This window comes from Vibrio nitrifigilis (assembly GCF_015686695.1).
Lineage (GTDB): Bacteria > Pseudomonadota > Gammaproteobacteria > Enterobacterales > Vibrionaceae > Vibrio > Vibrio nitrifigilis.
This window is the reverse complement of sequence record NZ_JADPMR010000003.1, coordinates 461,371-519,041: the sequence shown is the minus strand read 5'-3', so window position 1 is coordinate 519,041 and position 57,671 is coordinate 461,371. Positions and strand designations below refer to the sequence as shown.

The window sequence follows — 57,671 nt, the reverse complement described above, 5'->3', positions numbered from 1 at the left end:
GGATAACCATTGGAAACGAGTGCTATACCGCATAATAGCTCGGCTCAAAGAGGGGGGACCTTCGGGCCTCTCGCGTCAGGATATGCCCAGGTGAGATTAATCTAGTTGGTGAGGTAAGAAGCTCACCAAGGCGACAGATCTCTAGCTGGTCTGAGAGGATGATCAGCCACACTGGAAACTGAGACACGGTCCAGACTCCTACGGGAGGCAGCAGTGGGGAATATTGCACAATGGGCCGCAAGCCTGATGCAGCAATGCCGCGTGTATGAGAAGGCCTTCGGGTTGTAAAGTACTTTCAGCAGTGAGGAAGGTGTTGAGATTAATAGTCTCATCATTTGACGTTAGCTGCAGAAGAAGCACCGGCTAACTCCGTGCCAGCAGCCGCGGTAATACGGAGGGTGCGAGCGTTAATCGAATTACTGGGCGTAAAGCGCATGCAGGTGGTCTGTTAAGTCAGATGTGAAAGCCCGGGGCTTAACCTCGGAATAGCATTTGAAACTGGCAGCTAGAGTACTGTAGAGGTGGGGTAGAATTTCAGGTGTAGCGGTGAAATGCGTAGAGATCTGAAGGAATACCAGTGGCGAAGGCGGCCCCCTGGACAGATACTGACACTCAGATGCGAAAGCGTGGGGAGCAAACAGGATTAGATACCCTGGTAGTCCACGCCGTAAACGATGTCTACTTGGAGGTTGTGGCCTTGAGCCGTGGCTTTCGGAGCTAACGCGTTAAGTAGACCGCCTGGGGAGTACGGTCGCAAGATTAAAACTCAAATGAATTGACGGGGGCCCGCACAAGCGGTGGAGCATGTGGTTTAATTCCGATGCAACGCGAAGAACCTTACCTACTCTTGACATCCAGAGAACTTTCCAGAGATGGATTGGTGCCTTCGGGAACTCTGAGACAGGTGCTGCATGGCTGTCGTCAGCTCGTGTTGTGAAATGTTGTGTTAAGTCCCGCAACGAGCGCAACCCTTATCCTTGTTTGCCAGCGAGTCATGTCGGGAACTCCAGGGAGAATGCCGGTGATAAACCGGAGAAGGTGGGGACGACGTCAAGTCATCATGGCCCTTACGAGTAGGGTCCTACACACGTGCTACAATTGGCGCATACAGAGGGCGGCCAACTTGCGAAAGTGAGCGAATCCCAAAAAGTGCGTCGTAGTCCGGATTGGAGTCTGCAACTCGACTCCATGAAGTCGGAATCGCTAGTAATCGTAGATCAGAATGCTACGGTGAATACGTTCCCGGGCCTTGTACACACCGCCCGTCACACCATGGGAGTGGGCTGCAAAAGAAGCAGGTAGTTTAACCTTCGGGGGGACGCTTGCCACTTTGTGGTTCATGACTGGGGTGAAGTCGTAACAAGGTAGCGCTAGGGGAACCTGGCGCTGGATCACCTCCTTAACGATAAGATTATTGCGATGAGTGTTCACACAGATTGATACGGTTTAGAAAGCAAAGAGTATCTTAGTGTCCCGTTCGTCTAGAGGCCTAGGACACCGCCCTTTCACGGCGGTAACAGGGTTCGACTCCCCTACGGGATACCATGGGTCGTTAGCTCAGTTGGTAGAGCAGTTGACTTTTAATCAATTGTCACAGGTTCGAATCCTGTACGGACCCACCATTTCCTTCCACAGGAAATCAAAATAATGTGGGCGATTAGCTCAGTTGGGAGAGCACCTGCCTTACAAGCAGGGGGTCACTGGTTCGAACCCGGTATCGCCCACCACTTTTCTTGTTGGATACGATGGGGCTATAGCTCAGCTGGGAGAGCGCCTGCCTTGCACGCAGGAGGTCTGCGGTTCGATCCCGCATAGCTCCACCATCTTTAAGCGCATTTACTTAAGTGTTCTTAAAAATGGTTTCTTTCTTTATAGAAAGTGAATCTTTGCTCTTTAATAATTTGGAAAGCTGACAAAACATTCTTTTAGAATGTTTGTGAAAGTTCTCAATTATCTATCATTGATGAGATAACCAACACACATTCAAGTGTTCTTGGAAGCTTACTTAAGTAGTAAGTATTCAAAATTGAGTCCGGCAATATCGAGTCTGCAACATGTATAAAATGCAGACAACCTTGGTGACTTGTTCATCAACCCAAAACTTTTTTGGGTGTATGGTTAAGTGACTAAGCGTACACGGTGGATGCCTTGGCAGTCAGAGGCGATGAAGGACGTACTAACTTGCGATAAGCGTAGATGAGGCAGTAAGAGCCACTTGAGTCTACGATGTCCGAATGGGAAACCCAACTGCATAAGCAGTTATCTTTAACTGAATACATAGGTTAAAGAGGCGAACCGGGAGAACTGAAACATCTAAGTACCCCGAGGAAAAGAAATCAACCGAGATTCTGGTAGTAGCGGCGAGCGAAACCGGATTAGCCCTTAAGCCATTTATGCGTCAGGTGAAGTGTCTGGAAAGGCACGCGATACCGGGTGATAGCCCCGTAACCGTTAACGTATTTGTGGTGAAATCGAGTAAGGCGGGACACGTGATATCCTGTCTGAATATGGGGGGACCATCCTCCAAGGCTAAATACTCCTGACTGACCGATAGTGAACCAGTACCGTGAGGGAAAGGCGAAAAGAACCCCTGTGAGGGGAGTGAAATAGAACCTGAAACCGTGTACGTACAAGCAGTAGGAGCCTCTTTATGGGGTGACTGCGTACCTTTTGTATAATGGGTCAGCGACTTATATTCAGTGGCAAGGTTAACCGTTTAGGGGAGCCGTAGCGAAAGCGAGTCTTAACTGGGCGCCCAGTCTCTGGATATAGACCCGAAACCGAGTGATCTAGCCATGGGCAGGTTGAAGGTTGAGTAACATCAACTGGAGGACCGAACCGACTAATGTTGAAAAATTAGCGGATGACCTGTGGCTAGGGGTGAAAGGCCAATCAAACTCGGAGATAGCTGGTTCTCCCCGAAAGCTATTTAGGTAGCGCCTCGGACGAATACTACTGGGGGTAGAGCACTGTTAAGGCTAGGGGGTCATCCCGACTTACCAACCCTTTGCAAACTCCGAATACCAGTAAGTACTATCCGGGAGACACACGGCGGGTGCTAACGTCCGTCGTGGAGAGGGAAACAACCCAGACCGCCAGCTAAGGTCCCAAATTACAGCTAAGTGGGAAACGATGTGGGAAGGCTTAGACAGCTAGGATGTTGGCTTAGAAGCAGCCATCATTTAAAGAAAGCGTAATAGCTCACTAGTCGAGTCGGCCTGCGCGGAAGATGTAACGGGGCTAAGTTGTAAACCGAAGCTGCGGCAATGCCTTTTAAGGTATTGGGTAGGGGAGCGTTCTGTAAGCCGTTGAAGGTGGATTGTAAAGTCTGCTGGAGGTATCAGAAGTGCGAATGCTGACATGAGTAACGATAATGGGGGTGAAAAACCTCCACGCCGGAAGACCAAGGGTTCCTGTCCAACGTTAATCGGGGCAGGGTAAGTCGACCCCTAAGGCGAGGCTGAAAAGCGTAGTCGATGGGAAACGGGTTAATATTCCCGTACTTCTTACAATTGCGATGGGGGGACGGAGAAGGCTAGGTGGGCCTGGCGACGGTCGTCCAGGTTCAAGTGCGTAGGCTTGGAAATTAGGTAAATCCGGTTTCCTCTAAGGCCGAGACACGATGTCGAGTCACTAAGGTGATGAAGTCATTGATGCCATGCTTCCAGGAAAAGCCTCTAAGCTTCAGATTGTAAGGAATCGTACCCCAAACCGACACAGGTGGTCGGGTAGAGAATACCAAGGCGCTTGAGAGAACTCGGGTGAAGGAACTAGGCAAAATGGTACCGTAACTTCGGGAGAAGGTACGCTCTTGACGGTGAAGAGATTTACTCTTGGAGCTATTGAGAGTCGCAGATACCAGGTGGCTGCAACTGTTTATTAAAAACACAGCACTGTGCAAAATCGTAAGATGACGTATACGGTGTGACGCCTGCCCGGTGCCGGAAGGTTAATTGATGCTGTTAGAGGTAACTCGAAGCGGTTGATCGAAGCCCCGGTAAACGGCGGCCGTAACTATAACGGTCCTAAGGTAGCGAAATTCCTTGTCGGGTAAGTTCCGACCTGCACGAATGGCGTAATGATGGCCACGCTGTCTCCACCCGAGACTCAGTGAAATTGAAATCGCTGTGAAGATGCAGTGTACCCGCGGCTAGACGGAAAGACCCCGTGAACCTTTACTACAGCTTGGCACTGAACATTGAGCCTACATGTGTAGGATAGGTGGGAGGCTATGAAGCAGTCACGCTAGTGATTGTGGAGCCGACCTTGAAATACCACCCTTGTATGTTTGATGTTCTAACTTGGTCCCCTTATCGGGGATGAGGACAGTGCCTGGTGGGTAGTTTGACTGGGGCGGTCTCCTCCCAAAGAGTAACGGAGGAGCACGAAGGTGGGCTAATCACGGTTGGACATCGTGAGGTTAGTGCAATGGCATAAGCCCGCTTGACTGCGAGAATGACAATTCGAGCAGGTGCGAAAGCAGGTCATAGTGATCCGGTGGTTCTGAATGGAAGGGCCATCGCTCAACGGATAAAAGGTACTCCGGGGATAACAGGCTGATACCGCCCAAGAGTTCATATCGACGGCGGTGTTTGGCACCTCGATGTCGGCTCATCACATCCTGGGGCTGAAGTCGGTCCCAAGGGTATGGCTGTTCGCCATTTAAAGTGGTACGCGAGCTGGGTTTAGAACGTCGTGAGACAGTTCGGTCCCTATCTGCCGTGGGCGTTGGAAGATTGAAGGGGGCTGCTCCTAGTACGAGAGGACCGGAGTGGACGAACCTCTGGTGTTCGGGTTGTGTCGCCAGACGCATTGCCCGGTAGCTAAGTTCGGAATCGATAACCGCTGAAAGCATCTAAGCGGGAAGCGAGCCCTGAGATGAGTCTTCCCTGGCGCTATAAGCGTCCTAAAGGGTTGTTCGAGACTAGAACGTTGATAGGCAGGGTGTGTAAGCGTTGTGAGGCGTTGAGCTAACCTGTACTAATGGCCCGTGAGACTTAACCATACAACACCAAAAAGGTTTTGTATCGGACTCGATATAGAGACACACTTGATTGTGTGAGAACGACAGCTTTCTGAATTAATTGTTGCTGCGTAGCGGTAACAACAAAGAATTTGCTTGGCGACCATAGCATTTTGGACCCACCTGATCCCATGCCGAACTCAGAAGTGAAACGAAATCGCGCCGATGGTAGTGTGGGGCTTCCCCATGTGAGAGTAGGTCATCGCCAGGCTTTAAATTAAACGGTAGAGTGTTAGACACTTTACGGTAAAAACCAGTTTCGCGGAGCGGTAGTTCAGCTGGTTAGAATACCGGCCTGTCACGCCGGGGGTCGCGGGTTCGAATCCCGTCCGTTCCGCCACTTATTTAAAAGCCTTAGTCTTAGACTGGGGTTTTTTCATATAAAAAATTTAATGTTTTAGGGGTGTAGCTCCAATTGGCAGAGCAGCGGATTCCAAATCCGCGTGTTGGGAGTTCGAATCTCTCCACCCCTGCCATAATTGAAGCCTTAGCAGCAATGCTAAGGCTTTTTTTACATCTGAATCATGGTGAATTGCTCCTAATACCAATCACACTAATTAACTGGTCAATATGGTCCAATCTCTAAAGCAGAGCGAAATGACTCTGCTTTTGTCTGCACAAAAACAATTCCAAGCACTACACAGCTTGTCGACAATATCGTCGTAACATTCAAAACACCTATTGGCTATTTCTTTCTGACGCAACCAACTCCATACCTGCTCTATTGAGTTGAGTTCGGGTGAATAAGGAGGTAGATGAATGACAGTCAAGTTCTTGAATGAATCCGCTAGATAGCTTTGATGCCAACTGGCTTGATCCATGATGACGACAGCATGTTTGCCTGTGGGGGTTGATTGAGAAATGAGTCTGAGTTGTTCCTTCATTGCTTCCATGTTGCTCATAGGAACAACAATAGCTTCAGTTTCTCCGGTATTAACGCACACCGCTCCAAATAAGTACGCATACTCAAATTGCTGTTGTTGTACCGCCCTAGGACGAGTCCCTTTTTTTGCCCAGATTCGGGTTGTTGTGTTGCGCTGGCCAAATCTGGCTTCATCTTGAAACCAGATTTGAACATCTTTTAAAGCAACATGCCCAGGGATCTTAAGGATCGTTTCTATTGGGAATTTTTTTAAAAGCTTCTTGCGCTTCTACAGATTGCTTTGGGTGCTTTGAACGAGTGGTTATCCAAACTAAATTAAGCTTTCTCAATATCTTATAGATGCCTGATAAGCTGTAAGATAGGCCAAATTCCTCATGGATGAATTCAATAATATCAGTCCCTTGTAGTCTTCCACCTTCAGGTTTAATCGCATTGGAAGTGATGTACAGCTTTAACAGAGATAGCTGATCTTCAGTCAGTCGTGGAGGACGGCCTGTATGCTGCTTTTCTACTAAACCTTCAACACCATTCTTTAAATAAGTCGCAACCCAGTTATTGACACTGGTACGGCTGACTTTTAAATATTTGGCGATCTCAGTGCGGCTTTTTCCATCCACGAAATGAGATATAGCAAGAAGTCTCGTACGCATCCTCGCATCGGATGTTTCACGAATAAGTTTTGGGAAGTCAGGGGGGTTCATATCAGCTCCTATCGAAGCTGATATTAGATCATAAAATTAGTGCGATTGGTATAAGTGATAGAGCTACTCGTTATCTGACTAATGGAGTTGCGTATCTTGGCTGCTGGACTGCCGTCCAGTCGAATCTCCGGAATGCCGGCCGAGTAATTTTAAGCCTTAGGAGTAAAGCTAGGGCTTTTTATTTTGAGCTTAAAAAGCCTGTGTCGGGAGCTGGAGTGCCAAGATAGGTGAGTTTCTGTATCTCCTCCCTGTAATAGTTTTAAGCCTCAGCAGTAAAAGCTGAGGCTTTTTTGTTTCTGGCTTTTTGCCCCAGTCAAATATAGAGAGTAGGATTTTCAACTAAGTGGATCCTTAGGCCATTAAATTACGGTTCTATAAGAATACTGGGCTTCTTTTATCGTTTGGCTCGATAGATATTATTACCCCTTAGTATGTAACTTGAGCCACTGTGAGACAGAGATTATTTTGTTATAGTTTTCGTTCTTTTTGATTTGGTTTTGAAAGACAAATCTGATCATGCTGAACTTTACTGTCTTATCTACCCGTTATAGCAATTCTACTTTTATTCGGATATAAGTGACTACTGTAACTTTTTTAATTATCTATTCTTTCGGTAGGATTAGTGGTAAATGAAAGTGATGATTTTTGTACTTATTTCTTAGCATTGGCGATTTTTTGTTTACAATAGTAAGCAAATATTACTATGTGGATTTCGATATGACTCAAATATCTATTTTGCTGTTTATTGCTATAGGCGGAGCATTTGGTGCTTGTTCTCGTTATTTAATTTCTGAGTGGACCGTTACCATGTTTGGACGAGCATTTCCTTACGGCACTCTATCGGTCAACATTATTGGTTCTTTTATTATGGGAATCTTAATGGCATGTTTTCAGAACGAATGGTTAGCTCCATACCCATGGCGTCAGGTAGTTGGTCTGGGTTTCTTAGGAGCGTTAACTACATTTTCAACGTTCTCTATGGATAACGTCTTGATGATTGAGCAGGGTGCATTCATTAAACTAGGTTTCAATGTGTTGTTGAATGTTCTATTCAGTATCTCAGCGGCTTATGTTGGCTATCAGTGGTTACTGCGTTCTTAAGTTTATTTTAAATAAAATGTTAAATTGAAGGCCTTCTCTCATTTTTGTTGTTCAATGAGAGAAGGCCTTTGTGTATTTAATTCGCTTGCATATAATAAAATTCACTTGTCGGAGTGCCATATGGCTGAGACCGTTAGTTCGGGATCCGTTGAACCTGATCAGGCTAGAACCTGCGAAGGGAACAAGAGAAGACACATCTCAGAAATGCTCTATTACTATTTCTGTCTTATCTTTGATCAATTTAACTGATCACTCTTGTTGCATATATCCGTCAAGCATTATCCATCTAACTCATTGAGGAAAATGCTATGTCGAGTCGAAAGCAAAGCCGTTTACACGCTAAACAATTTATTCAATCACTATCTAATGAGCCGTTACCTAACTCAGAAAAGTCCTATTTGTTCGGTGGTAACCCCACTATAAAAGTCCCTTTTCGTAAAATATCCTTAAGTAAGACATTACTCGGTGGGAGCAAAGATAACCCTGAGTATCGTGATAATGCCCCTATCTATGTTTATGATACCTCTGGCCCTTATACTGACCCTAATGTAACCATTGATATTTTGTCAGGATTAGAGAGAGTGCGAAGTCAGTGGATAGAACAACGAGATGATACCGAAATATTAGCCAATTCTAAGTCCACCTATACATTAGAACGTTTGGAAGATCGTACACTTAATGACAGCCGCTTCCCTAACCAAACTATAATTCGACGCGCTAAACATTCACACTGTGTTACTCAACTTCATTATGCTCGAAAAGGCATTATTACTCCTGAAATGGAATTTATTGCCATCCGTGAAAATCAACGCTTAGATAATTTGGTTGACCCTCAATTGAGGAAACAACATTCAGGTCAACGCTTTTCTGCTAATACTCCTTCTTATATTACTCCGGAATTTGTTCGCCAAGAGGTCGCTGAAGGACGAGCTATTATTCCCAATAACATCAATCATCCTGAATCCGAACCAATGATAATCGGGCATAACTTTTTAGTTAAGGTTAACGCTAATATTGGTAATTCCTCAGTGTCATCTTCTATTGAGGAAGAAGTAGAAAAATTAGTGTGGGCGACTCGTTGGGGAGCTGACACTATTATGGATTTATCTACTGGTCGACATATCCATGAAACACGCGAGTGGATTTTACGTAATAGTCCGGTTCCTATTGGCACTGTTCCTATGTATCAGGCTCTAGAAAAGGTGAATGGTATTGCTGAGGCTCTGACTTGGGAAGTGATGCGAGACACTTTGATTGAACAAGCAGAGCAGGGGGTTGATTACTTTACCATTCATTGTGGCGTGTTACTGAGATACGTACCTATCACAGCAAATCGAGTGACTGGAATTGTTTCTCGAGGTGGTTCTATTATCGCTAAATGGTGTTTAGCGCATCACCAAGAAAATTTTCTATACACCCATTTTGAAGAGATTTGCCAAATTTGCGCTGAGTATGACGTTGCTCTTTCTTTAGGCGATGGATTACGCCCTGGCTCGATTGCTGATGCTAATGATGAAGCTCAATTTTCAGAGTTACATACACTAGGTCAGCTAACAAAAATTGCTTGGGAACATGATGTCCAAGTCATGATTGAAGGCCCTGGTCATGTGCCTATGCATATGATTAAAGAGAACATGGATGAGCAGATGGAGCATTGCCATGAAGCTCCATTTTATACTTTAGGCCCTTTAACTACTGATATTGCACCTGGGTATGACCATATTACTTCTGGGATCGGCGCGGCTATGATCGGATGGTTTGGTTGTGCGATGCTTTGTTATGTCACTCCTAAAGAACACTTAGGGTTACCTAATAAAGAGGACGTAAAAACAGGTCTTATTACTTATAAATTGGCTGCCCATGCTGCGGACTTAGCGAAAGGGCATCCAGGAGCGCAGGTTAGAGATAACGCATTATCTCAGGCTCGTTTTGAATTTCGCTGGGAAGACCAGTTTAATTTATCTCTAGATCCTGATACCGCTAGAAAACTTCACGATGAAACCCTACCACAAGAGTCTGGGAAAATTGCTCATTTCTGTTCGATGTGTGGTCCTAAATTTTGTTCGATGAAAATTTCCCAAGAAGTTCGCCAGTATGCAGCTAGCCAATCTCATTCGGTATCAAGTAATCGGATAGATGTGGCTGATGTTACTGGAGGCATGGAAATGATGTCGCAACGATTTATTGATTCAGGTTCTCAGCTCTATCTTGAATCTGATTTAAAGGAGGGAAGGTCATAATGAACGTTGATCTTCCTGAGCTGTTGGCTGTTGATGGCCTCGATACTCATATGGTAATGCAACAATTAGAAAAAAATCTGGAGTTTCTGCAGACACTTGGACTTTGTGAACCATCCATAGATATTGAGTATAGAGTTATATCTGGAGACATTATTTCAATCTCTTTCGATGATAAAAACCAAATCCATATTTTGCCAAGTAGGATTAGTAAGAGGGAGAAACAAGATGACGTGTCGGGGGCTCTCTTATATCTGCACTATTCTACAGACATTCGTCGTTTAGTATCGGGTGACGCTGCTTATTCGCTGAGCCCACCGTTTTTGCTCAGATCTATCTTTGTTTCTCCGGAAGCTTCTGGATTAGACGCATGGTTTTTAGAAAATAGCACCGAAGGTATAGGAGCCCAATTTTCTAATTTGCCTATCAATATCCGTTATCATTTCTGTTGGCTGCTTACGTTACTCTGTCTGGAATTCACGCTCGAAGATAGTTTGTCATTAGCGCGGGTATTAGGACATGTTTCACGTGAAACATCTTGGCCAGTGAAGAAAGATGATTTTCCTGTACCTGTTGATCTCTGCTTTGCTAAAGAAGGGCAATTCAAAATAAGTTTTATCAGCTCTGATACGTTCTTTCCGGAGATATCCAAAGAGATTGGTTTGTACCCTGTTGTTGATAATACCAAATGGCTGAAAAAGCTTTTGGACTATGGTGTCAAAACGATTCAACTTAGGATTAAGGATAATAGGTCTGAAAGTTTGGAATCAGAAATTATCTCCGCAATATCCCTAGGGAAAGAGTACCAAGCGAATGTCTATATAAACGATCACTGGGAGTTGGCGATAAAGCATCAGGCATTTGGTGTCCATTTAGGTCAGGATGATATTAGTCAGCAAAATATTGATTGCTTAACTAAAGCCAATATTAGGCTTGGAATATCTACTCATGGATATTTTGAAATACTGCGAGCCATCAGATGTAGGCCAAGTTATATCGCGTTAGGGCATGTATTCGCGACAACAACGAAAAGTATGCCATCAAAACCACAGGGGCTGCATAAGCTTGCCGCTTATCTAAGTTTTATTGATTCATCGGCAATTCGTTCGTTTGGAAGATTACCGACTGTCGCGATAGGTGGTATTCATTTAGATAATGCTCAGGATGTTTATCAAACAGGTGTGGATGGTGTCGCAGTTGTAAGGGCTGTCCATTTCGATCACCAGCAGCTTGAATCGATCGTGACTAAATTCCATGTTTTGGAGAAGAGAGGTAAAGCCAATGTCTTCTCTTACTGATGAACAATTTATTCGCTATAGCAAACATATTTGCTTGCATGAGTGGGGAGAAAAGTCCCAAATTCGTTTACTTGATAGTTCCGTTCTAATTATCGGGTGTGGTGGCCTAGGTAATCATGTCGCGATCAGTTTAGCGGCATCTGGCGTTGGTCGTTTAGTGTTAGTGGATGATGATCAAGTAGAGCTCAATAATTTACCTCGGCAAATTTCTTTTAACATGGCTCAAGTAGGTGTTGCGAAGGTCGATGCACTTAAAGCAACCATAGAGAGCCAAAACGCAGATTGCCGTGTTCGATGTATCAAACGTAGGATGACCGATGAGCAACTAATGTTAGAAGTCACGTTGGCTGATATTGTCATTGATTGTAGTGACAATATGCCAACACGTCAGCAAATTAATCAGTGTTGCTATCGTTGCAAAGTTCCCCTCATTTCGGGAGCAGTAACAGGATGGAAAGGGCAATTCTCTATTTGGGACTACGCACCAAAACAAGCTTGTTACTCCTGCCTATTCCCTGAGTCACCTCAAGTTCACACCGCAACTAAAAACTGTGCTGATTTAGGAGTTGTTGCGCCTGTTGTTGGCATCATTGGCTATTACCAAAGCCTAGCTTGTCTTCAGTTACTTACCCATCAGGAAATCAGTTTTTCGACAAATAGGCTATATCGTTTAGATGGCAAGCGAGGAGATTGGAGTGAGTATTCGATTATTGCTGACCCTCAATGTGCTGTCTGCAGAGAGCAAAGAGTCACTGAAGAGGATACTCATATCCGTTTTAAACTAGATAGGCTATCGGGAGGGAAGGAAGATGATTGAAATAGTAATGAATGGAAATCGTTATACCATCGATATTAATTCGACCGTTTTGGATTTGGTGCAGAAACTTGAAATTGAATCACTCTCTATTGCGTTGGCAATCAATTATCAGGTAGTACCGAGTTCATTATGGTCGAGCGTGACTTTGGAACAAGGTGATTCGGTAACAACATTTAGTGCAGTAGTTGGAGGGTAAACGATGCTTAAAATCGCTGATAAAGTATTTTCTTCGCGTCTTTTTACCGGAACAGGAAAATTTGCTACAACCGAATTGATGTCTGAATCGATTAAGGCGAGTCAATCAGAATTAGTCACCGTCGCACTAAAGAGAGTCGACCCTCAACTAGGTGATAGTGGTAGTCGAAATTTATATCAAACCCTCAAAACATTAGGTGTTAATTTGCTACCAAACACTTCTGGTGCTCGTAGTGCAGAAGAAGCCATTTTTGCGGCGCAGTTAGCGCGTGATTTATTCGCGACAAATTGGATTAAGTTAGAAATTCATCCTGATAGTCGTTACCTGATGCCTGATCCCATCGAAACCCTACAAGCTGCGGAAAGTTTAGTTAAGCAGGGCTTCATTGTTTTACCTTATTGTCACTGTGACCCCGTTATATGTAAACGATTAGAAGAGGTAGGGTGTGCGGCTGTAATGCCACTATCTGCTCCTATTGGTAGTAACCAAGGGGTAATCGCTCAGGAGTTTTTACGTATTATCGTTGAACAAGCTAATGTACCCGTCGTTATTGATGCTGGAATTGGGCATCCATCAGATGCAAGCAAAGCGCTTGAATTAGGTGCTGATGCAGTATTGGTGAATACTGCAATCGCAACTGCGAGTAACCCCGTTGAAATGGCTGATGCTTTTCGCTTAGCGGTTTTAGCAGGGAGGAAAGCTTGGAATATTGGTACTAATCAAGCGACGAATTTTGCGCAAGCTAGTAGTCCTATGACCGACTTTTTTAAATCTATAGCACAAGCATCGGTAGGTGAACCTCATAAGTTCGAGGGGGATAACTTATGAGCGGATATTTAAAACAATTCGAGCAATTAGATTGGGATGGTTTATCTCTGGATGTGTACAGCCGAAGCGGTAGGCAAGTCGAATTAAGCTTAATCAAGAGCGGTAACGGTATACGATTGACATTTGATGATTTCAAAACATTAGTGTCACCAGCAGCTTTTGCTTACTTACCAATTATGATTTCTCAATCACAGCAGTTAACTAAGCAACGTTTTGGTCATACGATATCAATGTATATACCTCTTTATTTATCTAACCTCTGTGCTAATGATTGTACCTATTGTGGTTTTTCTATGAGTAATCATATAAAGCGTAAGACGTTAAATAAGGATGAAGTTGTCGCCGAGTTAAAGGTCATTAAACAGAAAGGGTATGACAGTATCTTACTTGTTACTGGGGAACATCAATCGAAAGTAGGAATGGATTATTTTCGAGAAATGATACCTATTGTGAAAAAGTATTTTTCATACGTTGCTCTCGAAATTCAACCGCTCAATCAGTTTGAGTATGCAGAACTAAAATCACTAGGTATTGATTCGGTATTGGTATACCAAGAAACATATCAACCTCGTACTTATGCCCAACATCATTTAAAAGGGAATAAAACAGATTTTCTATATCGCCTTGATACGGCGGATAGGTTGGGTAAAGCGTCGATAGATAAAATTGGCATTGGCGCGTTGCTTGGCCTTGATGAATGGCGGATAGATTCAGTATTCGCCGCGCATCACTTAGAATATTTACAGAGTAGATATTGGCGTTCTAGGTTTTCAGTTTCCTTTCCTCGCTTACGACCGTGTGAAGGGGGAATTAAGCCGAAATCATTAATCAGTGATCAGCAGTTAATACAGCTTATCTGTGCTTATAGGCTCTGTTTCCCTGAGGTTGAATTATCACTTTCTACTCGAGAGTCCGCTGAGTTGCGTGATTTTTTAGTGCTTTGTGGTGTTACACATATGTCCGCGGAATCGAGCACTCAACCTGGGGGTTATATCAATCGTGATAGCGAACTGGAACAGTTTTCTATTAGTGATAATAGAGCTACGGAAGAAGTCACCTCAATGCTGATTCAGAAAAATATTGATGTAATTTGGCATGATTGGTCGAGGGGATTTTCCTCATAATGTTTCACGTGAAACAGGCAAGGGTGAAATGACGAATATTGCTCAGGTTTAATAATAAAAAAGACGACAATGCTGTCGTCTTTTTCTTGGTCAATCTTCTGTTCAACATCATGTAATTTACTTGATGCGTTGGAAGGGCTGCGTTATGCAGCTTTATCCTTTTTTGAGGAGGTTGTTCCAGTGACCACTGAATCGTCATCGTTATATTTGCCGAGTAGAGCATGATAAAAATCATGATCGTTTAGCGTACCGATGAGTTCATTATCTTCAACTAAGACAATTGGATGACCAGTATGATAGCGAATCTCAATGGCATCACGCATTTCAATGTCAGGAGAAGCAATAACAATTGAATCTTCGCTTAGCTCTGAGCATTCCAGTTGAGAGCTCCACTCAACAACTTCGTAGTCATTTTCTCCGGTGACTGCCCAATTCTTATCAGTTTTTTCTAACCAGATATCAGACTGATCACAAATCTGTATACGGTCCTGCTCATCACTTACTAGCTCATTAGCCGAATTCATCAAAGATCGTCCACGTAATACATTTAAAGGATTTGTGTGTGCCACGAAATCTTTCACATACTGTGTTTTGGGCTTAAGGATGATTTGTTCTGGCTTACTGTATTGAATCAATTTACCTGATTCCATAATCGCGATACGTGAACCAATTTTTAATGCTTCATCCAAATCATGGCTTACAAAGATAATCGTTTTGTTTAATTTTTTCTGTAGGTCTAACAGTTCATCTTGCAGTTGAGCTCGAATGAGAGGGTCGAGAGCTGAAAATGGTTCATCCATTAATAGGATATCACTGTCCATAGCAAATGCTCGCGCTAAACCAACGCGTTGCTGCATACCACCAGAAAGTTCGTGAGGGAATTGTTCAGCCCATTCACCAAGTCCAACCATATCTAGCTTTTCTTGTGCTCGGAGGCGACGTTCTTTCTTTGGTACGCCTTGCATTTCTAAACCAAAGGCAACGTTATCTAATACCGATAGCCATGGCATTAACGCAAACTTTTGAAACACCATTGAAATACGTTCTGTACGTAAATGGCGAAGGGTGGCTTCATTGCAGCTGGCGAGGTCAACTTCATCATCGCCATCTTTGATTTTTAATGAGCCGCGAGTAATTTTATTCAAACCATTAACGGCGCGTAGAAGGCTTGATTTACCTGAACCAGATAAGCCCATCAATACACAAATTTCGCCTTGGTTTACATCTAGTGAAACATTATCGACACCGACGACTAGTCCGGTTTCGTCGATAATTTCCTGACGTGTTTTGCCTTGGTCCAGTAGGCTAAGTGCCTTTTCACTGTGATCACCAAAAATAACGTCCAAGTTTTCAATGCTAATTGATTTCATTATTGCATGTCCTTACTGTTTGGTGCTTTACACATACGGTCGAGAATAATTGCCACAAGTACAATGGCTAATCCAGCTTCAAAACCTTGTGAGATATTGACAGTATTCAATGCTCGAACGACGGGTTTACCCAAGCCATCGGCACCAACAAGTGCGGCAACCACTACCATAGATAGGGACAACATGATGCACTGACTAACTCCAGTCATAATGCTTGGCATTGCAGCTGGAAGCTCAACTTTAAATAACAACTTCATTCTACTCGCACCAAAAGCTTTACCTGCTTCTACTAATTCCTCTGGCACTCTAGTGACGCCTAGATAGGTCAAACGAATTGGTGCTGCAATGGCAAAAATAATGGTTGAGATAAGCCCTGGAACAACCCCTAAACCAAACAGAACGAGTGTTGGAATAAGGTAAACAAATGTAGGAACGGTTTGCATGAGATCCAAAATAGGGCGCATCAGCGTGTACAGCCATGGGCGGTGGGCTGACATAATTCCAAGCGGTACTCCAACTAAAATACAGATGACAGTCGCTGAGAAAACCATTACGAAGGTTTCAAGCATTTCTTGCCAGTAGCCGAGGTTAAGTATGAGAAGTAGCGAAACGACTACGAAAATAACCAGCGAAATTCTACGATGTAACCACCAAGCTAAGGCAGCTGTAAGAATAATTGGTAGAGCAGGAGGCATGGCTTTAAATATGTCCACTAAGAACATAATCGCTGTCTCAAGAGAGATGGAGATAGCATCAAAAAAGCCAGATGCATGGATAGTTAACCAATCGACGACTGTTTCCATCCAGCTACCAAGTGGGATTTTGTAATCGGTAAAAATATTCACAATATATCCTTGTTAGTTCAGTGGAGCAAAACCATGCTCCACTGTTTTCATGAGTTAGAGTTAGGCGTTATCTTTCTCTTTCTCGAGATAGGCTTTAACCGCGGCTTCGCCAGGTTTGCCATCGATGGTTTTCACCCCTTTAAGCCATGTATCTAGATATTGTTCGTGAGATTGTAGCCATTCACGAGCGGCAACTGCTGGTTTCTGTTTGTCATTTAAAATACGACCCATTAAATGGTTTTCCATATTAAGGTCGAACTTAAGATTAGAGATCAGCTTACCTACATTCGGACACTGTTTTAGGTAGTTGTGGCGAACGTTGGTATACACCTTGGCACCGCCATAGTTAGGGCCGAAGTAATCATCACCACCGGATAGGTATTTCATGTCAAACTTGCTGTTCATTGGGTGAGGAGCCCAGCCAAGGAAAGCAATCCATTGGTGGCGACGAATCGCTCGTGATACTTGTGAAACCATACCGGCTTCACTTGACTCAACAAGGTTGAAGTCTTTTAAGTTGAAAGCATCTTTATCGATCATCGATTGGATGAGACGGTTGCCATCATTGCCAGGTTCGATACCGTAAATGCGACTTTTGAACTTGTCGGCGTATTTTGCAAGGTCAGCAAAAGAGTGTACGCCTGCATCATAAACGTATTTTGGTACCGCTAATGTGTATTTGGCACCCACTAGGTTTGCCTGTAACACATCAACTTTTCCTGAATCACGATATTTAGCAATATCGCCTTCCATGGTAGGCATCCAGTTACCAAGAAATACGTCAATATCACCACTTGCCATCGAAGAATAAGTGACTGGTACTGAAAGGAGTTCGGTATGGGTTTTATATCCCAAACCTTTTAGCACTTCTGATGTTACAGCTGTGGTGGAAGTGATATCTGTCCAACCAACATCGGCAAAGCTAACTGAATCACAGCTATTTGCATAAGCGTTAAGAGACAATAACGCTGCGGCGGTGAAGGTAACGACTTTACGCATGTTTAATTTCCTTATCTTATGAAGTAATCACTGGCTAGATATCAGCGAGATCTCGCTGAGGTTTTTCTAAACGTTGTTGTTCTTGCCAGTTAGGATCGATCCAAACAGCGGCCTCACTTTTCGGCAGCATTTCATGACCCAAAATGAAATCTGCTGCTCGCTCAGCGACCATAATCGTAGGTGCATTGAGGTTACCGTTTGGAATGGTTGGGAAGATAGAAGAGTCGACAACACGGAGACCTTCTATACCACGCACTCGACAGGTTTCATCAAGTACGGCCATTGGGTCGTTATCTGCGCCCATTTTGCATGAGCATGAAGGGTGATAAGCACTCTCAACATTTTCTTTAACCCATTCGTCAATATCGGCATCTGATGAAATAGCCATTCCTGGCTGAATTTCATCGCCGCGATATTTATCCAATGCGGGTTGAGCGAGTATCTCCCTCGTGAGACGAATACAATCACGCCAATCCTGAATGTCTTGTTCGTGTTGTAAGTAATTAAATTTAATCGCAGGTTTTGCTTTGGGATCGGATGATTCAATCCAAATTTTACCGCGACTTAATGGCTTATTCGGACCAACATGTACTTGGAAACCATGACCATCAAACGCTGTTCTGCCATCATATCGCATAGCAGCTGGTAAAAAGTGGTATTGTAAGTTTGGCCACTTGAGGCCCGCTCGTGAGCGGATAAAAGCGCACGATTCAAAGTGGTTCGTTGCGCCCAAGCCTTTACGAGTAAGTAACCACTCAGTACCAATCAAACCTTTGCTGATCAAGCCTAATTTGCTGTTAAGCGAGATAGGTTGTTCGCAGCGATATTGGAAATAGACTTCTAGGTGATCTTGAAGGTTTTCCCCAACACCAGGCAATTCGTGTTGAACTTCAACGCCCGCTTTTTCCAATATATCTTTTGGACCAATACCCGAGAGTTGAAGTAGTTGTACAGATCCAACAGAGCCTGCACTAGAAATGACTTCTTGATTAGCGAATGCATGATGGACTGTGCCGTTCTTTTCGAATTCAACGCCAATTGCTTTTTTGTCTTTGAGAACGATTTTTCGTGTCAGTACTTTGGTCGCTACAGTTAGGTTAGGGCGCTTCATCGCACGACGTAGGTAAGCGTTCGAGGTTGAAGCTCGCACGCCGTTGTCTACTGTCATGTGCATTGGGCCAAAGCCTTCTTGCTGGTAACCGTTGTAGTCTTTTGTTTCTGGGTAACCTGCTTGCTGGCCGGCATCAATAAATGCCTGATACAAAGGATTAAGCTCCATATCATTACCATTACAAGTTGCTAATGGTCCGTTACCTCCACGGTATTCGTCTTCACCTCCAATCCAGCTTTCTGCCTTTTTAAAGTAAGGAAGACAATTTGCGTAATCCCATCCTGTTGCACCATGTTCTTGCCATTCATCAAAGTCACAAGCATGGCCACGAACATAGACCATGCCATTAATTGATGAACTGCCACCAAGCACTTTACCGCGAGGACAATGAAGGCGACGTCCATCGAGTCCTTCTTCTTCGAGTGACTCAAATTGCCACGCGTATTTTGGGGTGTTCATTGGATAAGAAAGAGCCGTTGGCATTTGAATAAAAATGCTTTTATCACTGCCGCCAGCTTCTAAAAGTAATACAGAGTGCTTACCTGATTCTGTTAAGCGATCAGCCAAAACACAGCCGGCTGAACCGGCGCCAATAACAATGTAATCGTAATGCTGCTTCATCCTGCCTCCTTAAGCGTATGGCCCAACAAACTCGTTCAGTTCAATCAGAACACTCTTGGTTTGCGTATAGTGATTGAGTGTTTCAACACCATTTTCGCGACCCACACCTGATAGTTTGTAACCACCGACAGGCATTTGCGCAGGGGAGTCACCCCAAGTATTAATCCAGCAGATACCGGCTTCGAGCTGGTGGATTACACGGTGAGCTCTAGATAGGTTTTGAGTGAAAACACCTGCTGCAAGACCGTAGTCGGTGTTGTTAGCACGTGCGATAACTTCTTCTTCATCAGAGAATTTAAGAACAGCCATGATTGGGCCGAAGATTTCATATTTCACGAAATCCATATCATCGGTACAGTCTGCAAATACAGTTGGGGCAACAAAGTTACCTTTATCTAAACCGTTTTCTGTCACTTGGTATCCACCTGTGAGTAGGGTGGCTGCGCTGTTTTTACCGTTCTCAATAAACTCGAGTACTTTCTCTAAGTGTTTTTTAGAAATAAGAGCACCGACCTGAGTGTTTAGATCCATCGGATCGCCGATGATCAGCTTTTCAGTGCGCTCTTTAAGTTGTGCCACAAATTTGTCGTAGATCTTTTCATGAACGAAAACACGAGTACCGTTAGTACATACTTCGCCTTGGGTATAGAAGTTAGCCATCATTGCAACAGAAACCGCTTGGTCAATTTGGGCATCATCAAAAATGATAAGTGGAGATTTACCGCCCAGTTCCATCGTTACTGACTTGAGTGTTTGTGCACTTGCACTCATTACTTTTTTACCCGTACCCACTTCACCTGTGAACGATACTTTCGCAATGTCTGGGTGACCTGTGAGCATTTGGCCAACACGGCCATCACCTTGAACAACGTTGAATACACCGTTAGGTACGCCAGCTTCAGTAAAGATTTCCGCGAGTTTCAGAGCAGTAAGAGGCGTTTCTTCTGATGGTTTGAAGATCATTGCATTTCCTGCTGCTAGAGCTGGAGCTGATTTCCACATCGCAATTTGAATTGGGTAGTTCCAAGCACCGATACCAGCACAGATACCTAAAGGCTCTTTACGGGTATAAAAAAATTGGCTCTCAGAAAGAGGTTGTTGCGCGCCTTCTTGTGCAGGGGCTAGTCCTGCGAAGTATTCGATAACATCGGCACCAGTAACAATGTCAACACAGTTTGCTTCTTGTAGTGGCTTACCAGTATCTAAGACTTCAAGTTCTGCTAACTCATCGTTACGTTCGCGTAAAATTGCTACCGCTTTGAGCAAGATTCGGCTGCGTTCAGTCGCAGACATAGCTGACCACACTTTAAAGCCTTCTTGTGCAGATTGAACTGCATCTTGCACATCTTGTTCACTGGCTTGACCTAAGACGGCAATTGCTTCGCCTGTAGCAGGGTTATGAGTGGTAAATGTTTCGTTAGATGTCGCTTTGCGAGCTTCACCATTAATGTATAAAGATGCTATTTCCATTGTTAAGCCTAATTAGTTGCCAGCGCACGATGCGCTAGTTGTTGTTCTAAATAATCGGTGATAATGAGTTTGGCTTTTTGAGTATTAATGCCTAAAGGGTTTAAAGCCCCACGTAACCAGATTCCGTCTATTAACGCTGCTATGCCTTGTGCAACTTGGTGTGCAACAGTGATAGGTAGTAATGCTTTGAGCTCTATCATTAAGTGTGAAATCAGGCGTTTTTCGTTAACTCGTTGTAGACGTAATAGCTGTGGGTCATGCATGGAATACGACCAAAAAGCGAGCCAAGTTTTTACAACTTCACTTTGGGCTTGAAAACCTGAGAAGTTCGCTTCAACAATGGCGTTAATTCGCTCTTGATGGGCATGCTTAGGTATTTTTGCCAACGCTGTCATTATCGTTTGTGAATGTTCGCGCAATATCGCACGCATCGTTTCTTCAAGCAGTCCATGCTTGCCGCCAAAGTAATGATTAATGATGCCGGTAGACACGCCTGCCTCTCTGCTGATCAAAGCAATACTTGCAGCATGCAATCCAACACGCTCGATAACAGTCATCGTTGCTTTGACAAGTTGTGGTTTACGTACTTCTGGCATCCCAACCTTTGGCATATCCATTCCTTTTAATTTTTATTGAACGGTTAATTAAATATAAGCTTACGCATATAATGTTTAGATCTCAAATTAAATTTTAACGAAATGTTGTCATTTTTATGTCTAAAAAGTGTTTTTAAGTATTGTTAATCAGTGGTTTATGTGTGATTGTAAAATTTTTTAATAACTTTAAATTATTAGAGGTGAGATGGTTGGGTATATAGATAAAAAAAAATCCCTCAGTGCACAAAGCACTAAGGGATTGAATTAAGAATGAAGGGTGGTTAATCGTTGTGCAATAAAGGCTGTGTTGCTTGTTTTAGCCACTCTTTAACATCACCTTCAACCAGTGGGCTAACATCATCCCATACTGTTTGGTGGTAATCATTTAGCCATGCTAATTCTGGCTTAGTGAGAAGGTTTGTATCGATTGCTCGAGTATCGATAGGGCAACGAGTCAGCGCTTCAAAACCCATAACGTTGAAATCACCATTGGTTTCAACATTAACAACCAGTTCAAGGTTTTCGATACGAATACCAAAACCATCTGCGCGGTAATAACCTGGTTCATTAGATAACACCATTCCCGGTTCAAACGGAAAGTTGTTCACCGCTTTGCCGATTCTTTGCGGCCCTTCGTGAACACTTAGGAAGTGACCCACACCATGACCAGTACCGTGGTCAAAATCATAACCGTTAGCCCACAAATATTGGCGTGCTAGGACATCAAGGTGATGCCCACATGTTCCTTTCGGAAAACGTGCCTTTGCTAGCGCAATGTGCCCTTTAAGAACTAACGTATATTGTTGCTTCATCTCTTGAGGAATATTACCGATGGCGACTGTACGTGTGATATCGGTTGTTCCATCAATATATTGACCGCCGGAGTCAACAAGGTAGAGCGTATTGAGTTCTAATTGGCCGGGTTTCGGTTGGTTAATGTGGTTGTAATGGCACATAGCGGCGTTGCTAGCTGCGGCAGAAATGGTGTCAAAGCTAAGGTCTGCTAGTGTAGGGTCTAGTTCTCTAAATGCTTGTAATGTATCTGATACCATGGCTTCATCAAGCGTTACACCTAACTCTACTTGTTTGTCTAACCATGACAAGAATTTCACCATAGCTGCGCCATCACGAATATGACATGCCTTCATACCTGCGATTTCGGTTGGATTTTTTGCCGCTTTAGGCATTAAACATGGATCGGCATCATTAATGATTTCAGCACCGGCATTTTGCAAAGAAAGCGTAAACCATGCGTTGCTGGTGGCTGGGTCTACGATAACCTTTTTGTTTGTTAATTTAGCGATAGTACTGGCCAATTGTTCAGGATGATGAACTTGGACGCCTTCTCCCACATGTTCATCAAAGTGATTTGCAACACGTTCAGGATCGAGGAAGAAGTCGACGCGAGAATCATTGTAAATGATGGCATGAGAAAGCAAGACCGGTAAGCGAGAGACATCGAGACCACGAATATTCAATAACCAACAAATTGAATCAAGCTCGGTTAAAATCGCGCAGTCTGCCTTTTTCTTTTTAAGAATATCGGCAATGGTCTTACGTTTGGTAGCACTATTGGTCCCAACCAACTCATCGCCCATAAGACGCATCGGTGATACGACGGGTGCAGGGCGGTCTAACCAGAGATCATCAACTGCGTTGGTCGCAGTGCTGCTCAATTCTAGTTCGCCTCCGAGTGTTTTTTGGGCCGCTGTCAGCCAGCTAGCTCGGTGCATTTTGGGATCAAAGCCAACTTTGCTGTCTGCAGGAAGTTCTTTAAGTAACCACTCTAAATAAGGTTCTTCGACAAGGTGTCGATATTCAAATAAATTTGCTGGTACTTGTTTACGAACTTGAACCGTATAACGACCATCAACAAAAATAGCCGCTTTATCTTTAGTTATCACAGCGGCACCAGCTGAGCCAGTGAATCCCGTCAGCCATTGCAGGCGTTCGTTATGTTCAGGGACATATTCACCCAAATATTCGTCTTCATGGGGAATAATGATCGCGTCAAGTTGATGTTGTGTCATCCAGTCGCGAAGCGCTTCGACACGTTGTGAAGTAGATGGTTGCATCTGAAAATATCCTTTAAAGACAGTCCTTATGACTATAAATGCATTGAGATCTAGTGATCTCTATTATGTATGGGTTGTCTGTGACCAGAAGGTATAAGCTACTCTTTTTGCAGATCGGGTGCAATTGGCAACACTGCGAGTACAACTAGGATTTATCATGATTGTGTTGCAGATGTGCTGTATTTCCTTTTATCAGTTTTCTTAGCCAAATTAGCGCTTGATCGTTTTCTCTTTCTTGGCTCCAAAATAGTGCATAAGCCATCGGAGGAAAGTCCATAGGCAAGGGGAGTTCAACAAGATCGAGTTGCTCGGCGATTGCTCGAGTGAAATGACTGGGAGCGGTAAAGATAAAATCGGTATAAGTACACAAAATTGCCGCACTATTATGATCAGGTACGGTGATACCGATATCTCGTTCTTGTCCTAAATCAGCCAGGCGGAAGTCCAAAAGCCAACGGTCATTGCCATCATAACGAACTTGAACATGTCGCACTGATAGGTAGCTTTCCAAATTCCATTCTCGATCAAGTATAGGGTGTCCTCGGCGTACGACACATTTTTGCGTATCTCGATAGATCTCTTCTGAACATATATTTTCTGGAATGGGTAGTGTGATTCGTGAATCGTTAATATCCACATCTCGACCTATGATACCTAAATCCAGCTCCCCCAATTGTAATTTTTGTAGAGTGTCATTATTCCAAGCGTGAGTGCTGATATTAAGGTTTGGACCATGTTGGAACAACGCAGGTAAAAAATGAGGAAGTAATAAGGGATAAACGCTTTCTACCGCTGCAAGTTGGAAGTGATATTCACTAGTTGATGGATCAAATTCAATGGGTTGTGTAATGAGTTCAATTTGATGGGTTAGCGCATCCAATTTAGGTTTTAGGTAAATAGTGGTGGGTGTCGCTTTTAGCCCATGAGAAGTACGAATAAAGAGAGGGTCATCAAATTGTTCTCTGAGTTTAGCTAGAGATTTACTGACGGCTGATTGGCTTAAGTAGAGCCTGTTTGCTGCCCTGGTAACGCTTAACTCTTCGGTAAGCACCTTAAGACAGACCAATAAATTTAGGTCAATACGCGCGAGTTTTTCTACCTTCATATGAATTTCCAATTAGGAATAATAGGAATGACAATATGCCATTGTTATTCATAACATCATTCGACTATCATGCGCCAGCACTTCGCCTACTTTAGTTATCTTAGGAGCTCAGCCTGTGAGAAAAAACACGGCAACCAACACCAAGTATCAGATGATTCTTCTGACGTTATTAGTGTTATTTAGTCCATTAGCGATTGATATATATCTTCCAGCCTTACCATTGATTTCTTCTACGTTTCACGTGGAACATGCGATGGCAAAATACACAATCACAGGCTTTTTGTTTACCATGGGGGTTGGCCAGCTATTCGCAGGACCATTAGCGGATCGCTTTGGTCGTCGCTATGTTGCTTTGACAGGGGTGGTTATCTATTCTGCCAGTGCATTACTTGCATGGAGCGCGCAGACCATGGAGTGGATGCTTACTGCTCGTCTATTACAAGGATTTGGTGCATGTGCAACAACAGTGGCAGCCTTTGCGACTGTTCGAGATGTATTTGGCCCTGAAAAAAGTGGCAAGATGATCAGCTATCTGAACGGTGCTATCTGTTTTATTCCTGCGTTAGCCCCAATTCTGGGGAGCTGGTTAACTCAGCATTATAGTTGGCGGGCTAATTTTTCCTTTATGGTGTGTTTTGCGCTCGTTTCAGGTTCGTTAATGTGGTTCAGTTTACGCGAAACCAATCCTTCTCAACAAAGCGGTTTATCGACATTTAATCTCACTCGATATTGGGATGTTATCAAAAATCCTTCATTTTTATTCCATGCAGGGTTGTGTATGTTGTCAATGGGCGTTATTTTGGCGTATGTCACTTCTGCACCTCTAGTGCTAATGCAGCAGATCGGTTTGTCCATGGACCAATTCACTTTCTGGTTCGGAATTAATGCTATCGTTAATATTGTTGCTTGCTTAACAGCGCCATCCATGATGGATAAAATAGGAACTCATCGGTCGATAACGTTCGGTATATTATTAATAGGTCTATCAGGTGTTCTAATGGTAATATTATCGTCTGATCAGACTGCATTTCGTTTTATGTTGCCTATATTTATTTCATCGGTTGGATTTGCGTGGATTCTTGGCGCTGCCGCTGGTAAAGCGCTAGCCCCATTCGGAGATAAAGCAGGGACAGCGGCTGCTCTTCTAGGGCTATTCCAGATGAGCGGGTCTGGTTTGATTGTCGCTCTAGTGCAAAACTTAGAAATGACACCGTATTGGCTTATTGCCATACAGATGTGGCTTGTTGTTCCCGCCTTATTAATTATGTTTTCTGGTGTGGGACGTAAATGGCATCAATGGGTGCTTGAGCCTTAGTTTTAGGAAAGGTAAATTACCTTCCCGATTATTTAATTAAGTTAAAACCATTAATATATTAATGGTTTTAATGTTCCTATTAATTATTACGTTGGAATCATAATAAATGTCTCTTACAACCTACGAAATGGCTCGAATTTTAGAACAACTTGATGAGTCGCCAGAAAAGGTTATGTTTGGCAAACTTCTGAGTGAATTAGGTAATCAGAGTAGTGAACGTGTTCGCAGTGCTGCTAAACAAGTGCCAATAAGCATTTTGCGTGACTTAGTTTATCAATTTCAACAAGTGATTGATTCAAGAAAAGATGAACAGGTGGGTGTGCTAGCAAAAGAACTAGCAGAACAAGGTATTTCTGCAGATGAACTATTGAAATACCTAAATAATAAATAAGTCTCTTAATTAATTTTATAAAAAAACCCCAAATATTACTTGGGGTTTTTTATGGATTCACATTACGGCTTATCGGATTTTGTAAAGAAATAAGTGTTTCTGTTGATTGAACTTCATCAATAGCTTGCAACTTATCGATTAAAACGTGTTGTAATTCTTCTATCGAGCGGCACATTAATTTAACAAAAATATTATAAGCTCCGGTCGTGTAGTAAGCCTCAACAACTTCATCGAGAGCATTTAATTTTTGTAGTGCAGAATGATAATCGCGGGCCGCATTTAAATTAATACCGATAAAACAACATACGTCATAGCCAAGTTTTTTCGTATTTACTACGACTTCAGTTCCTTGGATGATGTCCCCAGCTTTCATTTTTTCAATGCGAACATGAATCGTTGCTGGGCTAACATTAAATTGCTTTGCCATTTCTGCATACGGTGTTCTAGCGTCATCCATTAAAATCTTTAGGATGGCTTTATCAAGATCATCGAGTTTTATTGCTGTCACTGGGCTATTCATCCTATCACTTGTCAATTTCAACAACCGGTTTCACCATCTTAACATCTCCTTGTTCAGAGTAGTATCAATTGGAATAATTAAACCTTATTTTTAGAGAGTTTAGATGTTTTTTATATCGATGTTCAGATCTATTTTATCCAACGGATAACCGTTTAGTTTGGGAGAATATAGGTATTCATTAAGAAATCCGCTAAACTGCGCGTGTTGTTATTGGTTCTAACTGGAGTGCATTTTTGCAGATACAACTGATTAGTGAATCATTAGGGCGAAGTGGTGAATTAGATGCTCTCGCCAGCCGCTGGAATCTATGTCATGACGAGACAAGTGCCTTTGCTTTGGTATTAACTGATGAGCGCTTAGAACTGCGTAAATTGGATGAACCTAAGTTAGGGGCTATCTATGTTGACTGGGTCTCTGGTGCCGTTGCTCATCGACGTAAATTCGGTGGTGGTAAAGGGCAGGCGATTGCAAAAGCAGCAGGGCTCAATAAAGGTGCAATGCCGACAGTTTTAGATGGTACAGCAGGGCTTGGACGCGATGCCTTTGTACTGGCGTCGCTGGGGTGCCGTGTCCAGTTAGTCGAGAGACATCCTGTTGTTGCTGCGCTGTTAGATGATGGTATTAACCGCGCTAAGCAAGATGAAGATATTGGTCATTGGGTAACAGAGCGCGTTCAGTTATTGCATGCATCTAGTCATGATGCCTTATCTCAACTAATGAAAGACGACAATTTTGTGCGGCCTGATGTGGTTTATCTCGACCCTATGTATCCTCATCCAGAAGGCAAAAAGAAAAGTGCTTTAGTGAAAAAAGAAATGCGAGTTTTTCAATCTTTGGTTGGGGCAGATAATGATGCCGACAGTTTGTTAGAACCTGCTTTAGCGTTAGCGACAAAGCGGGTGGTCGTGAAAAGGCCTGACTACGCGGATTGGTTGGCTGAGCAAAAACCGACGATGGCAATTGAAACCAAGAAAAATCGCTTTGATGTTTATGTCTTATCATCGATGACAGAATAAATACGGTGATGTTGATTCTATGATAGGGATGTTCAAAAGAGATGGCAGTCTATGAATCTCGTAGTATTTGGGTAATTCAGTAATGGTAAAACGCTTTTGTAAAATGAATCGCCAGGAGATTGCATTCTCATTGGATGAAATTAACCAGTTAGTTGCTGCTTCGGATTATGTTTGTCGCTCATGTGCACGCTCGTCATGTAACAAAGCGAACTTATGTAAGCCCATTCGTATAGAAAAAGCACAGGTACAAGTCGCTGACACCAAGCAAGAAGAACAGTCTGTACTGCCAACCCCGAATAAAAAGGCATTTAAGCTGGCAAAGAAAGGGCTTAAAAAGCAGCGTAAGCAATATAAAAAACTAAATAAGTTATTAAAGAAACAGCAAAAATTGGCAAAAAAACAGCAGAAACTGCAGCGTAAGTTTGAGAAATCAACTCAAGCACCAGTCCCCCAATTTGATTTGCTGGATACCGGTTCTTCCCTGCATTAATGATGAATGATGTATTCAACGATATAAAAAAATCCCGCGAGTTTGAAGTGACCCCATAAAGTTGGACATTTCTGTTACGCGGGATTTTTTATATCAATTGTGTCTGAGCACTGCGCTAATCGATAAATGGTACAACTAATAGATCAACAGGAGTGCAATTAATCAACTGTTTTGTTGAAGATAAAATCTTGCTCCAGAAGTCTTGGTGGTGACCACAAATGACTAAGTCGATATTAAATTCAGAAATGGTATCGCAGATTTCATTACTTAGATCACCACTCCCCACAAGAGTATGGTTGATAGGATGGTTAGCGTATTTTGCTAACTCTTGCAGCTGGTTAAGAGATGCTTCCATAGAGTTGTGCTGAGTTTCAGCAAGATTGATATCAATCAGTCCGGTATACAGCTCAGCATAATTCACATCAATGTGAATAAAAGAAAGTTGCGCGTTCAAAGGTTTTGCCAGCGCCACCGCTTTGTCGACTATAACTTTGCTATCTTCAGAAAGATCGACGGCAACTAAGATGTGTTGATAACTCATAATGCTATCTCCTTGTAGGTGACTGTCTTAAGCCTATCACTAGTGCTATGAATTTTTTGCAGCGATGATCTCATATACCTTAAATGGCGGTTTGGCATGGGATTCAACGCTTTAATAATAAGTTTCTTTTCAAAAGAATAAGTTCATAAATTAAGTGAGATATTCATTATTGGTCATATTAGCTGCGCACATTACTAAATGATCATGGTATAGTTTGAATTAAATCGAAACAGAGAGTTAGGAGCTTTTCATGCTAGCGCAAGCCATGATTGATCAATTGAATGAGCAAATTAACCTAGAATTTTTTTCATCCAATCTATACTTACAAATGAGTGCTTGGTGTGAAGACAAAGGATTTGAAGGTGCAGCTCAATTTTTACGTAAACACGCAGCGGAAGAAATGGAGCATATGCACCGTCTTTTCACTTATGTAAGTGAAACCGGCGCTTTGCCAATCCTTGGAGCGATTGCAGCGCCAAAACATGATTATGCAGGTTTAGGTGACGTTTTTCGCGAGACCTATGAACATGAGCAGATGATCACTAGGAACATCAATAAGCTTGCTCATGTCGCATTCACTTCCCAAGATTACTCAACATTTAGTTTCCTTCAGTGGTACGTTGCAGAGCAACATGAAGAAGAGAAACTGTTTAAAGGCATTTTAGACAAGTTAGAACTTGTTGGTGAAGACGGTAAGGCTCTATTCTTTATCGACAAAGATCTAGCAGAATTGGCAAAAGCTAGCTCATCTTCACAATCAGATACCTCTGCTGAGTAGTAAGCAGTAAAAGACCAAATTCGGCGATTGTCTTTTTCTCTTGGTGTCTGATGTAAAGATGTGGGGAGGAAAAGATGATCGGCGGAGACATCATTCTATTTGCGTTGCTTTTTGTAACAGCAGTTAATTTAGCACGATGCTTAAGTGCGTTGCGTTCTCTGTTATACATTATGCGTAACGTGCATCCATTACTGTATCAACAAGTCGATGGTCGAGGTTTCTTCTCACCACAAGGCAACTTATCTAAACAAGTGCGCCTCTACTATTACATCAAAAGCAAGGAATATACTCATCATCATGATGAACTCTTTACGGCAAAATGCGATCGGGTTCGTCAGTTATTTATTCTTTGTGTTGCTTTAATTGTGGTTACCACCGTTGCTGCGTTTATTCTTTAGCCAGAGATTGGAAAGCATTAGATTTGCCGTTAGAATACAGGCCTCACGTATTATAAGGATGTGCATCGCACATCCTTTTTTGTTTCTTCTCTATGGTTGATTAAGAGTATTAAGGCATGAGTAAACAAGTCGATGTCGTTATCATCGGTGCTGGCGCAGCCGGTTTAATGTGCGCAGCGCAAGCAGGAAAGCGTGGACGAAAGGTGCTGATCCTCGATCATGCGAAAAAGCCGGGCCGGAAAATTTTGATTTCTGGTGGCGGTCGCTGCAACTTCACTAACTATGACGTTACTGCAGAAAACTACTTATGCCAAAACCCTCATTTCGTCAAATCCGCCTTATCTCAATACACTAATTGGGATTTTATCTCGATGGTGAGTAAGTACGGTATTGAGTTTGAAGAACGTGATCATGGCCAGTTGTTTTGCCTTGAATCGGCAAAAGATATTGTCAGCATGCTACTTAAAGAGTGCGAACAACCTAATATTGAGCAGCAATACCAAGTGGATATTGAAGCAATACAGACCATCGATGACGGTGGGTTTGTTTTGGCCACTAACAAAGGTGAAATCGTTTGTCAGTCGCTGGTGGTTGCAACGGGTGGTCTATCGATGCCAAAACTCGGAGCAACACCGTTTGGTTACAAAATTGCTGAGCAATTTAATTTGCCAGTCATCTCAACCTCCGCCGGTTTAGTGCCATTTACCTTGCACAAAGAAGATAAAGAGGCGTTTGCAGAATTATCTGGAATTGCGGTACCAAGCGAAATCGCAGCCCAATCAGGTAAAACGTTTAAGGAAGCGTTACTCTTTACTCACCGCGGTTTATCTGGCCCTGCTGTATTACAGATTTCTTCTTACTGGAAGCCTGGGCAGTCCGTTAGCGTGAACCTGATTCCCAATATTGATTTAGAGGTTGTTTTACAACAAGCATTGGCAGAGCACCCTAACCAAACGCTAAAAACGACGCTTTCTCGCGTGTTACCAAAACGCTTGGTTGAGGTGCTTATTGAGCGTAAATTACTAGTCGATAAGCCGTTAAAGCAGTTTCAAGGGAAGCAATTAGAACAAGTAGTTAGAGCACTAGAAAACTGGCAAGTGTTACCTAATGGTACAGAAGGCTATCGCACAAGTTCATTCCTAACACACTAGTTTGTCAAAATGGTTGTCATTAATTAGTTTAATGCCTTGCCAATACTGGCTTTTGAGGCTATTTATTAATTTTAATTTGATAATTTTTTTTGACAAGTTGGTGATGATTGAAATTTACGATAGAAAATGGGAAATCTGGCTTTAGAATAGATGATGGTGATGGAGGTTCTATCTTTACCTCTGTATCAAAAACAATCTTAAATCTTGAGGATAAAGAACGCTTAATAGAACAAATTATCTTGTACAATGAAGGCAAAGTGTATAAAACCAAAAAAGCGTGGCTTGGGCGTTTGAATCATACGCTGTTTCCTGCGATTGAATGTTTATGCATTAATGCCTTGCCGAAAACATCCCAGGGTTGGAAAGAGCTTGTGCGTCAAGCTTATGCCTCTACTCTGACTACACCATATTCAAAAGCGAAACTAACAACACGAGTAAAAAACTGGAATTCTAATTGCAGACCATTTCTGATTTTTATGAAAGACCGTGATGTTATTCCGTTATCTGTAATCATCCCTCATATGAAGAAAGTCGGCGAGATAAAAACAAATTCAAGTTTTAATGTTAAGTTGATTGGTCAAAATACTCCAAAAAAAGAAACCTCAATAAAAACTATCGATAAGGTACTGACGCCGATAGGTCTTCATCGAACAGATGCGCAGTATCTCGATGAAATTCGCTTTGATTTAGAGAGAAAAAGGGACAAATTACTCGATTGCCTTAAGAAATATTGGGAAGCGATAACATCACATTATGATTTTGCCAAAAATGTAATTGCTAACATCTCTGAAACAGAACCTGAGCGTATGGCTATTTATGAAAAAGGCAATAGATACTTCAGAGTAACAGAGCAAAACAATAATGGAAAAAAATATTCAGTACGATATCACATTGCCGATCCAAATGCGGAAGGTGGTATTTGGATGTATCTTTATTTACTTGATAAAAATTGCAATGGTATGTGGAAACGAGGCCCCACTGAAGAGTCTTATTTACCATGGAAAGAATTATCAGAATCTGATGGATTGAATTTCCTGCCATCTATTGAAATTGAGAATCCATCTATTATTACTCCAGCGCATCGTTTGGGGTGGTGTATGGGGCTGTTGACTGTGGCTGATGTTAGCTATCTTGTAGCTATACTAATGATGTTAAACCCCAAGTGGACTTTTGAATCATTAGTTGAAGCTAAAACGGTCGATATCGATGGCAAGCCTCATCTTGCTTTGTCTGATTTAGGGATGACTTTTGAAATCGATAAGCGTAGAGCTAGCACAATGAAAAAGGAGGTTCTTGACGATCTTAGTTTAGAGATAATTAGTTTTTTATTAGAGATTCGCCATAAACGTAGTGGTTTGATTTCAAAAGGAAAAGAAGACTACTTATTTTTAACTGTAAACCAGAAACGAGATGCTATAACTAATCCCTCAAGAAGTCGTGTAAGTATCGCATTATCAGGATATAACTCATCCAAACATAAAAACGGCAAAGAGTTTACTACTTGTTTATCAAGTTATTTTCCATCATTAAACCAATTTGGTCTGGGAGCTCGAACTATTAACCATTCAAAGCTTCGGCATACAGAAGGTGTGCTCGAATGGTTTAGAACTGGTTCAGTAAAAGCGGTTAGTAGGAAGCTTGGTAACACAAAAAAAGTTTCAATGGAACATTACATACCTGAGCCACTGTTAGCTGCGTGGAATACAAGACTTGTTCGTAGACATCAAAATTTATTGATAGCTGCTGCGACAATGGGTGAAGACTATCAATTGGAGGCGGTTGATTTTTCATCTCTGAATGAACTTAACGCATTCTTGATTGGGATATTGAGTGATACAGAAAATAAAAGTCCTTTGCTTCAATATCTAAGAGAACACTCAGTTGATACTGATGTTGAATTACCTTCTGAGGGTAGTTTAAATATTGCACTATCTGAGACAGCATTGACGGCCCTCTACACTTATCGTGATTCAGCAAAGCTATGTCATGTTGATGTGGAAATTCTTTCAAAAACAGATTCAACATCAGGTATTTCTCCTCTTGGCTTTATTTATTTGGCAAATCATCTACAGGCAACTTTGCCAATGAAAAGTGAATCTAAATTATCAAAAATGCATAAAACTGCTATAGAGCGTTCAAATGTATTGATAAAGAAGATTGATTGGTCAGATATGTTTATAAAGACGGGAGCTTATTTATGAGATCGTTAGATGTACATATTCCTGAAGCGTTAGTTCCTGAGAGTGATAACATTATAGATTTTCTAAGTGGCTATGATGTAGCTACGGCACCTTATGATGGTGATTTCACTTCGGATTGGCTGTTAACTCCTGTCGATGTTCCTGTGTGGGTAATTAAAAAAAGGAATACAGTCAAGACAACTAAAGCAGAGAAAGCTAAGACAGGTAGAGATTACAAATATGCTGAAACTGTAATTTGGGAAAGACTTTTACCGGATGGTAGTTATCTTACCGATCAGAAAAATGCTCACTTTTTGTATCAGTTGCAAAGGTTAGTATTTTTAGTTATCGAAGATCCTATCAATCAGGAGAGAATGGCTACTTCTCTCATTAAATCGTTCACAGGCTCGTTGTTGAACTTTGTTTCGTGGGTTTTTCTTCACAAAGCTCGCTTTCAACCTCTTGAATTTGGGCTGTCTAAAGTTTCCGCGTCAGATGTTGAAGTGTATGGCAACGAGATGATTAATGGTGGAACATTCCATACTTTAGCTGTCGGTCAGAAAATTCTATCAAAGGTTGGTCTTGTTCTAGGTAAAGAACGTAACCCATGCTTTCTTGAGGCTTCTGAAGTTGAAATAGTTGAAAGGTATTTTCGGGAACACGATTTATATAAATTGAACTTGAGAGGTATTGAAATAGTAGATCGTATTAAAGTGAATGCACACTTTAATACAAAAAAACATGATTTGATGTCGCATGAGGCAACATTGTTCTTGCGGCAATTGGAACCAGATCTTCTGAAGCTAAATGACAAGGTTCTTTTGCCTGCGAATCTTTCTACAAAATATCCCTCACATAAAACGCCACTTATCCGAAATTTTTTGAAGAAAAAATATTCTTCAAGATACATAACTCAATTTATCCCTCTGTATGAAAAAGGTTTTCAGTATGTGAGTCTATTTCCTGGCTTCCTCGGGAACTCTGAAACTTTCACTTTAGGCGACATGAAAGCAAAATGGAAACGTCGTGGCGCACCTCCGTCGCATACCCCTTGGATTCCACTCGATGATGCTTTACTCCTAATAAATAAGTCAATTAACGTAATTATTAATCATTCTGATGATATCTTAAAAGCTTATGAAGATGTGATTGGACATCTTTATGAAAATAAAATCCTTAGTCGTTCAGAGACTAGCAAGTTAGATATTTTGGTGCAACGGCTGCCAGATGCTTTGTTGAAGGAGTTTAATGTTGTTTCTTTTTATAAGTTAGATAGTGCGTTCAAAAACTGTGATGATGAAAATAAGCTTTCATTTGTTTGTTTAACAGAGCTTCTGCAAGCATCTTGCCTCCTTATTATCGCAGGGCTTAAGCCCATCCGAATAGAGGAATTGGCATTACTTCCATATGACTGTCTCTACTTTCAGGAAGGTGATGGATACTGGCTAGAGCAACGACTAATGAAATCCGGCATTTCAGATTTATTACCAGAGACCGCCAAACCTATCCCGACAATAACGGCGAAAGCAATTAACATTTTGCGGAAATTTAATGATTTTGCAAAAAAATGGGGCACTAAAGTAAGTAAAAAAGAATCTGATTATCTTCTCTATCGCCTGAATCTTGGAAACGAGAACACAAGGGGATCGATTATGGATAATGAGAAAATTAAAATGCTTTTAGAAAAGTTTTGCGATTATTTTGGTACGAGTGTGGATGAATACGGCAGACGATGGTACGTAAATATTCATGAATTACGAAAATCCTTTCTACTAACCTTTTTCTGGACATTTAAGAATTCTTCTATTGATGCTTGTCAGTGGATTGCTGGGCACAAAGACCCAGATCATATTCTCGATTATATTGAATCTAGTAACCCTGGAGAAGAGATGACGGACTTAGAAGCTGAATATGCTCGACAGCAAATGACTTATTTTTATGAGAATAGTTCATTATTAGAGATGCAGAATATTGAAGAACTATACCAACTTGTATGTGATCATTTCAAAGTTAAAGACTATACCGATATTGAGGAGGATGAGCTGCACGATTATTTAGAGCTTTTGCTAATGAAGGGTACTTATCAAATAGAATTCTTTAGTATGGGAGATTCCTTTGGTTTGATAAATGAAGCTAAGGTTGCATTTAAGGTTGTAAAGCTATGACTAATAACATGAAGGCGCAATCAGTTATCAATTTATATACAGAAATGCAAAATGCATTAAACGAGAGGTCTGATAAATACACTTGGATTACTGATAAATGCAACAGACAAAGTGAGTTAGCAAGCATCGCTCGTAAAGGAAAAAAGATAGAGGGGATGGCTCTTGGCTCATTTAAAAAATATTGCAATAAGTATATTGATGGTGGATTTGAGGCAGTTGATAATTTAAGAAAATCTATTCTAAAAGAATACACATCAAAGGATATTGAGGAAGTCAATCCAGAGAAGCCGGTTAATAAATTGGAAGAAGCTCTGAGAGAAGTAGAGTCTTTGAGACGAGATCAAGCTATTTTAGTGAAAGCTTATAATGAACTAAATACTATAGTGCTTGATTTAATAGCTAATTCCAGAGGGAATTCTTTGGAATATCAAAAACATCAAGATTTATTTTCATCTTACTTTGGGTTACAGCTAGCGGTTGATAATGAGAAATAATAATCAACTTTGGACTTTTGTACATGACATTGAGTATCCGTCAGTGCTTCGGTTTGATCATCAAACAGGCGAGGTTATTTCTACCGTAGATAAACGAGAAGGTGTTTACCAATTCCGTTGGCCTGATGGTCGTACGTGTTTCCCTGTCGAGATGTATTTATCTGATATATCAGATACTAAGCGTGTAAAAAAATCTGATGGAGGAACTGTTGGAACTTATGCTACCGATTTAACCCATCTTGTGCGGTATTGCTACCATGAAAAGGTTCAATTTCATGAGCTTAGAACTGCTGATATTGATGAGCTTATTAGGCAGCTAGTCGCTGACAAACGTTCAAATGGCAGACGAGCTCGTAGCAATGACACTATAAGACAAGGGATTCTTCCAAAAATAGTAGCATTTTTAAAATGGCTTCAGAAAGAGCACTATCCACAGTTGAATCTGATTGGAGTTGATACGACAAAGGTGCGTTTTCAAATTAAGTTAAAAGTGGTTAAAAAGACAGGAAAAAACGGTAAAGGCTTTGGAGAAACAGAGGTTTTTCCGACCAAGTTGCCTCGCTCAACGCCTCAACTTAAAACACCAATATCTGCAGCGGTAATTAATCAGCTCTGGGATTCTATCAATGATACGAGGAGCGAGATGAGATTAAATGACCGCCTATTAAAATTGTTTGATGAAACAGATCAGGAAGAGCATTTGGACTATATGTACCATCGGAGGAGATTCCAACTTACTATGCTCGAAGCAACGGGGTTAAGGCCTCAAGAATTAGTGCAAATAGAATACGATGATAACATTGAGCTTGTAGAAAATAATAAAATAAAAATTCCAACCTTAAAGCGTGAAGAAGGTCGTTTTCGAATAATTCCAATAGAGAAAAGTGTAGCGATTAAAGTTCTGTTGTTCATGGAAGATCATCGAAAAAAATTAATAGATAGATTGAAAAAAAATGGTCTGATAGCTGACGAAAATGATGTAGATGATTATATTTTTTTAGGTTCAGAGAATGCTAAACAAGTTCAACCAGATGCTGCATATCAAGAATTTCGCCGTTTAAATATACGTGCAGGGGTTGAAGTAAAAAGCTGCCAATCCATGTTCAGGCATCGCTTTATTACAAACATGGTTAAGATTCATTTGTGTTCATTTATGGATAAGAACCCTCTCAAAAATAAGTACAACATCAATGATCATGATTACAGGACGATTTTAAGAAAAGTAGCTGGATTTACCGATCACAAGGACCCTAAGTCATTGTTTCATTACATTGATTTTGCATGGGAGGAACTGGACGTATTCAGTTATGCTTATGAAGTATCCAATCTACAAAGTAGATTGAATGCTATCTCAATTTCTGTGAAGGATTTGAAACTTAAAGTAAATAGCTTTGGTTTAGATAGTGATATGGCGAATCAGATACTTGCAGGTCTAAGTGATATCGAAGAAGAAGCTAATTTGTTGTTTGATAACAACAGCAAGCAGTAATGGTTGCATCGGTAAATTTAAGAGAGGAAGTTTTTTGTAAAAAAGGTAAAATTGCGCTTTTTGAAATCCCATTGATTTTTACTGAGAGAGTTTATCATGTCTATAACTCTGCATGATGTTATTGTAATTGGTGCTGGTGCGGCCGGTCTAATGTGCGCTGCTAGTGCCGGTCAACGTGGGCGCTCAGTCCTAGTGATCGATCATGGCAAACGGCCCGGACGTAAAATCCTTATCTCAGGTGGTGGTCGCTGTAACTTTACTAACTATGATGTGACAGCCAATAACTATCTCTCACAGAATCCACACTTCTGTAAATCAGCATTATCGCAATTCACTAATTGGGATTTCCTTGGGCTAATTGCTAAGTACAACATACCGTTTCATGAACGAGATCATGGGCAACTATTCTGTGATGATAGTGCGAAAGATATTGTTAACTTGCTTACCAGTGAATGTGAAGAAACTGGGAACGTTAAGTATAAGTACCAATCTGAAATTATCTCGGTTGAACGTATCGATGACAATGATTTTGAAGTTAAAACAACTCAAGGTACATTCAAAAGTGAATCGCTAGTGATTGCCACCGGTGGGCTATCAATGCCACGCCTTGGAGCTACGCCATTCGGCTGGAAAATTGCGGAACAGTTTGGTTTGGGGGTTATACCGCCTCAAGCGGCATTAGTACCGTTTACATTAGATGGGCGTGAGAAAGGACTTACGGAGCTAACCGGTACAGCTTTACCAGTACGAATAAGTTGTAATAACAAAGAGTTCCTTGAGGCTCTATTGTTTACTCATAGGGGGATATCTGGTCCATCTATACTGCAAATATCTTCGTATTGGAACCCTGGTGATTCTGTTACTGTAGATTGGTTACCGGAAACGAATGCATTAGAGTTTTTAGAAAAGGCAATCGCTAAGAACCCTGCACAAGAGCTGAAAACATCTTTATCTAAAGTTCTTCCTAAGCGATTAATTGATTATTTTATTGAACTTAATGTATTTGAAAATAAACCACTACGTCAGTTTAACAAGAAGCAAATTGAAGATGTTGCTTTAAACCTCCATAACTGGAAGATAAAACCAAATGGGACTGAGGGCTACCGAACAGCTGAAGCTACATTGGGGGGAGTTGATACCAATGAACTTTCATCTAAAACAATGGAATGTAAATCAATAAAAGGCCTATATTTCGTTGGTGAATGTATGGATATCACTGGCTGGTTGGGTGGTTACAATTTTCAGTGGGCATGGTCATCTGGGTGGGTTGCTGGTCAGAATGTTTAACAATGAAATCTGAATTGGTTGAAACCTGCATACAATTTTACAGAGCCAATCTTCATCTACATTTAGATGCATATTTTTTTCGGACAAAAATCACTTTTAATCCGACCCAAATTGTGCAAGTGTGGACTAATAACTATTAGTTGCTATATTTTATAGTGTTGTTAAAATGCGCGCCGAGAAAAAAAAGTGCATAATTTTTGCACAGAAAACTACTTTCAGTACTTTGTCTCTGTAAGTAAGTTCAGGGGGTAAGCGATGAAATTCACACATATACAGTCTAAAGATTTACCAAATGTAGACCCTTACGTCAAAGAATGTGTAAACTCTGGTCAATGGTTTCTTTTCAAATCACCTAACAAAGAGACTGAAGCGTCCTACTTTCTAAAAGTTGGAAAAGAAATTTATGGGTTAGATGAAAGTGGAAAAATACTACTTTCTATTACTCCTGAAGAACTAACGATGGAAGAACTGTTCTACTTTGATGATGTACCAAGACCTGTATCCCTAAGTAATCAGTTTTCTATGAGCCTGTAATTATATTCATACAAAAATAAGTTAGCTGCAACGTGAGTCTAGTCAAAAGCAACACTAGGTGGGTACTGTTCCTCGCTTCATCAGATGTCAATCCCGAAGATCGCCATATACTTGATTTAGTATATGGTTTGTCTTCTCTAGAAAGAGCGGGTATCCGACCAGAGAATATATCTGTGTATGTTGATGGAAAAGATAGGACTAACATTAACAACCTCTTTCAAATAGCATCGCCAAACATCTACAACATACAGTTAACCCAAGATTTTTTCATTGATATGCAAAATAACAAGTATGACAATCTAGTTATGTTTGTTACCGGTCATGGCAGTGAGAAAGGAATCGACGCAGCTAAGCCTATTACACCGTATCGCCTATTAGAATCGATAAAATCATCCCCTAAACTAGACCAAGCTATTATCTATCTTGGCCAGTGTTTTGCTGGAATATTCAACTATGTGAAAGCTAGTAGAACAGGTAAAAATGGGCCCAATATTATTTTTATTGGAGCTACTGAATTACAGGAAAGCCTAAGTACATCTACCGCAGAAACCTTCCCAACAGATCCTAACCCGGTTTCATGGCAAGCGAACTTATTCCTACTTCATGTATTTAAATGGATTTCCTCACCATTCGATGTCGATGGTGATTCGGTACATACTATTATGGATTCTTACAAATATGCAGGTGTAATGACAAACCGTTCCCATAAAAATATAAAAGCAAATGAGTTCATTAGACTTATGGGTGCTTACGGAGATCTAAGAGAAGCACAACGTGCTGCAGGCACTCCTACAGGAAATCCATCAATAGATATGATGAGTAAAGTTCGTCTTCAAGCAATGGAAACACAGTATTTACGGAGTTCATATATCAATAATGTCCATCAAGAATGCTGGATATTAAACTCGATCCCAGCTCAATCGATTGAAATATAACGATATCTGGTAAAACGTGTCTCACTGTAATCTATGCTGCGTAAATTGATGTTAATTGGCAGTCGGATTAGTAATTATGTTCAGATATTCAATCCACATATCAAGAGCAACTTTCTTCTCTGGCAGGTACTAACTTCGTTTATAAATCGCCATTATAATTTTAATATGAGATGACAAAGTTGACGTATTAAAAGGAATGCTGATTTTAGGAATGGTTTTTACTCATTCCATATTCCTTTACGGCAATAAATCCCGGACATCGCAACCAAGAATACTTGCCAACTGGTACGCTTTTTCCAGTGTGATATTGACTTCTCCTCTTTCGATTCGACCGACATAGCTTCGGTCGATGTCTGCTGCATTAGCAAGTCTATCTTGAGATAGACCTTTATCTTTACGCATTGCTCGTAAGTTTGCTCCGAATTTGATTGCTAGGTCTTTCATTTTTATGGGTTCTCAAAATGAAAGACTATCCTGTATTGCGGATCATATAACCACGGATTATAATCCGCATTTTGGTTTGAATTTGAACTCTTATGACGAATAAAACAGTGCTTAATGAATATATCTATACCCTACTCATAGAAAAGGGACTTGATGGGTTTACGGTGCCCCGTTTACGGGATGAACTATTAAAAATAACTGGAGAGTTCAAAGACGTAGTAGAGGCTCGTAAATTTCTTTATCGCAATCTATTACAGTTAGAGCAAAAAGGATTGCTTCAGACCAAAGGTCAAGGACGCAAGAAAACCTATCACAAGTCAGAAATGTTCAAAGCGACTGAATTTAAACCTAAAAAACGAAAGTCACAAAAGATAAAACCGGTAACAAGAAGCAGCGATAAGACACTTAGTTTTGATGAACTTGTTTTGGAAAGAAGAAAGTATGAAGCTGAACTAGCGATCGCTTTAGCTGAGATCGAGGAATTTCAACTATTGTCTGAAAGGTTACCATCCCAGAAATCATCATTGTTAAGGCTCTCAGAAGAAACTAGAGAAAGATCGGTCAGATATCTTGCCAAGATTAATGTGCTTAATCAGGCTCTCAAGCTTACTAATCTCGGAAAATCAGAATGTTAAGAGTATGGCAACAAGAGTGTGTTGAACTAGCTTTACAAAGGTATTTGTCTGGACAATCACATTTCCAGGTTCAGGCCACTCCAGGGGCCGGAAAAACGGTAACCGCCGCAGAAATCGCTAAAAGGCTGTATGACTTAGATAAAATAGATCTGGTTCTTTGTTTTTCTCCATCATTAACGATTGCTGAAGGTATCAAAAATACCTTTTCATGGCGATTAGGGTGCTCTTTTAACGGGGGGCTTGGGTCAATAGGTGCGTCATTTACTTATCAAGGTATGAAATACCTTAGAGATAGCTTTTGGGAAACAATTAAAAAACACCGGGTATTAGTTGTATTTGATGAAATTCATCATTGCTCAGGTGATGAAATTGAAAATGCCAATGTATGGGGAGAGCAAATTTTGAGACAGATTCAAGGAATTGCTGCGTTTACATTGTCCCTATCAGGCACTCCCTGGCGGTCTGATTTACTGCCAATTACATTAGCACAGTATTCTGACGCTGAAGGTCGTATCCAGTGTGATTATCAATATGGTTTAAAGCAAGCGATTATGGATAAGGTCTGTCGCTCACCAAAAATTGTACTAATCGATAATGATCACTTGTCGATTTCTGAAAGTGGACAATCAAAGTCATTTTCATCCATTCCAGACCTTTTAAAGCAATCAGCAACGTCGTATCAAAGCATTTTGCAGAATGTTGATGCGATGACCTATGTGCTTGGTCTTGGCTGTAAAAAGCTGGCAGAAATACGTATGGATAACCCTAATGCCGGTGGTTTGGTTGTTGCTTCATCAGTAGGACATGCAATCGAAATTCAGAAAGTTTTGGCTGAGACATATGAGCAAAGCACAGAGATAGTCACTTACTATCATGACAATCCATTAGAGAAAATCAATGGATATCGGAACGGGACTACCCAATGGATTATCAGTGTCGGAATGATTAGTGAAGGGACGGATATTCCGCGTCTACAAGTCTGTTGCCATTTAAGTTATGTGAAGACAGAACTTTATTTTAGACAAGTTTTAGGACGAATTTTGCGAACTAATGAATCCTTGAATCAGCAGGCATGGTTGTACACTTTTGCTGAAGAAAGTCTGGTGAGTTTTGCAGAGCAGATCGAGCAAGATATTCCGGACTCATGTTTGTTTATTAAGCCAGATAATTTGCAAGATAGACCTCAAGCTTCTGTTTCGTCAGATCGAGATTCCTTCTCTGATCAACAAAAGAGAAAAACTGATATTGGGAAAATACAGCTTAGTTGGAATAAAGAACGTTCGGAAAAACAGTCAACCATATCTGCGTACTCAGCTTCTTCTGGGCAACTGAACTTGGGGAATTTCAGAGAGCGTGTAATCGCTGCATTTCTGTAAAAAATAAATATTTTTAAGAATGACAATATGTTATCGAGGTCTTGATATGTTTTACATCGGAGTTAGCCATTATTATGCGACGGGTGAAGGCGTCACCATTTATGTAGCTAGCGGTAGCGAAGAAGCAATACGGGCAGCCATTCCTGAGTATTTTCATCAAGGACTCACTATTTTAACCCCCTCAGCGTGGCTCAAAGCAGCTGCTGGGGACTGTAAGGATGAATACCACCAATCTGATGTGGAGGTTCTTAAAACCTATCTACCGGTGTTATGGAAGCAGATTGAGGAAAGGGCTTTAGAAAGAGGATGTTATCTAGATTTTTTCATGAAGCACCATTTTAACTATGCCTAAGACGGACTAGGTGGTTTCAGTGAAGGTTTTATATTTCGACATGCTTAGTTTGTTCTATTCGAATGAATATTTTCACCATAATGCAAGTGTACATGCCAAGTATAAAGAATGGTTCAATACTCGAACAAAGACACTTTTAGAAATGGTCAAACCGGATTATCAGGCTATAGAAAAACTAAGAAATGCGGCATCAGAAGCGGGGCTACTACTTTACCCATTAGGGACTTTTTACAATCGAGCATACCTTATTGAACATGGTGTGTTTTCCACTGATGAATTAGCGCCTGACACAGAGTTACCCTTCAGGATGCAAATGGACGACAACGCCCCTGTGCGTCGGATGATAGCTCACGCACATGGATTGAATGCCCAATGGTACGTCTGCGGAGAAATTGGCTCTGAGGAAATATTACAACCTTATTCTGAACGTTACTTACGTTCAGAAATTGGGAAGGGCGTCACTAGTAAATTGATCTATAAAATTCGTGGATTAAAATCAGCGGATTTTTAAATTAACTTACAGGATAATGCTGATGCTTCTGAGAAAGAGACGAACTGTAGACCAGATAGCTGATTCTATCAGAAGTAGAAATCACGTTGATGATTTTCCTTTTCTTGAAAGACTTAAAGCCTTTGAGTGGTAAGGCCTTACCAGAGCAGTGCAAAACCGGGACAGCCTCAAAAATACTTGAAGGTCTGTGGTTATATCAAGAAAGGCGTACAAATGTGGGGTAGCCTTACCTAAGAACAAATAATAAGTGACTCGCGGGTGCTAATTTTTTAGCTAGCTATACTCATGGCATGACAATGAGCCAATATAAGTGTCGTGGAGACAATAGAGAGCGCGCCAATCCATACCCAAATATAAAGCTTTCTTCTCTCTGAAATAAAACGATAAGTCGTATGAAAGTATACATCATCGTTGAGAATGTTCTTCATATCTTTTTTCGTCAATACGTATTCATAGGTTTTTTTTGATTGTTCATACATTTCCCTAAATCTATCCTGATCTTGGAATGATTCAAATAGAGATAAACCAAATAGAACAGAAAAAACAAACATAGCGAAGCCGATCATAGAAATAAACAAAGGAGATCCTATAAATACAAATAGGTCAGAATAGCTATGAATGTCATTACCTTTTGAAAAAATCCTAAATAGAATTGTTGAAATAGCAAAAGTTGTAACACCGAAAACACCAGATTTAATAGAGTTCGCAATTTTTTCTGCGACCTCTCCAGCTTTCTGAGTCGTAACTCGTACTTGCTCTGCTAATTTGCTTGTTGCATCAATGTAATTCTTCACGTCATCTTTTTGTGAAAGAATAAAACTTGAATAGGCTGATGATAAAACAGGCTGATCTACGCTTAATAGGTCTTCAACATGCAATGGAATTATATTCCGCGTTACTCCCATCTTATCGACTGAACTGCCTTTATAAATCCACTTATAAAGATCCCAGAGAAAATCTGCATTAATATTTATTAGTGCGCCAAAATCATAGCTCCCAGAGATATCTTTTAATCCATTCATTCGATATTTGATAGTCTTGTCATCAATAATAGCTAAATTAGAAAAACAGCTAATAAGATATGCATTAATAAGCCCATTAAATCGAGATGCAATAACTCCTAAATCATCTGGTTGATTGCCTCTAAACTTAAAATGATCAGGTAAAAATGGCCACTCGGAAGCGTTTGCAAAATGACCTAAGTTAGCTCGTGTTCTCTTTATTTCTTCAGCACGAATAATATCAAATTTTGGGTAAGATTCGTTTGAATCAAACTCATCTTTAGGTATGAAATGAAAATATTTAGTACTAACACGCTTCTTGAAATCGCCATAAAAAACAACGGCTTGTATGCTTTCGCCATAGAAGTTAGATGAAATTTCATCGTGAAAAGACTTTAAAGATAAACTTGTAATATAGGAAGATAATTTTTCCAGACAATAAACCTTGGATATTAGAGTATGCTCATCATGCTTTTTTATCTTTTTGTATACTTCAATAACAACAGATAACTTTTCTTCTCCATCAAAATCTTCTATTATTTTTTTAAGATTTTCACTCCGTTCTAGTATTATCTCATTACTAGAGTTATTCGAAAACTCTATCGATTCATCTTCGTCATGAAAAACTTTTACCGTAACAATATCTTGGTTATTTTGAATTTCGTATATGAACGAGCACAAAGAGTCCACGTCAGCTTCGATCAACTCATGTAGCTCAAGAAAAGCAGTTAAACGCTTAAATGTTTCTGTGTGAATATCCCAGACAGAATCACAACTGCTCCAGATACCCCTTAACTTATTTAACATATTTAATTACTTTTTTTAAAGTATTCGTAACCATCTTCACTGAGTATTACGATGCCTTTTTCACCATTTTTCTCAAACGGTTGAATTAGTTGATCCAAATTGTCGACCGCATCTTTAATGTTTAATTCTATTTTATCTGTCAACATTACTGATTGCTTAACTCGCTTTGCATTAACGTTAATCATATCAACATTGAACTGAGCATCGAAGGGTCTTTTGTATGTCTTAGGGAGATTGATAAGCTTTTTAGCTAGTTCCTCAGGTTTAAAATTACTATCTAATGGCTTATGATTCTCAAAAACCACTTCAATTAACTCATTATAGGATATGGTTTGCCCACTTCTATTGCGTAGAAATGTAAGTAAATGATTTCTCAAATGTAAATAATCTGCTTTATGATTTCGTTTTACCGCTTTAAGTTGATTATCTAAGGCATCAAAAGCGTTGGCTGTATTCACGCTATCTAAACGAACTGGTGATACATCGAGAAATTTAGTCCAATAGGCTCGGGCCTTAGAAACTAATAACTGAGGTTCTTGATCTTTTTCAAACGTAATGAAAGCGGTGTTTAATGCTTTTTTGTCGACAGGTAACCCAAACAATTTTTCAAAATCTTCAGCACTAGCAACTTCTTCCTGTTCAATTTTTACCAACACAAGTATGTCTGTATTATTGTGAGGTGGTTTACAGTGAATAACTAACAAACTTCCAGGGGTTAGTTTCACTTTCATATTGGCTACTTGTGCTTGAGATGTTTGTTGCTCACTTAACAAATATCCAGCCATTGTTTTACTAAATACATCCCAATTTGAAGGGTTTATCAAATAATTTTCAAATTCAGTTTTAACATTTGAATTCGCATTAAATGTGTACTCTTGAGTTGATATATTACCTTGCGTTTGCTTTACTGCCTCTTTTGCGAATTGCTCAAAATTCTTAGTCGCAGCAGCCGTTCCTTTGAACTTTTGTGTTGTTCCGTTACCAATAAAAATATGGTAGCAACTGGTGTTAAAAATATTCATCGCTTTCTAGCCTTTAGTTTCTATTTTGGGGTGGTTATTGCGTAAATTCAACATTGGAATGTGCTATTTAAGACTACCAGTCAATGATGTTACGAACTCTAATTTATACTAATTATAAGAGTATAATCAACTAAGGTCATAAAGTCTGACTAAAAAAGAAGTTAATAATCAATCGGATCTGTTCCAGCAAGACTGGATACTTCATTAAGCGACATTATGCTTTTGAAAGTTAACTGGACTTAGATACTCAAGAGCATTGTGCCTTTCGTCCGGTTATAATCGACTTCTATACTATGATATCGTTTGATATTGAGACTAGAACTTTGCTGCCTTTGACTAAGGTTTATTGGCCTAGGTAAGTGTTGTTTAGTTTAAGAGCTCTTGTTGTACTATTATATCTCGCAAATATTCCTTTGGATTGATAAAAATACAAAGTGACTAAATATGCACAATTTATGAATGATGGATTTATTCCTTTTTCTTTTAAACCATCAACATAAAATAACACGTTTAAAAACGTACAACTTGTTTTCATGGAGAGTACGTATCTGAGGTGATGCGCTTTTGGGGATTATTTTAATGATATATCTGAAGCGAGATATCATTAAAATAATTGATGCTGAGTATTAATTATAAACTAACATTTTGACAACTGGCATACCCTGTTAGGAATACTGCTGAAGTGACGTTAGGTGGGGTGGATACTCAGTTTATCTCCTCTAAAACCATGGAATGTACCAAAGTAAAAGGGTTGTTCTTTGTTGGCGAAGTCATGGATGTAACCGGCTGGTTAGGTGGGTACAATTTCCAATGGGCATGGTCAAGCGGTTATGTTGCCGGCCAGTGGGTATAAATTGCGCCTAAACATACCCCTGTGGGGCGGTGACTGGTTGTAAAGCATAAACTATTATATGATTCATCAATTACAATGAATATGTGGTTATTCATATGGTTAGCTAAGTTACCTGTGATTCACACTAAAAATGAAAATTTATGAGCAAAAAGCGTAGACCAACGCTACAGGATGTAGCAGATCAAGTCGGTGTCACTAAGATGACGGTCAGCGGTTATCTTAAAGATCCAAATCGTGTATCGGAAAAGACACGCGAGCGGATTGCTAACGCGTTGGAATCGTGTGGTTATATTCCTAACCGAGCTCCAGAAATTTTAGCTCAATCGCGCAGTCGTGCCATTGGTGTATTAGTGCCATCGCTTACCAACCAAGTGTTTGCTGAAGTGATTCGTGGTATTGAAAAGGTGACGGGTAAGTTTTGCTATCAAACCATGTTTGCTCATTATGGTTATCGTCCCGATGTGGAAGAGGCGCGGGTTGCTTCTTTGTTGTCATACAATATCGACGGCTTATTATTATCAGAAAGTTACCACACACCTAGAACAGTTCGTATGATTGAAACTGCGGGCATACCTGTGATTGAAATGATGGATATCGCTTCTCCTTCTATGCAGCAGTGTGTGGGGTTTGATAACACCCTAGCTGCGAAAGAGATGGTGGAAGCCATGATTGCTCAAGGTCATCGCAATATTGTCTATCTAGGAGCTCGTATGGATGTTCGTACCAAGTTAAAGATGCATGGATACGAGTCTGTGATGCGCAGTGCAGAACTGACGCCGAGAGTGGTGACGACTGACGATGCTTCTTCTTTTTCCCTTGGTGCGAGTTTATTACGCAAGAGCTTGGCGTTATACCCAGATTTAGATAGTTTCTTTTGTACCAATGATGATTTGGCTGCTGGGGTTATTTTTGAGTGTCAGCGCCAGGGCATACGTGTTCCTCAAGATATCGGCGTCGCCGGATTCCACGGTCATGATATTGGGCAATCGATGGCACCGAAATTGGCCAGCGTTGTTACGCCTCGTGAGCAAATCGGTCGTATTTCAGCTACAGAACTACTAGAACGCCTCGAAGGAAAAGAGGTTGAAAAATCAATCATTAATCTAGGTTATCGGATTGATTTAGGGGAAAGTTTAAGAACGTAATATATCGAACTTATTTTGAAGAAAAGCCGCACGGCTAATGAGAGGTCTAACCGTGCGGTAAGTTGTGGAGCGTGTTTATCGACGGATTAAAGTCTCAAAGCACTTATCATTATTAGAATTTGTTTATAAGAAAAACGATACCAGCATTGCCACGATCCCGCCTGTGGTGCCTATGATAGTTTCCATAATAGTCCAGCTTTGCAGAGTCTGCTTCTCTGTTAATCCTAAATAGCGGTTTGCCAACCAAAAACCCGAGTCATTTACATGAGAAAATACAATTGCCCCACCGCCAATTGCGATGGTGATCGCAGCTAGCTGTGCGCCATCCAAGTGTAGGGCGGTTAACATTGGTGTGATCAATCCACAGGCCGTTAGCATTGCCACGGTTGCGGAACCTTGAATGACACGCACTGCTGCAGCCAAAATAAAGGCTAAGGCAACAATAGGTAGTCCAGATCCAGAAAGGGTATTACCTAGCGCAGCCCCCACACCTGAATCGATTAATACTTGTTTAAATACGCCGCCAGCACCAGTAACCAAGATAATGACACCTGCTGGTTGTAGGGCGCTACCACAGATATCCATGATCTTGTCATTTGCAATTCCTCGTTTCACCCCCAACACATAAAAAGCTAGTAAGCAGGCAAGCAAGATGGCGGTAAATGGGTGACCAAGCAATGTCAGCCAGTCATGCAGAGAAGAGTTGGGATCGACAAAGCGAGAGACGATGGTTTTTAAACCAATTAAGATCAAAGGAAACACGACAATACTAAGCGATAAAGCAAACGAGGGAATGGTTTCGCCTTCACGTTGTTGGTTGTCTGCTTGCTCGTGTTCTGGAAGCTCTACATGCACTTTCTTAGCAATGTAGCTGCCAAAAATTGGTCCACCTAAGATCATGGCTGGAATACCTGCAAGCAAACCAATAAGAATCATGTAACCAAAATCTGCATGTAACTGCGATGCGACGAGAATAGGGCCTGGAGCAGGAATCAAAAATGCCTGACATGCTGCGATACCAGCAAGAAGGGCAATACCGATTTTCATCACACTGCCGCCACCTTTGCGCACTACCGCAAAGGCAATACCAATCAGTAACACGACGGCAACGTCAAAAAACAGTGGCAGGGCGCAGATAAAACCGGTCAGACTCATTGCCCAGTGAGCTTTTTTATGTCCAAATTTACCTAATAGTGTGTGAGCAATTTGATCAAGCGCGCCCGTTTCTTCCATTACGCGGCCAAACATTGCTCCTAGGGCAACGACAACAGCAACAAACCCCAGTGTTCCTGCCATGCCTTTTTGAATGGTATCGGCAATAGTCGCGGGATTCATTCCTGAAAAAAGTCCGGCAAGCATTGATACCAGAATCAGAGAAACGATGGCATGAAGCCTCACTTTCATTACGAGAAAAAGAAGCAGTGCAATTGAGCCTATTGCCGTCAAGATCAATGTTAGATCAGACATAAGTTTACCTTTTGTTTGTATGTTAGTTTGTTCACATTTTTGTAGGTTACCGGTAACATGTTACGGGTAACGTGTTACGATGAAAACCAACAAAGATTGGAAATGAGAGAGAGGTCAATAAAGTGACTGCTGAGAAAAAAGGCAACAGCTACCTGTTTATGGGCGTTTCAAGTTGTGGTAAATCGTCGATTGGTGCTGCGGTTGCCCGTCAATTAGAAGCTAAATTTATTGATGGTGACGATCTCCATCCCAAAGCGAATATTCTTAAAATGAAATCTGGCCATCCACTCAATGATGATGATCGAGCACCGTGGTTAGAGCGAATTAATGATGCGGTGTTTAGCATTGAAATGAAACACGAAGAAGGCATCATTGTTTGTTCCGCATTGCGTCAAAAGTATCGCGACCAAATTCGTCAAGGAAATAGTAAGCTGACGTTTATTCATTTATATGGTGATTTTGAATTGGTAAAAGGAAGGATGTTGGCTCGAGAGGACCATTTTATGCCAATTGAATTATTGAAGAGCCAGTTCGAAACGTTAGAAAAGCCCACGATTGAAGAAACGGATGTTATTGAAGTCAGCATTGATGGCTCTTTTGATGATGTTGTCGCTCGTTGTGTAACCGCTATTAAACAGCATCAAACAGCATAAAATCCCCGCTAATATTTCATTTGATGGTCATGAACTCTTTCATGGTCATCATGTTTTCAATTACTTTAAATACATCACAATTAAAACAAATCATGTTGCTCCATCGGTCATTTTCCATCACGGTTCTGGCACGCTGTTGAAGTGGAGCATCTATACTGGTGGCATATTACTGCTCATGGATGACAGGTAGAGTGAATGAAACTATGGATGTATAAAGTCATTGCGATAGTCAGCTTGGGGCTTGCCTTTGCTGGTATTCTGCTCCCCGGATTGCCAGCAACAGAGTTTGTCATTCTTTGTGCATGGGCATCTGCGAAGGGTTCTCCGACTATTCATCGTTTTCTTATGTCGAAGCCATTTTTTCGAGATATGGTTGAGAATTGGCAAAATGGTAAAGTTATCTCGCGAAAAAACAAAATATTGTCTGCGATTTCAATGTTAATTTGTTTTGTGATTCTTATCGTTCATCCGGTACCGATATGGGTTATCGTGACGGCGACAAGTGGTATGTTGATTGGTAGTTACTTTATTTGGCGTCGACCTGAGCAGCGCAGCGATTGATTGCTAAAGAATCCAATATTAATGAATTGTGACGACTTACTTACCTAAAAATATCTTTCCTCAAATTCCCCCTTCTATTCACGCAAGAAAAAGCCCCCCTGGCAAGCGGACTCTTGAAACCAGAGGGGAAACAATAATAAAGATTGTTAACGTAAGGCTTTCATTGTCTAAGCGCGCTAATTAGCCAGCTCCTGCATTGAGTGTTTGAGTGGTGTGCACGACTTTGCGTTTTTCCGTCATCATAATGAGCAGTCTTTGCATTCCGATAAAACTGAATAACAAGATACCGACGATAATTTTGGTCCACCATGAACTCAGTGTGCCATCGAAGGTGATGTAGGTTTGAATGAGCCCTTGAATTAATACACCAAACAAGGAGCCAAAAACGGTACCGACCCCGCCAGTTAATAGCGTGCCACCAATGACTACGGCTGCGATTGCATCCAATTCCACACCCACTGCTGCGAGTGGATAGCCAGCGGAGGTATATATGGAGAATACGATTCCTGCTAATGTAGCTAAGGTAGTGGATAGGGTGTAAATCCCAATGGTTGTCATACGTACGGGAACGCCCATGAGTGAAGCAGAGGTTGCATTACCACCAATGGCATAGACGTTATTACCAAAACGAGTCCGATGGGCAAGTAACATGCCTGCTAAGACAACAAATAGCATAATGACAGCCAGTAAACTTAAGCGACCACCGCCAAAAATATGCCAGATTGTTCGAGATAGCTCTCGGTAAGTAGGGTGCTGAATTGGGATGGATTGTTCTGAAATTAGAAAACTGGTTCCGCGCAGAAAGAACATCCCAGCCAGCGTGACGATGAATGCTGGTATTTTTAAGGTATCGATGATCCATCCCATAAAGGCACCGAATAGTGCTCCCAGTATAAGAGCAATAATCATGGCAAGATAAGGATGAATGCCAAAATCACTGATCAGTGTCGCAATGAGCACGCCAGTAAAAGCGATGACAGAGCCTACCGATAGATCGATGCCACCAGAGAGAATGACAAAGGTCATACCAACGGCCAATATGCCTAGAAAAGCGTTGTCTGTTAGTATGTTACAAATCACTCGTGTGCTTAGGAATGCTGGGAATTGCAGCGCGCAGAAAAAATAGCCCAGTAGGAACACACAGATGGTGATGAATAGTGGGAAATGACGTTTAATCATGATGTTTCATTCTCCCTTTAATCGCACGTATAACCGCTGGAGATTGCAAGACCAGTACGACAAGCACAACAACAGCTTTAACAATCTGATTCCATTGTGGTTGGTAGCCGGAAAGCAATATACCGGTATTAATACTTTGAATGATGTAGGCACCAATTAGGGCTAAAAAGAGATTAAAGCGGCCGCCCATTAATGAGGTTCCACCAATAACCACAGCCAAAATCGCATCCATTTCTAGGTATAAGCCTGCGTTGTTGGCATCAGCACCTTGAATATCTGCCGCAACGACGATCCCAGCAATGGCTGACATGACACCACTGACAACGTACACAGACATGACGATCGCCGGTGTATGTAATCCTGCATTCTTAGCTGCGCGAATATTAATCCCTACGGATTCGATAAATAATCCGAGAGCGGTTTTCTTAGTTAATGCCCACACAGCAAGCGCTGCAAATAACATCAGCCATACTGGGGTAGGGAAATACAGCAATGTGCCACTGCCAAACCAAGCAAGCGTATCACTGGTAAAGGTAATGATTTGGCCCTTGGTTATTAATTGGGCAATCCCTCGTCCTGCCACCATTAAAATAAGCGTGGCGACGATGGGCTGAATTTTAAAAATAGCGACTAAAAGACCATTCCATAAACCGCACAAGGCTCCAGCGACAAGGCCACAGAGGAGAATAACAGTAGGGTCATAACCTTGGTGGGCCATGCTAGCCATAACTGCGCCACTGATGGCCATCACAGCACCTACCGATAAGTCGATGCCACCTGTCGCAATCACTAACGTCATTCCCACCGTTAGTAAAGCAACGGGAGCGCCACGATTGAGAATATCAATCAAGCTCCCAAAGAGCCGTCCATCTTGGATATGAATAGAGAAAAAGTTATCTGCAATAAAACTATTCACTAAAAGCAGCAAAACCAATGCTGCGATTTGTGGTGTGCCTTTGGGAAGATGGAGCAGAGGCTTGTGCCCCGACTTGGGCAAAGTAGATCGGGTTAAAATACTCATCGTTCACCTCACATTGCGATAGCTTGCATAATGGCGGGTACCGATAGATCCTCAGTGGTAATTTCTGCCACTTGCTTTCGGTCTTTCAGCACGATAATTCGATCGGCATAGCCGACTAATTCTTCAAGTTCTGAAGAGATAACTAATAGAGCTAACCCGTTTGCACATAAGCTTTCTATTAATCGAATAATCTCAGCGTGAGCACCCACATCAATACCGCGAGTGGGTTCATCGAGGATTAAGAATTTTGGCTTAGTGAGTAGCCAGCGAGCCAATAAGACTTTTTGTTGATTGCCACCAGATAAAAATTCGACAGGTTGCTCTATATTCGGCGTTTTAATGGCAAGTTGTTTGATAAACCTTTCGGTTACTTGTTCCTGCTCTTTACGCGACAATGGCCTGAACCATCCACGCTGAGCCTGAAGAGCTAAGATAATATTTTCTCGTACTGACGCCGCGCCAATAATACCGTCGGTTTTGCGGTCTTCTGGGCAATAGCCGAGTCCTAGGTGAGACGCTTGTCGTGCCGAGTGAATGGATACTACGTTATCTTGCAGTTTACATTGGCCAGAATCATTAGCTTCAATGCCAAAAATGACTTGGGCCGTTTCAGTTCGGCCTGAGCCTAATAACCCAGCTAAACCAACAATTTCTCCTGCATGCACCGCAAGGTTGAATGGCTCGATAGTCCCTTTTTTACCGTAATCAGATAATTGAATAATAGGCTTATCATGCCAAGTGGTTTTTCCTGCACGTTTGAGGGCATTCTCTTCGAGTTCTCTACCAAGCATCATTTTTACCAGCTCGATTTGTGGTAGATCCGCTGTTTCTTTTGTACCAATCAACTGGCCGTTACGCAGTACGGTAATCCGATCACTCACTTGGTAAACTTGATCAAGAAAGTGAGTAATAAAAATCAGGCTGACACCACGTGCTTTAAGTTGGCGCATGATATCAAACAGCATGTTGACTTCGTTACCATCTAAACTCGCAGTTGGTTCATCCAAAATTAAAATTTTTGCCGACATTGAGATGGCACGAGCAATGGCAATAACTTGTTGGATAGCTACGGAAAACTGATTTAAAGGAAGAGAAACGTCAATGTTTAAACCATAGCTAGTTACAATCTCTTTCGCCTTTATTTCCATGGATTTACGGTCTACAAAACCAAATCGGCGGGGTTCATGACCAATAAACAGGTTGTCCATGACTGACATGTTGGGTAACAAGTTGACTTCTTGATAGACAGTCCCAATGCCTAAGTGTTGAGCATCCGAAGTGTTTTGCGGTGAGATAGGGCGACCTTCTAACAAAATCTCCCCTGAATCTTTGTGATATACCCCAGTGAGGGTTTTGACTAGCGTAGATTTACCCGCGCCATTTTCTCCTAGCAAAGCCATAATTTCGCCTTTACGCAAAGAAAAGTCGACGTTCTGTAACGCTTTTACGCCCGGAAAAGTTTTACAGATACGCTTGGCGTTGAGTACCAGTTCTGGATTGGACATGGTAACGACTCCGTATACACCTCATATGCATGGGCATATGAGGTGGTAACCAAATAATCAATAAACAACGTGGTAACTAGGTTTTAATACCCAAGGTTCTTTTTAATTTCTAACTCTTTTGCGGCATCTTTAGGTAAGAAAAGAGTAGATTTAGTGACTATTTTTTTCGGAGGGACAATCCCTTTTTCTTTATACGAAATTAATGCATCGAAAGCTGGGCCAGCCATATTTGGTGTTAATTCTACAGTGGCATTGGTCTCACCCTTTAACATGGCGCGGAATATATCTGGCACGGCATCAATAGAGACAATTAATATATCTTTCCCTGGCTGTAATCCTGCTTCTTTAATTGCTTGGATTGCACCAATAGCCATATCATCGTTATGAGAAAATACAGCACAAATTGATTTGCCATTATTTTCCGCTTTAATAAAGCTTTCCATAACTTCCTTACCTTTGCTACGGGTAAATTCACCAGATTGAGTACGGGTAACATGAATGTTTTTAACGTCTTTAATGGTTTTATCAAACCCTTCTTTACGCTCGATTGCCACACTTGAACCAACGGTGCCTTGCAACTCTACGACATTGCAATTGTCTCTATCTTTGACCTTGTTAACCAACCAATGAGCGGCAACTTCACCTTCAAGTACGTCGTTAGCGGCAACAGAGGTCATGTATAAAGAGTTGTCATCGACATCAACGGTACGGTCAAGTAAGAACACTGGAATATCGTAGTCTTTGGCTTCTTCAAGCACCGGTTCCCAGCCAGTTTGGACTACAGGAGCAATAAATATCGCATCGACACCTTGAGCGATAAAGGATCGAACAGCTTTAATTTGGTTTTCTTGCTTTTGTTGGGCATCTGAAACTTTTAGTGTGATTCCTCGCTTCGCTGCTTCCGTTTTTGCTACGGATGTTTCAGCAGCCCGCCAGCCAGATTCTGAACCAATTTGAGAGAAACCCACGGTGAGGTTATTTGCCATCGACGCACCAGACATCAATAACGAACTGATCGCGAGGGCCAGAGTTAGTGGTTTTAACATATTGATGTTCCTATATTCTCATCCTGATTAAAATACTTATATTATTTTTACCATTAAATTATTTTTAAATTTAAAGGTATATATCGATATTTTAATTAATGGATGTTTGTTTCACGGATTAAAATAATAGTTAGGGTAGTTCTTTATAATATTTTGTTTCCATGTGAGAGTATGTCGAAATAGGTCTACTGATGGCGAGATTTGTCACATAATATTTTGGCTAGCGATATTGTCCATTTTAATAGCAAACAAAATAACATCTTGTTCACAAAAATATTTTTATAGCTAAAGGTGATAAAAAAGCTCTCTGCGAGAGGTGACAGAGAGCTTTTGGTTGGTTTACCGTGATGATTATTTTCGTGACTAGAGTTAGCCGTTAAGCACGAGATTTTTGTTTGTAACGGTCAAAGATAACCGCTGCGAGTAAAATGGCACCGCGCACTACATATTGAGCAAAAGGTGACATATTTAGTAGGTTCATTGCATTTTCTACCGTACCTAAGATAAGCACACCGGCAATGACATATGAGACTTTACCAATTCCCCCCTTAAGTGAAACCCCACCTAAAACGCAAGCTGAGATCACGACGAGCTCGAAGCCGACAGATGTCATTGGCTGACCACTAGTCATCCTAGCCGCGAGAATGACGCCAGCAAGGGCAGAAATAAAACCAGACATAGTGAATATAATCAGTTTGGTTTTTACAACATTAACACCTGCGAGTCTTGCGGCCTCTTCGTTACCCCCTATGGCTAATGTGTTGCGTCCATAAACGGTTCTATTAAGCAGAAATGCAAACACGGCAAAGGTAACGATGGTAAGCCAAATGGGCGTTGGGACCCCAATAAATGACGAATTACCCAGTGCGAAAAAGCTCTCCTCAGTAATACCCACCGCTTTACCATCTGAAATGATATAGCCAAGACCACGAGCAATTTGCATAGTTGCTAAAGTGGTAATCAGTGCATTGATCTGCAGTTTGGCAATGACAAAACCATTGAGTAAACCAAAAGCAACGCCAGAGAGTAATCCGGCGCCAACTCCGAGAATGACACTGCTGGTGGCATTGATGGCAACGGCTGTCACAACTCCCGAGCATGCAATCACAGAAGCAACAGAAAGGTCGAGGTCACCACATGCTAAACAAAATAGCATGGCACAGGCCACCATACCGCTCATAGAAATGGCTAGGCCAAGACCTTTCATATTAATGAAGGTAGCAAAGTAGGGCACAAACAGGGAGCAGAGTAAAAATAACCCTGCAAAAACCAATAACATACCGAATTTATCCCAGATATGAGCAAGATTAAATCGGTGCGATTTTTCTTCAGGTTGTGTCACTTTCGATGTACTTGAAATAGACATAAGGTTCTTCCTTTGGTTACGCCGCTGTTTTCTCTTCGCCTAACATAGCGAGGCGAAGCGCAGTTTGTTCGTTAAATTGGTTTCGTTGCAGTTCTCCTGATACGCCGCCATCTTTCATTACGAGCACGCGATCGGATATGCCGAGGACCTCGGGGAGATCGCTCGATACCACGAGTACTGTGACGCCATTTTCAGCCAGCTTAAAAATCAGTTCATAGATCTCAGATTTTGCTCCAACATCAATTCCTCTGGTGGGTTCATCAAGCAAAATGACACTCATCGCCGTTGATAACCAACGGCCAAGAATCACTTTTTGCTGGTTGCCACCAGAGAGTTCGCCCAGTTTTTGTTCGAGGGAGGCGGCCTTCACGTTGAGTGCTTTACGTTGAGTGGCTGCGTTGGTCTCTTCCCAAGAAAAATCGATCAAACTTTTGAGTTTTAGATGCCATGGGCGTGCGCTGATATTGGTATTTTCTGCCACCGAAAGGATCGGCACGATACCATCGGTTTTGCGATCTTCCGGGCATAAGGTAATGCCGGCTCGAATCGCATCTTCTGGTTTACGAATTGAGATAGGGGTGTCGTGAAGATAGAGTTGGCCACCGGTAGGTTTTTCTGCACCAAAGATTAATTTGGTTAATTC

General features: G+C 41.4%; 48 protein-coding genes, 6 tRNA genes, 3 rRNA genes, 2 pseudogenes and 1 riboswitch (2 of these 60 only partly in view). Of the genes and pseudogenes, 38 read left to right on the top strand and 21 right to left on the bottom strand.

Translation table 11 applies throughout. The features are described 5' to 3' along the window. The 9 genes from I1A42_RS16330 to I1A42_RS16290 all read left to right on the top strand — a co-directional run. Positions 1–1,402 (top strand): 16S ribosomal RNA (locus I1A42_RS16330) (it extends 157 nt beyond the left edge of the window). 68 nt (positions 1,403–1,470) lie between these two features. Beyond that, a tRNA-Glu gene (locus tag I1A42_RS16325) sits at positions 1,471–1,545 on the top strand. A 1-nt stretch (position 1,546) separates the two neighbouring features. Further along, positions 1,547–1,622: transfer RNA gene (locus I1A42_RS16320), tRNA-Lys, on the top strand. A 29-nt stretch (positions 1,623–1,651) separates the two neighbouring features. Then, positions 1,652–1,727 (top strand) — tRNA-Val (locus I1A42_RS16315). A gap of 20 nt (positions 1,728–1,747) precedes the next feature. Continuing rightward, a tRNA-Ala gene (locus I1A42_RS16310) sits at positions 1,748–1,823 on the top strand. A 293-nt stretch (positions 1,824–2,116) separates the two neighbouring features. Continuing rightward, positions 2,117–5,005, top strand: a 23S ribosomal RNA gene (locus I1A42_RS16305). Between the two features lie 113 nt (positions 5,006–5,118). Further along, positions 5,119–5,234: ribosomal RNA gene (gene rrf, locus I1A42_RS16300) — 5S ribosomal RNA — on the top strand. The 16S, 23S and 5S rRNA genes sit together here with 6 tRNA genes alongside, the layout of an rRNA operon. Before the next feature lie 52 nt (positions 5,235–5,286). Then, positions 5,287–5,363: transfer RNA gene (locus tag I1A42_RS16295), tRNA-Asp, on the top strand. Positions 5,364–5,422: 59 nt separating this feature from the next. After that, positions 5,423–5,499: transfer RNA gene (locus I1A42_RS16290), tRNA-Trp, on the top strand. Between the two features lie 81 nt (positions 5,500–5,580). Here the strand turns inward: I1A42_RS16290 and I1A42_RS16285 are convergent. After that, positions 5,581–6,607 (bottom strand): IS630 family transposase gene (locus I1A42_RS16285; RefSeq protein ID WP_196123473.1). Its coding sequence is split into 2 segments (ribosomal slippage): positions 5,581–6,156 and positions 6,158–6,607, totalling 1,026 coding nucleotides; the frame shifts between segments, so codons are not numbered across the junction. Positions 6,608–7,324: 717 nt separating this feature from the next. Between I1A42_RS16285 and crcB the strand changes: the two genes are divergently transcribed. The 7 genes from crcB (at position 7,325) to thiH (ending at position 14,208) form a co-directional block, all read left to right on the top strand. Then, entirely contained in the window at positions 7,325–7,708 is a 384-nt protein-coding gene (crcB, locus tag I1A42_RS16280) for a fluoride efflux transporter CrcB (protein ID WP_161153780.1), read from the top strand. A gap of 99 nt (positions 7,709–7,807) precedes the next feature. Further along, positions 7,808–7,906: riboswitch (TPP riboswitch) on the top strand. A gap of 110 nt (positions 7,907–8,016) precedes the next feature. Beyond that, entirely contained in the window at positions 8,017–9,948 is a 1,932-nt protein-coding gene (gene thiC, locus I1A42_RS16275) for a phosphomethylpyrimidine synthase ThiC (protein WP_196124073.1), read from the top strand. Then, positions 9,948–11,243, top strand: coding sequence for a thiamine phosphate synthase (gene thiE, locus I1A42_RS16270; protein WP_196124072.1), 1,296 nt, complete (start codon positions 9,948–9,950; stop codon positions 11,241–11,243). Before thiC ends, thiE begins: the two co-directional genes overlap by 1 nt. Further along, a complete protein-coding gene (locus I1A42_RS16265) occupies positions 11,227–12,060 on the top strand; it encodes a HesA/MoeB/ThiF family protein (protein ID WP_196124071.1) in 834 nt (277 codons plus the stop codon). Before thiE ends, I1A42_RS16265 begins: the two co-directional genes overlap by 17 nt. Further along, positions 12,053–12,256 carry a sulfur carrier protein ThiS gene (gene thiS / locus I1A42_RS16260; protein WP_196124070.1) on the top strand — a complete coding sequence of 68 codons (204 nt, stop codon included), beginning with the start codon at positions 12,053–12,055 and terminating at the stop codon, positions 12,254–12,256. The genes I1A42_RS16265 and thiS overlap by 8 nt, the downstream gene beginning before the upstream one ends. Before the next feature lie 3 nt (positions 12,257–12,259). After that, positions 12,260–13,084 (top strand): thiazole synthase, encoded by an 825-nt coding sequence (locus I1A42_RS16255; protein WP_196124069.1) that lies wholly within the window; start codon positions 12,260–12,262, stop codon positions 13,082–13,084. After that, a complete protein-coding gene (thiH, locus tag I1A42_RS16250) occupies positions 13,081–14,208 on the top strand; it encodes a 2-iminoacetate synthase ThiH (RefSeq protein WP_196124068.1) in 1,128 nt (375 codons plus the stop codon). The genes I1A42_RS16255 and thiH overlap by 4 nt, the downstream gene beginning before the upstream one ends. Positions 14,209–14,351: 143 nt before the next feature. On the opposite strand, the gene choV is transcribed toward thiH, so the two are convergent. From choV to I1A42_RS16210, 8 genes are all read right to left on the bottom strand, one after another. Then, the gene (gene choV, locus I1A42_RS16245) at positions 14,352–15,578 is read right to left on the bottom strand and encodes a choline ABC transporter ATP-binding protein (RefSeq protein ID WP_161153773.1); all 1,227 of its coding nucleotides are present in this window, start codon (positions 15,576–15,578) and stop codon (positions 14,352–14,354) included. Then, entirely contained in the window at positions 15,578–16,423 is an 846-nt protein-coding gene (gene choW, locus I1A42_RS16240) for a choline ABC transporter permease subunit (RefSeq protein WP_161153772.1), read from the bottom strand. The genes choV and choW overlap by 1 nt, the downstream gene beginning before the upstream one ends. A gap of 60 nt (positions 16,424–16,483) precedes the next feature. Beyond that, positions 16,484–17,422 carry a choline ABC transporter substrate-binding protein gene (locus I1A42_RS16235; protein ID WP_196124067.1) on the bottom strand — a complete coding sequence of 313 codons (939 nt, stop codon included), beginning with the start codon at positions 17,420–17,422 and terminating at the stop codon, positions 16,484–16,486. Between the two features lie 34 nt (positions 17,423–17,456). Next, complete coding sequence (gene betA / locus I1A42_RS16230; protein ID WP_196124066.1) at positions 17,457–19,154, bottom strand: choline dehydrogenase; 1,698 nt, start codon at positions 19,152–19,154, stop codon at positions 17,457–17,459. 9 nt (positions 19,155–19,163) lie between these two features. After that, positions 19,164–20,624, bottom strand: coding sequence for a betaine-aldehyde dehydrogenase (betB, locus tag I1A42_RS16225; RefSeq protein WP_161153769.1), 1,461 nt, complete (start codon positions 20,622–20,624; stop codon positions 19,164–19,166). A gap of 8 nt (positions 20,625–20,632) precedes the next feature. Further along, on the bottom strand, positions 20,633–21,235 hold the full coding sequence (gene betI / locus I1A42_RS16220) for a transcriptional regulator BetI (RefSeq protein ID WP_161153768.1): 603 nt from the start codon (positions 21,233–21,235) through the stop codon (positions 20,633–20,635). 266 nt (positions 21,236–21,501) lie between these two features. Next, positions 21,502–23,295 (bottom strand): aminopeptidase P family protein, encoded by a 1,794-nt coding sequence (locus I1A42_RS16215; RefSeq protein WP_196124065.1) that lies wholly within the window; start codon positions 23,293–23,295, stop codon positions 21,502–21,504. Between the two features lie 145 nt (positions 23,296–23,440). After that, the gene (locus tag I1A42_RS16210) at positions 23,441–24,400 is read right to left on the bottom strand and encodes a LysR substrate-binding domain-containing protein (RefSeq protein ID WP_196124064.1); all 960 of its coding nucleotides are present in this window, start codon (positions 24,398–24,400) and stop codon (positions 23,441–23,443) included. 151 nt (positions 24,401–24,551) lie between these two features. Here I1A42_RS16210 and I1A42_RS16205 point away from each other — a divergent pair, with 151 nt between their 5' ends. After that, the gene (locus I1A42_RS16205; protein ID WP_196124081.1) at positions 24,552–25,715 is read left to right on the top strand and encodes a multidrug effflux MFS transporter; all 1,164 of its coding nucleotides are present in this window, start codon (positions 24,552–24,554) and stop codon (positions 25,713–25,715) included. Positions 25,716–25,821: 106 nt separating this feature from the next. Beyond that, positions 25,822–26,106 (top strand): H-NS-like global regulator TsrA, encoded by a 285-nt coding sequence (gene tsrA / locus I1A42_RS16200; RefSeq protein ID WP_161153765.1) that lies wholly within the window; start codon positions 25,822–25,824, stop codon positions 26,104–26,106. A 49-nt stretch (positions 26,107–26,155) separates the two neighbouring features. Here tsrA and asnC read toward each other — a convergent pair whose 3' ends face one another. Then, positions 26,156–26,626 (bottom strand): transcriptional regulator AsnC, encoded by a 471-nt coding sequence (asnC, locus tag I1A42_RS16195; protein WP_161153764.1) that lies wholly within the window; start codon positions 26,624–26,626, stop codon positions 26,156–26,158. Positions 26,627–26,859: 233 nt separating this feature from the next. Here asnC and I1A42_RS16190 point away from each other — a divergent pair, with 233 nt between their 5' ends. Together I1A42_RS16190 and I1A42_RS16185 are read left to right on the top strand one after the other, a co-directional pair. Beyond that, positions 26,860–27,642 (top strand): class I SAM-dependent methyltransferase, encoded by a 783-nt coding sequence (locus I1A42_RS16190; protein WP_196124063.1) that lies wholly within the window; start codon positions 26,860–26,862, stop codon positions 27,640–27,642. Positions 27,643–27,745: 103 nt separating this feature from the next. Then, complete coding sequence (locus I1A42_RS16185) at positions 27,746–28,132, top strand: hypothetical protein (protein WP_230389544.1); 387 nt, start codon at positions 27,746–27,748, stop codon at positions 28,130–28,132. A gap of 115 nt (positions 28,133–28,247) precedes the next feature. Here the strand turns inward: I1A42_RS16185 and I1A42_RS16180 are convergent, their stop codons facing one another. Then, on the bottom strand, positions 28,248–28,673 hold the full coding sequence (locus tag I1A42_RS16180; protein ID WP_196124061.1) for a universal stress protein: 426 nt from the start codon (positions 28,671–28,673) through the stop codon (positions 28,248–28,250). A gap of 250 nt (positions 28,674–28,923) precedes the next feature. On the opposite strand from I1A42_RS16180, the gene ftnA reads away from it, so the two are divergent. The 10 genes and pseudogenes from ftnA (at position 28,924) to I1A42_RS16130 (ending at position 40,084) form a co-directional block, all read left to right on the top strand. After that, positions 28,924–29,451, top strand: a complete 528-nt coding sequence (gene ftnA / locus I1A42_RS16175) for a non-heme ferritin (protein WP_161153760.1) — start codon at positions 28,924–28,926, stop codon at positions 29,449–29,451. A gap of 74 nt (positions 29,452–29,525) precedes the next feature. After that, positions 29,526–29,849: a universal stress protein UspB gene (gene uspB, locus I1A42_RS16170; RefSeq protein ID WP_161153759.1), complete on the top strand. Its 324-nt coding sequence runs from the start codon at positions 29,526–29,528 to the stop codon at positions 29,847–29,849. 116 nt (positions 29,850–29,965) lie between these two features. Further along, positions 29,966–30,982 (top strand): annotated as a pseudogene (locus tag I1A42_RS16165) (NAD(P)/FAD-dependent oxidoreductase); the annotation flags it as partial. 125 nt (positions 30,983–31,107) lie between these two features. Beyond that, on the top strand, positions 31,108–33,201 hold the full coding sequence (locus tag I1A42_RS16160) for a hypothetical protein (protein ID WP_196124059.1): 2,094 nt from the start codon (positions 31,108–31,110) through the stop codon (positions 33,199–33,201). After that, entirely contained in the window at positions 33,198–35,345 is a 2,148-nt protein-coding gene (locus I1A42_RS16155; RefSeq protein ID WP_196124058.1) for a hypothetical protein, read from the top strand. The genes I1A42_RS16160 and I1A42_RS16155 overlap by 4 nt, the downstream gene beginning before the upstream one ends. Then, the gene (locus tag I1A42_RS16150) at positions 35,342–35,839 is read left to right on the top strand and encodes a hypothetical protein (RefSeq protein WP_017189926.1); all 498 of its coding nucleotides are present in this window, start codon (positions 35,342–35,344) and stop codon (positions 35,837–35,839) included. The genes I1A42_RS16155 and I1A42_RS16150 overlap by 4 nt, the downstream gene beginning before the upstream one ends. After that, positions 35,829–37,328: a tyrosine-type recombinase/integrase gene (locus tag I1A42_RS16145; protein WP_196124057.1), complete on the top strand. Its 1,500-nt coding sequence runs from the start codon at positions 35,829–35,831 to the stop codon at positions 37,326–37,328. The genes I1A42_RS16150 and I1A42_RS16145 overlap by 11 nt, the downstream gene beginning before the upstream one ends. A 96-nt stretch (positions 37,329–37,424) precedes the next feature. Then, entirely contained in the window at positions 37,425–38,615 is a 1,191-nt protein-coding gene (locus I1A42_RS16140) for a BaiN/RdsA family NAD(P)/FAD-dependent oxidoreductase (protein WP_196124056.1), read from the top strand. A 255-nt stretch (positions 38,616–38,870) separates the two neighbouring features. After that, positions 38,871–39,149, top strand: coding sequence for a hypothetical protein (locus tag I1A42_RS16135; protein WP_196124055.1), 279 nt, complete (start codon positions 38,871–38,873; stop codon positions 39,147–39,149). Positions 39,150–39,181: 32 nt separating this feature from the next. Then, positions 39,182–40,084, top strand: a complete 903-nt coding sequence (locus I1A42_RS16130) for a hypothetical protein (RefSeq protein ID WP_196124054.1) — start codon at positions 39,182–39,184, stop codon at positions 40,082–40,084. Between the two features lie 237 nt (positions 40,085–40,321). Here I1A42_RS16130 and I1A42_RS16125 read toward each other — a convergent pair whose 3' ends face one another. Beyond that, positions 40,322–40,528 (bottom strand): helix-turn-helix domain-containing protein, encoded by a 207-nt coding sequence (locus I1A42_RS16125; protein ID WP_196124053.1) that lies wholly within the window; start codon positions 40,526–40,528, stop codon positions 40,322–40,324. Positions 40,529–40,620: 92 nt separating this feature from the next. On the opposite strand from I1A42_RS16125, the gene I1A42_RS16120 reads away from it, so the two are divergent. Genes I1A42_RS16120 through I1A42_RS16105 form a run of 4 tightly spaced genes read left to right on the top strand, consistent with a single transcriptional unit; the run spans position 40,621 to position 43,402 of the window. After that, on the top strand, positions 40,621–41,163 hold the full coding sequence (locus tag I1A42_RS16120; RefSeq protein ID WP_196124052.1) for a phage tail tape measure protein: 543 nt from the start codon (positions 40,621–40,623) through the stop codon (positions 41,161–41,163). Continuing rightward, a complete protein-coding gene (locus I1A42_RS16115) occupies positions 41,157–42,539 on the top strand; it encodes a DEAD/DEAH box helicase (RefSeq protein ID WP_196124051.1) in 1,383 nt (460 codons plus the stop codon). Before I1A42_RS16120 ends, I1A42_RS16115 begins: the two co-directional genes overlap by 7 nt. Positions 42,540–42,585: 46 nt before the next feature. Beyond that, positions 42,586–42,891 (top strand): hypothetical protein, encoded by a 306-nt coding sequence (locus I1A42_RS16110; protein ID WP_196124050.1) that lies wholly within the window; start codon positions 42,586–42,588, stop codon positions 42,889–42,891. 19 nt (positions 42,892–42,910) lie between these two features. Beyond that, positions 42,911–43,402: a hypothetical protein gene (locus I1A42_RS16105; RefSeq protein ID WP_196124049.1), complete on the top strand. Its 492-nt coding sequence runs from the start codon at positions 42,911–42,913 to the stop codon at positions 43,400–43,402. Between the two features lie 269 nt (positions 43,403–43,671). Here I1A42_RS16105 and I1A42_RS16100 read toward each other — a convergent pair whose 3' ends face one another. Continuing rightward, the gene (locus I1A42_RS16100) at positions 43,672–45,210 is read right to left on the bottom strand and encodes a hypothetical protein (protein WP_196124048.1); all 1,539 of its coding nucleotides are present in this window, start codon (positions 45,208–45,210) and stop codon (positions 43,672–43,674) included. Between the two features lie 2 nt (positions 45,211–45,212). After that, complete coding sequence (locus tag I1A42_RS16095) at positions 45,213–46,232, bottom strand: hypothetical protein (RefSeq protein WP_196124047.1); 1,020 nt, start codon at positions 46,230–46,232, stop codon at positions 45,213–45,215. A gap of 673 nt (positions 46,233–46,905) precedes the next feature. On the opposite strand from I1A42_RS16095, the pseudogene I1A42_RS16090 reads away from it, so the two are divergent. Then, positions 46,906–47,085, top strand: a pseudogene (locus I1A42_RS16090) (NAD(P)/FAD-dependent oxidoreductase); the annotation flags it as partial. A 140-nt stretch (positions 47,086–47,225) separates the two neighbouring features. Next, on the top strand, positions 47,226–48,230 hold the full coding sequence (gntR, locus tag I1A42_RS16085) for a gluconate operon transcriptional repressor GntR (RefSeq protein ID WP_196124046.1): 1,005 nt from the start codon (positions 47,226–47,228) through the stop codon (positions 48,228–48,230). Between the two features lie 123 nt (positions 48,231–48,353). On the opposite strand, the gene gntU is transcribed toward gntR, so the two are convergent. Then, positions 48,354–49,697, bottom strand: coding sequence for a gluconate transporter (gene gntU / locus I1A42_RS16080; protein ID WP_161153756.1), 1,344 nt, complete (start codon positions 49,695–49,697; stop codon positions 48,354–48,356). Between the two features lie 158 nt (positions 49,698–49,855). Between gntU and I1A42_RS16075 the strand changes: the two genes are divergently transcribed. Further along, a complete protein-coding gene (locus I1A42_RS16075) occupies positions 49,856–50,350 on the top strand; it encodes a gluconokinase (protein ID WP_161153906.1) in 495 nt (164 codons plus the stop codon). Between the two features lie 195 nt (positions 50,351–50,545). Next, positions 50,546–50,911, top strand: coding sequence for a YbaN family protein (locus I1A42_RS16070; protein ID WP_161153755.1), 366 nt, complete (start codon positions 50,546–50,548; stop codon positions 50,909–50,911). A gap of 180 nt (positions 50,912–51,091) precedes the next feature. Here the strand turns inward: I1A42_RS16070 and yjfF are convergent, their stop codons facing one another. The 6 genes from yjfF to araG form a co-directional block, all read right to left on the bottom strand. Continuing rightward, on the bottom strand, positions 51,092–52,090 hold the full coding sequence (gene yjfF, locus I1A42_RS16065; RefSeq protein ID WP_161153754.1) for a galactofuranose ABC transporter, permease protein YjfF: 999 nt from the start codon (positions 52,088–52,090) through the stop codon (positions 51,092–51,094). Then, positions 52,083–53,111, bottom strand: a complete 1,029-nt coding sequence (ytfT, locus tag I1A42_RS16060; protein ID WP_161153753.1) for a galactofuranose ABC transporter, ATP-binding protein YtfT — start codon at positions 53,109–53,111, stop codon at positions 52,083–52,085. Before ytfT ends, yjfF begins: the two co-directional genes overlap by 8 nt. A gap of 8 nt (positions 53,112–53,119) precedes the next feature. Then, entirely contained in the window at positions 53,120–54,616 is a 1,497-nt protein-coding gene (gene ytfR / locus I1A42_RS16055) for a galactofuranose ABC transporter, ATP-binding protein YtfR (protein ID WP_196124045.1), read from the bottom strand. Positions 54,617–54,699: 83 nt separating this feature from the next. Next, on the bottom strand, positions 54,700–55,662 hold the full coding sequence (gene ytfQ, locus I1A42_RS16050) for a galactofuranose ABC transporter, galactofuranose-binding protein YtfQ (protein ID WP_196124044.1): 963 nt from the start codon (positions 55,660–55,662) through the stop codon (positions 54,700–54,702). A 376-nt stretch (positions 55,663–56,038) separates the two neighbouring features. Further along, positions 56,039–57,028, bottom strand: coding sequence for an L-arabinose ABC transporter permease AraH (gene araH / locus I1A42_RS16045; protein ID WP_230389542.1), 990 nt, complete (start codon positions 57,026–57,028; stop codon positions 56,039–56,041). A 16-nt stretch (positions 57,029–57,044) separates the two neighbouring features. Beyond that, positions 57,045–57,671, bottom strand: the 3' end of a protein-coding gene (gene araG, locus I1A42_RS16040) for an L-arabinose ABC transporter ATP-binding protein AraG (RefSeq protein ID WP_196124043.1). Its footprint extends 888 nt past the window's final position; the window shows 627 of its 1,515 coding nt (coding positions 889–1,515); the start codon falls outside the window, past its right edge — the gene reads right to left on this strand; it ends in the stop codon at positions 57,045–57,047.

Excerpts from the sequence above, each read along its gene's own strand:
- asnC (WP_161153764.1), bottom strand. The coding sequence starts at position 26,626 with ATGAATAGCCCAGTGACAGCAATAAAACTCGATGATCTTGATAAAGCC.
- I1A42_RS16150 (WP_017189926.1), top strand. The coding sequence starts at position 35,342 with ATGACTAATAACATGAAGGCGCAATCAGTTATCAATTTATATACAGAA.
- ftnA (WP_161153760.1), top strand. The coding sequence starts at position 28,924 with ATGCTAGCGCAAGCCATGATTGATCAATTGAATGAGCAAATTAACCTA.
- betI (WP_161153768.1), bottom strand. The coding sequence starts at position 21,235 with ATGCCAAAGGTTGGGATGCCAGAAGTACGTAAACCACAACTTGTCAAA.
- thiE (WP_196124072.1), top strand. The coding sequence starts at position 9,948 with ATGAACGTTGATCTTCCTGAGCTGTTGGCTGTTGATGGCCTCGATACT.
- tsrA (WP_161153765.1), top strand. The coding sequence starts at position 25,822 with ATGTCTCTTACAACCTACGAAATGGCTCGAATTTTAGAACAACTTGAT.
- I1A42_RS16265 (WP_196124071.1), top strand. The coding sequence starts at position 11,227 with ATGTCTTCTCTTACTGATGAACAATTTATTCGCTATAGCAAACATATT.
- crcB (WP_161153780.1), top strand. The coding sequence starts at position 7,325 with ATGACTCAAATATCTATTTTGCTGTTTATTGCTATAGGCGGAGCATTT.
- gntR (WP_196124046.1), top strand. The coding sequence starts at position 47,226 with ATGAGCAAAAAGCGTAGACCAACGCTACAGGATGTAGCAGATCAAGTC.
- I1A42_RS16135 (WP_196124055.1), top strand. The coding sequence starts at position 38,871 with ATGAAATTCACACATATACAGTCTAAAGATTTACCAAATGTAGACCCT.
- I1A42_RS16185 (WP_230389544.1), top strand. The coding sequence starts at position 27,746 with ATGAATCGCCAGGAGATTGCATTCTCATTGGATGAAATTAACCAGTTA.
- ytfT (WP_161153753.1), bottom strand. The coding sequence starts at position 53,111 with ATGAGTATTTTAACCCGATCTACTTTGCCCAAGTCGGGGCACAAGCCT.
- I1A42_RS16115 (WP_196124051.1), top strand. The coding sequence starts at position 41,157 with ATGTTAAGAGTATGGCAACAAGAGTGTGTTGAACTAGCTTTACAAAGG.
- ytfR (WP_196124045.1), bottom strand. The coding sequence starts at position 54,616 with ATGTCCAATCCAGAACTGGTACTCAACGCCAAGCGTATCTGTAAAACT.
- I1A42_RS16120 (WP_196124052.1), top strand. The coding sequence starts at position 40,621 with ATGACGAATAAAACAGTGCTTAATGAATATATCTATACCCTACTCATA.
- I1A42_RS16075 (WP_161153906.1), top strand. The coding sequence starts at position 49,856 with ATGGGCGTTTCAAGTTGTGGTAAATCGTCGATTGGTGCTGCGGTTGCC.
- thiS (WP_196124070.1), top strand. The coding sequence starts at position 12,053 with ATGATTGAAATAGTAATGAATGGAAATCGTTATACCATCGATATTAAT.
- I1A42_RS16070 (WP_161153755.1), top strand. The coding sequence starts at position 50,546 with ATGAAACTATGGATGTATAAAGTCATTGCGATAGTCAGCTTGGGGCTT.
- choV (WP_161153773.1), bottom strand. The coding sequence starts at position 15,578 with ATGAAATCAATTAGCATTGAAAACTTGGACGTTATTTTTGGTGATCAC.
- betB (WP_161153769.1), bottom strand. The coding sequence starts at position 20,624 with ATGGAAATAGCATCTTTATACATTAATGGTGAAGCTCGCAAAGCGACA.
- thiH (WP_196124068.1), top strand. The coding sequence starts at position 13,081 with ATGAGCGGATATTTAAAACAATTCGAGCAATTAGATTGGGATGGTTTA.
- I1A42_RS16180 (WP_196124061.1), bottom strand. The coding sequence starts at position 28,673 with ATGAGTTATCAACACATCTTAGTTGCCGTCGATCTTTCTGAAGATAGC.
- I1A42_RS16100 (WP_196124048.1), bottom strand. The coding sequence starts at position 45,210 with ATGTTAAATAAGTTAAGGGGTATCTGGAGCAGTTGTGATTCTGTCTGG.
- yjfF (WP_161153754.1), bottom strand. The coding sequence starts at position 52,090 with ATGATTAAACGTCATTTCCCACTATTCATCACCATCTGTGTGTTCCTA.
- I1A42_RS16145 (WP_196124057.1), top strand. The coding sequence starts at position 35,829 with ATGAGAAATAATAATCAACTTTGGACTTTTGTACATGACATTGAGTAT.
- I1A42_RS16235 (WP_196124067.1), bottom strand. The coding sequence starts at position 17,422 with ATGCGTAAAGTCGTTACCTTCACCGCCGCAGCGTTATTGTCTCTTAAC.
- I1A42_RS16095 (WP_196124047.1), bottom strand. The coding sequence starts at position 46,232 with ATGAATATTTTTAACACCAGTTGCTACCATATTTTTATTGGTAACGGA.
- I1A42_RS16205 (WP_196124081.1), top strand. The coding sequence starts at position 24,552 with ATGATTCTTCTGACGTTATTAGTGTTATTTAGTCCATTAGCGATTGAT.
- ytfQ (WP_196124044.1), bottom strand. The coding sequence starts at position 55,662 with ATGTTAAAACCACTAACTCTGGCCCTCGCGATCAGTTCGTTATTGATG.
- thiC (WP_196124073.1), top strand. The coding sequence starts at position 8,017 with ATGTCGAGTCGAAAGCAAAGCCGTTTACACGCTAAACAATTTATTCAA.
- I1A42_RS16140 (WP_196124056.1), top strand. The coding sequence starts at position 37,425 with ATGTCTATAACTCTGCATGATGTTATTGTAATTGGTGCTGGTGCGGCC.
- uspB (WP_161153759.1), top strand. The coding sequence starts at position 29,526 with ATGATCGGCGGAGACATCATTCTATTTGCGTTGCTTTTTGTAACAGCA.
- I1A42_RS16255 (WP_196124069.1), top strand. The coding sequence starts at position 12,260 with ATGCTTAAAATCGCTGATAAAGTATTTTCTTCGCGTCTTTTTACCGGA.
- araH (WP_230389542.1), bottom strand. The coding sequence starts at position 57,028 with ATGTCTATTTCAAGTACATCGAAAGTGACACAACCTGAAGAAAAATCG.
- betA (WP_196124066.1), bottom strand. The coding sequence starts at position 19,154 with ATGAAGCAGCATTACGATTACATTGTTATTGGCGCCGGTTCAGCCGGC.
- I1A42_RS16210 (WP_196124064.1), bottom strand. The coding sequence starts at position 24,400 with ATGAAGGTAGAAAAACTCGCGCGTATTGACCTAAATTTATTGGTCTGT.
- I1A42_RS16125 (WP_196124053.1), bottom strand. The coding sequence starts at position 40,528 with ATGAAAGACCTAGCAATCAAATTCGGAGCAAACTTACGAGCAATGCGT.
- I1A42_RS16155 (WP_196124058.1), top strand. The coding sequence starts at position 33,198 with ATGAGATCGTTAGATGTACATATTCCTGAAGCGTTAGTTCCTGAGAGT.
- I1A42_RS16215 (WP_196124065.1), bottom strand. The coding sequence starts at position 23,295 with ATGCAACCATCTACTTCACAACGTGTCGAAGCGCTTCGCGACTGGATG.
- gntU (WP_161153756.1), bottom strand. The coding sequence starts at position 49,697 with ATGTCTGATCTAACATTGATCTTGACGGCAATAGGCTCAATTGCACTG.
- I1A42_RS16110 (WP_196124050.1), top strand. The coding sequence starts at position 42,586 with ATGTTTTACATCGGAGTTAGCCATTATTATGCGACGGGTGAAGGCGTC.